Here is a 57,671-nt window from a genome sequence, read left to right on the forward strand (position 1 = left end):
CTCGCCCTCGGACTCGCTGCGCAGACCGGCCGCGGCGACCGCGTCGTGCACGACCTTGCGCTCGAACGGCGTCATCGGGTCCAGCTTCACCGGCTCGCCGGTCTCCTTGACCTCGGCCGCGGCGCTCGCCCCGAGCTTGGCCAGTTCGGCGCGCTTCTGGGCACGGAACCCGGCGATGTCGAGCATCAGCCGACTGCGCTCGCCGGTCTCCCGGTGCACCGCGAGCCGGGTCAGCTCCTGGAGAGCCTCCAGGACCTCGCCATCCCGCCCGACCAGCTTGTTCAGATCACGGCTGCCGCTGTCACCGATGATCGACACCGACGCCCGCTCGCCCTCGACGTCCATGTCGATGTCGCCGTCGAGATCGGCGATGTCGAGCAGACCCTCGAGGTAGTCCGCGGCGATCTCGCCTTCCTGCTCCAGCCGGGACAGGCCGGTGGACGGGCCGCTGTCGGGTGCGGTGGTCGTGTTGACGTCGCTCACGCCTGGACTCTCCTCTTACTTCTTCTTCGACAGGTTGCCCGGCTTGGACTTCGGGCCACCGGACTGCTTGCCCGAGGCACCGCCGCCTTGCTTGGAGCCGCCCGCGCGGGGCGCACCGGCCCGGGGGGCGCCCGCGCGGGGCGCGCCCTTGCCGCTCCCGGACTGCTTGCCGCCGGACGACTTCGTGGCACCGGAACCGCCGGCCTGCTTCGCACCGCCGGTGCCGCCCTCACCGCCCGATCCGCCGGCCGGCTTGCCGGACGTCGCCGTGCCGGCACCGGAGCCTCCGGGACGCGTGCTGGTCGCGGTCGCTCCGGAGGTCCGCTGCGACTTGCTCTGCCGCTTCGGCTGGGTGCGGTTGGCGCGCGCCTGCTCGACCGCTTCCTTCGCCGCGACCTCCTCGGGCGGCTCCACGAGCTTGCCCTTGGCCCGCAGCCGCTCCTGCCGCTGCTTGAACGCGAGACTGCCCGGAGTGGGGTTGCGCCGGATGACGACGAGCTGCTGGGCCATGGTCCAGACGTTGGTGGTCAGCCAGTACAGCAGCACACCGACCGGGGCGATGATGCCGAAGCCCGCGAAGATCAGCGGGAACACGTACATCAGCATCTTCTGCTGCTGCATGAACGGCGTGTTCACCGACATGTCCACGTTCTTCGTCATCAGCTGGCGCTGCGTGTAGAACTGCGAGAACGACATCAGCACGATCATGATGATCGTGACGGTGCGCACCTCGGCGTGGCTGGTGTGCAGGCGCGCCAGGGTGGCGGTGCTGTCCAGGAACTTCGCCGGCAGCGGGGCGCCGAAGATGTGGGCCTTGCTCGCGCTCTCCACGAGGTTGGTGTGGATCACGCCCACCTCGTGGCCCTTCGCCACGTTGCTCAGCACGTGGTAGAGGGCGAAGAAGAACGGCGACTGCACGAGGATCGGCAGGCACGAGGAGAGCGGGTTGGTACCCGTCTCCTTGTACAGCTTCATCATCTCCTCGGACTGCTTCTGCCGGTCGTTCTTGTAGCGCTCCTGGATCGCCTTCATCTTCGGCTGGAGCACCTGCATGTTCCGGGTGGACTTGATCTGCTTCACGAAGAGCGGGATCAGGGCCGTCCGGATCAGGACCACCAGGGAGACGATGGACAGCCCCCACGCCCAGCCGCTGTCCTTGTCGAAAACCAGGCTGTACAGCGAGTGGAACTGGACGATGATCCACGAGACGGCGTCATAGAGGGGGTTCAAGATCCCCACGGTCAGGCTCCTTGGGCGTGAGAGGGTCCGGTGGGCTCGGGCGTGACGGGCCCGTCGGAGCCGCCCCGCAGGTAGCGGCGCAGCAGTTCGTGCCATCGCGGCCGCTTGCGCGGCGGGACGTGGTCCACGCCACCGGGCGACCACGGGTTGCACCGCAGGATGCGCCACGCGGTCAGCGCGGTTCCCTTGATCGCACCGTGCCGGTCGATGGCCGTGTATCCGTAGTGCGAGCAGGAGGGGTAGTAGCGGCACACCGGCCCGAGCAGAGGACTGATCGTCCACTGGTAGAGCTTGATCAGTGCCAGCAGCGGGTACTTCATCGAGCCACCCTCCCCTCGGCGTCGCCACGGGCGTCACGGCCCAGCAACCGCTGGAGCGCGGCGTCCAGGTCGAGGGCTAGCTGTGCGTGGTCCGCGCTTCCCGCGTCGGGGAGCGCGCGTACTACCACAAGGCTACCGGGGGGCAGCAGCGACAGGCGTTCCCGGACCAGATGACGCAGTCGGCGCCTGACCAGGTTGCGCTGCACGGCGTTTCCGACCGCTTTGCTCACGACGAAACCCGCACGCGCCGGGGGACTGCCTCCCCCTGGCGCATGCGGGTCCGTGGCGTCGCGGCGCAGATGGACGACCAGCAGCGGGCGACCCGCCCGGCGTCCACGGCGAACCGCTTCGCCGAAGTCCTGGCGCCGCCTCAGCCGATTCTCGGTGGGCAGCACGGCATGAGACCTGTGGCAATCAGGCGGACAGGCGGGCGCGGCCCTTGGCGCGGCGGGTCGAGAGGATCGCGCGGCCGGCGCGGGTGCGCATGCGCAGGCGGAAGCCGTGGGTCTTGGCGCGGCGACGGTTGTTCGGCTGGAAGGTGCGCTTGCTCACTCGGGGGCTCCAGAGGATCGGGATGGCAGCGGTGCGTCGCCTGGCTGTCACCGTGCGCCCACGAGGAAGCTCGCGGACTGATCGGGTGTACCGCTTTGACGACCACCCGGAGGCCGGAGGCACCCGGATGATCTTCGCCCATCGGCAGGCAGGCGGCAGCAGCCATCGACAACTCGACCTCGATACGGTACGTGCGGCTAGGCCATCCGGTCAAACCCGGGCCGCGACACCCCGGGGTTTGTACACACCCTGTGGACAACGACTTGAACCGCGCGCACCGGCCTGACTACCGTGACGGGACTCCGGACTCCTCCAGGCACCGAACTCCCTACACTCCCCGCCCCTCCGGAGGTTCACACTTTCGCGGGAGTTCTCCGCACCACCAAGCGACCCGAGAGAGCGTGCACTGTGGCCGACGTGACTGCCGATCTTGCCGCAGTGTGGCCGCGGGTCCTGCAGAAGCTGCTGATGGACAGCGAGCTGAAGCCCAAGGACACCGAGTGGCTGCGGCGCACCCAGCCGCTGGCGCTGGTGGCCGGCACCGCGGTGCTGTCGGCGCCCAACGAGTTCGCCAAGAACGTGCTGGAGGGCCGGCTGCTGCCGCTGATCACCAAGGTGCTCAGCAGTGAGTTCGGTCACTCGGTCGGCATCGCGATCGCGGTCGCCTCGGGGGGCGACCAGGAGCAGCCGCCCCCGCCCCCCGCGGATCCCGCCGACAACCGCGACGTCCGGGACGTCCACGAGGTCCGAAGCGACCGCGGTGACCGCGGTGACCGCGGCCCGCACGACACCCGGGACCTCCGCGACTCCCGCGACTCCCGCGACTCCCGCGACTCCCGCGACCAGCGTGATCCGCGTGATCCGCGCGACCCCCTCGGTGCCCACGACGCGCTCGGCCCCCGCGATCCGCGCGACGCGCACGACCCCCGGGACGCCCACGAGCTGCGGATGCGCCCGGCCTACCCCGACGAGCACCAGGACTGGCAGCAGCCCAAGCTCGGTAGCTGGGGCGTGCCCGCGCCGGTGGACTTCCAGGACCGCGAGCCGTACGAGGTTCGCCGCGACGCCTACGACGAGCGCCGCTCCCCCCGGGACGCCTACGACGGCGGCAGGTCCGAGTCGTACGACGGCCGCCCGGAGCCGTACGACGAGCGGCGCTACCGGCCCGAGCCGCGCGACAGCTACCCGAGCGTGCCGCACCAGGGCCACCAGGGACACCAGGGGCAGGGACGTTCCGGCCCGCACCAGGGCGGCCCGCAGGGGTACGTGCCGCCGCCGGCCGCGTACCAGCAGTCACCCGGGGTGCCGGCCGCCCGCAGCGAGCAGCCGGGCGGCGGGAGCGGCGGGAGCGGCGCGGTGGAGCCGACCGCGCGGCTGAACCCCAAGTACCTCTTCGACACCTTCGTGATCGGCGCGTCCAACCGCTTCGCGCACGCGGCCGCGGTCGCCGTCGCCGAGGCACCCGCCAAGGCGTACAACCCGCTGTTCATCTACGGCGAGTCCGGGCTCGGCAAGACGCACCTGCTGCACGCCATCGGGCACTACGCCCGCAGCCTGTACCCCGGGACCCGGGTGCGGTACGTCAGCTCGGAGGAGTTCACCAACGAGTTCATCAACTCCATCCGGGACGGCAAGGCGGACGCCTTCCGCAAGCGGTACCGGGACATGGACATCCTGCTCGTCGACGACATCCAGTTCCTGGCCCAGAAGGAGTCGACGCAGGAGGAGTTCTTCCACACCTTCAACACCCTGCACAACGCGAACAAGCAGATCGTGCTCTCCTCGGACCGGCCGCCCAAGCAACTGGTCACCCTGGAGGACCGGCTGCGCAACCGGTTCGAGTGGGGGCTGATCACCGACGTCCAGCCGCCGGAGCTGGAGACGCGGATCGCGATCCTGCGGAAGAAGGCGGTGCAGGAGCAGCTCAACGCCCCGCCGGAGGTGCTGGAGTTCATCGCCTCGCGGATCTCGCGCAACATCCGCGAGTTGGAGGGGGCGCTGATCCGGGTCACCGCGTTCGCCAGCCTCAACCGGCAGCCGGTCGACCTCCAGCTCACCGAGATCGTGCTCAAGGACCTGATCCCGGGCGGCGACGACTCGGTGCCGGAGATCAGCGGCACCGCGATCATGGCGGAGACGGCGGCGTACTTCGGGCTCGCGGTGGACGACCTGTCCGGCTCCTCGCGCAGCCGGGTGCTGGTCACCGCGCGGCAGATCGCGATGTACCTGTGCCGTGAGCTGACCGACCTGTCGCTGCCGAAGATCGGTGCGCTCTTCGGCGGCCGCGACCACACGACGGTCATGCACGCCGACCGCAAGATCCGCTCGCTGATGGCCGAGCGGCGCTCCATCTACAACCAGGTCACCGAGCTGACGAACCGCATCAAGAGCTGACCGCAGCCGCCGACCGCCGGCGGCCCGCCCACAGGCCCGCCCGCCGATTCACCCGCCGAGTGCCCCGGGAGCCCCGCTCCCGGGGCACTCGGCGTTCACGGCTGTTCGATTACCCCCCGGCGGAGATCCGTTTCTCCACAGAAACGTCGCCGGAGCACTGTCCACACCCTGGGGACGGCGGAGTTGTCCAGATTCGTCTCCACAGGCCAGTGGGCACAAGGCACATCCACGCAGCTCAGCCGCATGTGGAAATGTGGGTAACCACCGTCCACAGACTGTGGAGGAAACGGACAACCCTGCACCCGGGCCGAGAAGTTGTCCACCGCCCGCCCACAGGATGCCCTGGGTTGTGCACAGCTTCGGCCCGCTTCTCCACATCGCTGTCCACTGTTCGGCAACGCGACACGGTTGGCCGCACGAACGAGTGAAAGCCGTCACACCAAGGAGGTGGGTTGGGCTGGGGAGAACCCGGGTATTCCTGGGGACGGAGCTGGGGACAAGTGGGGTCGGCCTGTGTATCGGGTGTGCACAACTTTCCGCCGTCCACAGCGGCCCCTGGTTATCCACGGGCGCCACCCACAGGCGCGGTGGACAAAAAACCGGCCCTGACCTGCACTGGAACCGGTTATCCACGGTATCCACAACCCCTACTACTACGACTACACATAGAGAGCTGCGAAGTCGTTTCGAAGCGGGGGGTGTGCACAACTCGGCCCGGCACCGCCCCGCGGCCCGGATCACGGCTTGACGTCAAGCCGCACCTGCTGTCAGTCCTGTGCGTCAGACTGGTCCCCGACAGCCAGCAACAAGCAGGAGGCGGTTCCGGTGAAGATCCGGGTGGAGCGCGACGTACTCGCCGAGGCAGTGGCTTGGGCAGCCCGCAGCCTCCCGGCCCGTCCCCCGGTGCCCGTGCTCGCCGGGCTGCTGCTGAAGGCGGAGGAGGGCAAGCTCAGCCTCTCGGGCTTCGACTACGAGGTCTCGGCGCGGGTGTCGGTCGAGGCCGAGGTCGACGAGGAGGGCACCGTGCTGGTCTCCGGCCGGCTGCTCGCCGACATCTCCAGGGCCCTGCCCAACCGCCCGGTGGAGATCTCCACCGACGGCGTCCGGGTCACCGTGGTCTGTGGAAGCTCCCGCTTCACCCTGCACACGCTGCCCGTCGAGGAGTACCCGGCGCTGCCCGCGATGCCCACCGCCTCGGGCACCGTCCCCGGCGACGTCTTCGCCGCGGCGGCCGCCCAGGTCGCCATCGCCGCCGGACGCGACGACACGCTGCCGGTGCTCACCGGGGTGCGGATCGAGATCGAGGGCGACACCGTCACGCTCGCCGCCACCGACCGGTACCGCTTCGCGGTCCGCGAGTTCCTGTGGAAGCCCGAGCAGGCCGACATCTCCGCGGTCGCCCTGGTGCCCGCCAAGACGCTCCAGGACACCGCCAAGTCGCTCACCAGCGGCGACACCGTCTCCATCGCGCTGGCCGGCGCGGGAGAGGGCGAGGGCCTGATCGGCTTCGAGGGCGCCGGCCGGCGCACCACCACCCGGCTGCTCGAGGGCGACCTGCCGAAGTACCGCACGCTCTTCCCGACCGAGTTCGCCTCGGTCGCGGTGATCGAGACCGCGCCCCTGGTCGAGGCCGTCAAGCGCGTCGCCCTGGTCGCCGAGCGGAACACCCCGGTGCGGCTGAGCTTCGAGCAGGGCGTGCTCACCCTGGAGGCCGGCTCCAGCGACGACGCACAGGCTGTGGAGAGGGTCGAGGCCAAGCTCGACGGCGACGACATCTCGATCGCCTTCAACCCGACGTTCCTGCTCGACGGCCTGAGCGCGATCGACTCCCCGGCCGCCCAGCTCTCCTTCACGACCTCCACCAAGCCCGCACTGCTCAGCGGCCGTCCGGCCGTCGACGCCGAGGCCGACGAAGCGTACAAGTACCTGATCATGCCGGTGCGCCTGTCCGGCTGAAGCCCGGGCCACGGGTCGACGTAGGCTCGTGGTCGGACCGGGTCGGGCAAGGCAGTCCCGCCGGGTACCGCGGTCACGCGCCATGCGTTACGCGTCGAATGCTTCGAACGAAGGGTCAGTGATGGAGCTCGGTCTCATCGGTCTCGGCAAGATGGGCGGCAACATGCGCGAGCGCATCCGCCGCGCCGGCCACACCGTCATCGGGTACGACCGGAACCCGGACCTCGCCGACGTCCACAGCCTCAAGGAACTCGTGGACGCGCTGCACGGCCCGCGGGTGGTGTGGGTGATGGTCCCGGCCGGCCAGGCCACCCAGTCCACCATCGACGAGCTCGGCGAGCTGCTCTCCCCCGGCGACCTGGTGGTCGACGGCGGCAACTCCCGCTGGACCGACGACGAGAAGCACGCCGGCGAGCTGGCCGCCAAGGGCATCGGCTTCGTCGACTGCGGCGTCTCCGGCGGCGTGTGGGGCCTCGCCAACGGCTACGCGCTGATGTACGGCGGCAAGGCGGAGGACGTCGCCAAGGCGCAGCCGATCTTCGACGCGCTCAAGCCCGAGGGCGACTCCGGCTCCGTGCACGCCGGCAAGGTCGGCGCCGGCCACTTCGCCAAGATGGTCCACAACGGCATCGAGTACGCCATGATGCAGGCGTACGCCGAGGGCTGGGAGCTGCTGGAGGCGGTCGACTCGGTCACCGACGTCCGCGAGGTCTTCCGCTCCTGGAAGTCCGGCACCGTGATCCGCTCCTGGCTGCTCGACCTGGCCGTGGACGCGCTCGACAAGAGCGAGCACCTGGACAAGCTCCGCGGCTACGCCGACGACTCCGGCGAGGGCCGCTGGACCGTGGAGGCGGCGATCGACAACGCGGTGCCGCTGCCCGCGATCACCGCGTCGCTCTTCGCGCGCTTCTCGTCCCGCCAGGACGACTCGCCGCAGATGAAGATGATCGCCGCGCTCCGCAACGAGTTCGGCGGCCACGCGGTCACCGCGGCCGAGTAGGCCGAGTAGGCCGAGCGGCGGTGTCGCACCGCACGTCACAGCAGGGAGGCCGGCGCACCCCGCGCCACAGCACGAGATGCACGTAGCGCACCTTTCGCTTGCCGACTTCCGCTCCTACGCCCGGGCCGAGGTCCCCCTCGACCCGGGCGTCACGGTTTTCGTCGGGCCCAACGGGCAGGGCAAGACCAATCTGGTCGAGGCGGTCGGCTACCTGGCCACCCTGGGCAGCCACCGGGTCGCCGCGGACGCCCCGCTGGTACGGCTGGGCGCGGAGCGCTCGGTGGTGCGCGCCCAGGTGGTGCAGGGCGACCGGCAGCAACTGGTCGAGCTGGAGATCAACCCGGGCCGCGCCAACCGGGCGCGGATCAACCGGTCCTCGCAGGTCCGGCCCCGGGACGTGCTGGGCATCCTGCGCAGCGTGCTGTTCGCGCCGGAGGACCTGGCGCTGGTCAAGGGCGACCCCGGCGAGCGCCGGCGTTTCCTCGACGAGCTGGTCACCGCCCGCGCCCCCCGCCTCGCCGGGGTGCGCGCGGACTACGAGCGGGTCCTCAAGCAGCGCAACACCCTGCTGAAGTCGGCCGCGTTGGCCCGCCGGCACGGCAGCCGGGCGGCCGCGGGCACCGGCGGCAGGACGGGCGGCGCGGACCTGTCCACGCTCGACGTGTGGGACCAGCACCTGGCCCGCGCCGGCTCCGAGGTGCTCGCCCAGCGGCTCGACCTGGTCGCCGCGCTCCAGCCGCTGGCCGACAAGGCGTACGAGCAGCTCGCGCCCGGCGGGGGGCCGGTCGGCCTGGAGTACCGCAGTTCGGTCGGCGACGGGCTGACGGCCGGCGCGACCGGCCGCGAGGACCTGTACGTACGGCTGCTGGAGGCGCTCGGCGAGGCCAGGAAGCAGGAGATCGAGCGCGGCGTGACACTCGTCGGCCCGCACCGCGACGACCTGGTGCTCAAGCTCGGCCCGCTGCCGGCGAAGGGATACGCCAGCCACGGCGAGTCGTGGTCGTACGCCCTCGCACTGCGGCTGGCGTCGTACGACCTGCTCTGCTCCGACGGGCGGGAGCCGGTGCTGGTGCTGGACGACGTGTTCGCCGAGCTGGACACCCGGCGCCGGGAGCGGCTGGCCGAACTGGTCGCGCCCGGCGAGCAGGTGCTGGTCACGGCCGCGGTCGACGACGACGTGCCGGGCGTGCTGGTGGGCACCCGGTTCGCGGTGCAGGACGGGACGGTGCGGCGGTCATGAGCGACGCAGAGCGGGCACGGGCCCGGCGCGGGGAGAGCGGCGGGGCCGTACCCCGGCAGGACGGCGCGGCTCCGGCCGCCGGCCCGGGTGAGGTCCCCGGTGAGGCTTCCGGCAGGTCCCCGGGTGAGGCTTCGGGCGGGGCCGGGCAGGCGGCGCCGGGCGGCGCGTCGGGTGTGGACCTCGCCCGGGTGGCGCTGCGCGCGGCCAAGGAGCAGGCGCGCGCCCGGGGTGCGGCGGCGGTGCAGAAGAAGCAGGCCCGCCGCGGCGGGCTGCGCAGCGGCGCCCGGGCGGACGGCCGCGACCCGCTGCCGCTGGGCGCGGCGATCAACCGGCTCATCACCGAGCGCGGTTGGGAGGCGCCGGCCGCAGTCGGAGGGGTGATGGGCCGCTGGCCGCAGCTTGTCGGTCCGGAGGTCGCGCTGCACTGCGCGCCGGACCGGTACGACGAGGACGAGCGGGTGCTGACCGTCCAGTGCGACTCGACCGCGTGGGCGACGCAGCTCCGGCTGCTCGCTCCGACGCTGGTGGCGCGGCTCAACGCCGACCTCGGGCACGGCACGGTGCGGATGATCAAGGTGCTGGCGCCGGCCGGGCCGAGCCGGTCGTACGGCAGGCTGCGGGCTCCCGGCAGCCGCGGTCCGGGTGACACGTACGGGTGAGCGCGCGGGCGCACGGATGCCCCTGCTGAGCGTAGCGGGGGGTTGACAGCCGGAAGCCCTGGACGCCGTCGTGAGCGGTTTCGGCACCGGGTCCGCGTGTAGGGAGTCGGGCGAGGCGGGGTTCGGTCGGCACATGGGAACTCAGGTACCGGCAAAGCCCCACTCATGTCGGCGCTACCGGTAGACTGATACGAGACCGCCCTCCCCTGGCAGTCCGGCGCGTCCGGCAGGGGTACCCCAGCGGAACCGTCGAACCACAGTCAGAACATCGCAGTCGATCCCGCCGCCGGTGGGACCAGGCTCGTGCTGTGCCAGAAAGGGCGCTTCGTGGCCGATTCCGGCAACCCCAACGAGAACAGCAACAAGTCCTACGACGCCAGTGCGATCACCGTGCTGGAAGGACTCGAGGCGGTGCGCAAGCGCCCCGGCATGTACATCGGCTCGACCGGTGAGCGGGGCCTGCACCACCTCGTGCAGGAGGTCGTGGACAACTCGGTCGACGAGGCGATGGCCGGCCATGCCGACACCATCGACGTCACGATCCTCGCCGACGGCGGCGTGCGCGTGGTGGACAACGGGCGCGGCATCCCGGTCGGCATCATTCCCTCGGAGGGCAAGCCGGCGGTCGAGGTCGTGCTGACCGTGCTGCACGCCGGCGGCAAGTTCGGCGGCGGCGGCTACGCGGTCTCCGGCGGTCTGCACGGCGTCGGCGTCTCGGTGGTCAACGCGCTGTCGACGCGCGTCGCCGTCGAGGTCCGCACCGACGGGTACCGCTGGACGCAGGACTACAAGCTCGGCGTGCCGACGGCTCCGCTGGCCAAGCACGAGGCCAGCGCGGACACCGGCACCTCGGTCACCTTCTGGGCCGACCCCGACATCTTCGAGACCACCGACTACTCCTTCGAGACGCTCTCCCGGCGGCTTCAGGAGATGGCCTTCCTCAACAAGGGCCTGCGGATCGCGCTGACCGACGAGCGCCCCGACCACGTGGACGAGGAGGGCAAGCCGCTGGCCGCGTCGTACTACTACGAGGGCGGCATCGTCGACTACGTGCGGTACCTCAACTCGCGCAAGGGCGAGATGGTCCACCCCACGGTGATCGACATCGAGGCGGAGGACAAGGAGCGGCTGCTGTCGGTCGAGGTCGCGATGCAGTGGAACACCCAGTACAGCGAGGGTGTCTACAGCTTCGCGAACACGATCCACACCCATGAGGGCGGCACCCACGAGGAGGGCTTCCGCGCGGCGCTGACCGGCCTGGTCAACCGCTACGCGCGGGAGAAGAAGCTGCTGCGCGAGAAGGACGACAACCTCACCGGCGAGGACATCCGCGAGGGCCTGACCGCGATCATCTCGGTCAAGCTCGGCGAGCCGCAGTTCGAGGGCCAGACGAAGACGAAGCTCGGCAACACCGAGGCGAAGACGTACGTCCAGAAGGTCGTGCACGAGCACCTCACCGACTGGCTGGACCGCAATCCCAACGAGGCCACGGACATCATCCGCAAGTCGATCCAGGCGGCCACCGCCCGGGTCGCGGCCCGCAAGGCGCGGGACCTCACCCGCCGCAAGGGGCTGCTGGAGTCCGCGTCGCTCCCCGGCAAGCTGAGCGACTGCCAGTCGAACGACCCGACGAAGTGCGAGATCTTCATCGTCGAGGGTGACTCCGCCGGCGGCTCGGCGAAGTCCGGCCGCAACCCGCAGTACCAGGCGATCCTCCCGATCCGCGGCAAGATCCTCAACGTGGAGAAGGCCAGGATCGACAAGATCCTGCAGAACCAGGAGATCCAGGCGCTGATCTCGGCCTTCGGCACCGGAGTGCACGAGGACTTCGACATCGACAAGCTCCGCTACCACAAGATCATCCTGATGGCGGACGCCGACGTGGACGGCCAGCACATCAACACCCTGCTGCTGACCTTCCTCTTCCGGTTCATGCGCCCGCTGGTCGAGGCCGGGCACGTGTACCTCTCCCGCCCCCCGCTGTTCAAGGTGAAGTGGGGCCGCGACGACTGGGAGTACGCCTACTCCGACCGCGAGCGCGACGCGCTGGTCGAGCTGGGCAAGCAGAGCGGGAAGCGCATCCGCGAGGACTCGATCCAGCGCTTCAAGGGCCTCGGCGAGATGAACGCCGAGGAGCTGCGGGTCACCACCATGGACATCGACCACCGCGTGCTCGGCAAGGTCACCCTGGACGACGCGGCGCAGGCCGACGACCTGTTCTCGGTCCTGATGGGCGAGGACGTGGAGGCGCGCCGCACCTTCATCCAGCGCAACGCCAAGGACGTCCGGTTCCTGGACATCTGAGTCGGCCCCGACCTCCGGCCGTGTGAAAGGACTATCAGACAGCGATGGCCGACGAGACCCCCAACACCCCTCCCGTGCCCGACCTCCCCGCGTCCGAGATGGACGAGCGCAACGAGTCCGGCGGACTGCGCATCGAGCCCGTCGGGCTCGAGACGGAGATGCAGCGCAGCTACCTCGACTACGCGATGTCCGTCATCGTCTCGCGCGCCCTGCCGGACGTGCGCGACGGCCTCAAGCCGGTGCACCGCCGGGTGCTCTACGCGATGTACGACGGCGGCTACCGGCCGGAGAAGGGCTTCTACAAGTGCGCCCGCGTCGTCGGCGACGTGATGGGCACCTACCACCCGCACGGCGACTCCTCGATCTACGACGCGCTGGTCCGCCTGGCGCAGCCGTGGTCGATGCGGATGCCGCTGGTCGACTCCAACGGCAACTTCGGCTCGCCGGGCAACGACCCGGCCGCCGCCATGCGGTACACCGAGTGCAAGATGGCGCCGCTGGCCATGGAGATGGTCCGGGACATCGACGAGGAGACCGTCGACTTCACGGACAACTACGACGGCCGCAACCAGGAGCCGACGGTCCTGCCGTCCCGGTTCCCGAACCTGCTGATCAACGGCTCGGCCGGGATCGCGGTCGGCATGGCCACCAACATCCCCCCGCACAACCTGCGGGAGGTCGCCGACGGCGCCCAGTGGTTCCTGGCCAACCCGGAGGCGGGTGCCGAGGAACTCCTCGACGCGCTGGTCGAGCGGATCAAGGGCCCGGACTTCCCGACCGGCGCCCTGGTGGTCGGCCGCCGCGGCATCGAGGACGCGTACCGCACCGGCCGCGGCTCGATCACCATGCGCGCGGTCGTCGAGGTCGAGGAGATCCAGAACCGGCAGTGCCTGGTCGTCACCGAGCTGCCGTACCAGACCAACCCGGACAACCTCGCGCAGAAGATCGCCGACCTGGTGAAGGACGGCCGGATCGGCGGGATCGCGGACGTCCGCGACGAGACCTCCTCGCGGACCGGCCAGCGCCTGGTGATCGTGCTCAAGCGCGACGCCGTCGCCAAGGTCGTGCTCAACAACCTCTACAAGCACACCGACCTGCAGTCGAACTTCGGCGCCAACATGCTGGCGCTGGTCGACGGGGTGCCGCGCACGCTGTCGCTGGACGCGTTCATCCGCAACTGGGTGAACCACCAGGTCGAGGTCATCGTCCGGCGCACCCGCTTCCGGCTGCGCAAGGCCGAGGAGCGCGCCCACATCCTGCGCGGCCTGCTCAAGGCGCTCGACGCGATCGACGAGGTCATCGCGCTGATCCGGCGCAGCGACACGGTCGAGACCGCGCGCGAGGGCCTGATGGGCCTGCTGACGATCGACGAGATCCAGGCCAACGCGATCCTGGAGATGCAGCTGCGCCGGCTGGCCGCCCTGGAGCGGCAGAAGATCATCGCCGAGCACGACGAGCTGCAGGCGAAGATCAACGAGTACAACGCGATCCTCGCCTCGCCCGAGCGGCAGCGGCAGATCATCAGCGAGGAACTGCAGGCGATCGTCGACAAGTACGGCGACGACCGGCGCAGCAAGCTGGTGCCCTTCGACGGTGACATGTCCATCGAGGACCTGATCGCCGAGGAGGACATCGTCGTCACGATCACCCGTGGCGGCTACGTCAAGCGCACCAAGACCGAGGACTACCGCTCGCAGAAGCGCGGCGGGAAGGGCGTGCGCGGCACCAAGCTGAAGCAGGACGACATCGTCGACCACTTCTTTGTCACAACCACGCACCAATGGCTGCTGTTCTTCACGAACAAGGGACGCGTCTACCGCGCCAAGGCGTACGAGCTCCCGGACGCCGGACGGGACGCCCGCGGGCAGCACGTGGCGAACCTGCTGGCCTTCCAGCCGGACGAGCGGATCGCCCAGATCCTGGCCATCAAGGACTACGAGGCGGCGCCGTACCTGGTGCTCGCCACCAAGTCCGGCCTGGTGAAGAAGACCGCGCTGAAGGACTACGACTCCCCGCGTTCCGGCGGCGTGATCGCGATCAACCTGCGGGACGCCGGGGTGGCCGAGGAGGGCGCCGCGGCCGAGTCCGACGAGCTGATCGGCGCCGAGCTGGTGTCCGCCGAGGACGACTTGTTGCTGGTCAGCCGCAAGGCGCAGTGCATCCGCTTCACCGCGACGGACGAGGCGCTGCGGCCGATGGGCCGGGCCACCTCGGGGGTCAAGGGCATGAGTTTCCGCGAGGGTGACGAACTCCTCTCCATGAACGTGGTCAGGCCCGGTACGTTCGTCTTCACCGCCACCGACGGCGGGTACGCCAAGCGCACGCGGGTCGACGAGTACCGCGTGCAGGGGCGCGGCGGACTCGGGATCAAGGCGGCCAAGATCGTGGAGGACCGGGGCTCTCTGGTCGGTGCGCTGGTGGTCGAGGAGACCGACGAGATCCTCGCCATCACGCTCAGCGGCGGCGTGATCCGGACGCGGGTCAACGAGGTCAGGGAGACCGGTCGTGACACCATGGGCGTTCAGCTCATCAACCTCGGCAAGCGGGACGCGGTGGTAGGTATCGCGCGGAACGCCGAAGCGGAGGATGATCCGGACGGCGTGGAGTTGGACGGCGCGGAGTCTGACGAGCAGGACGGCGTGGCGGCGCAGGCGGCTGCGCAGGACGACACGAGCACGACAGGGCATGACGCTGCGGCCCCGGGCGAGGCGCCCGCGGCCGGTGAACCAGAGGAGTAAGCCGTGAGTGGAGCCATGGGCGCCGCGGGCGGGTCCGGCAGGACGGGTGGCGCCCATGGCGCCGGCCGGCCGGGCGGTGCCCATGGCTCGACCGGTGGCACCGGCCAGGCCGGCTCTGCGGACCGCAGTGGTCCGCAGGAGGGGGGATACACCGTGACCGACACCCGCCAGTCGCCGCACGAGCCGCCGGCCGCCTACGCGCCGCCCCGCCCCCCGGGCACGCCCGGCGGGGAGTCCGGCGCCACAGGCTCGTCGTCGGCCGCAGGCGTGCGCAGACCGCGGCCGGCGGCCCGTACGGCGCCGCGCACCCGCAAGGCGCGGCTGCGCGTGGCCAAGGCCGATCCGTGGTCGGTGATGAAGGTCAGCTTCCTGCTGTCCATCGCGCTGGGCATCTGCACGATCATCGCCGTCGCGGTGCTGTGGATGGTGCTCGACACCATCGGCGTGTTCAGCACCGTGGGCTCCACGATCAGCGACGCGACCTCCACCGAGGGCGGCAAGGGCGGCTTCGATCTGGTCAGCTTCCTGTCGCTGTCCCGCGTGATGATGTTCACCACGGTGATCGCCGTCATCGACGTGGTGCTCGCCACCGCGCTGGCGACGCTGGGCGCCTTCATCTACAACCTCTCCTCGGGCTTCGTGGGCGGCGTCGAGCTCACTCTGGCCGAGGACGAGTAACCGATTTTGGGGCTCGGCCCCTGGTGCGCTAATCTTTCCGTGCAGCGCGGGGCTATAGCTCAGACGGTTAGAGCGCTTCCCTGATAAGGAAGAGGCCCCAGGTTCAAGTCCTGGTAGCCCCACTCGCAGACAGGCGGTTCGGTCCCTGAGGGACCGGGCCGCCTTCGTCTTTCCCCAACCCGACGTCCTACCCGTTTCCGGTGCCAGGTAACCGTTCGGTATCGGCCGCTGTGTATAGTCGGGCGGGTCAGAAGCTCGTCTCACGCTAGAAGGAGGAGGGTCAGGCGATGAAGAAGATTCTCCTGATCGCCCTGGCCGCCGTCGCCGGGCTGTTCGTGTACCGGCAGATCCAGGCGGATCGCGCCGAGCAGGACCTGTGGACGGAAGCCACTGACACGGTCCCGGGTGGTTCCGACACAGACGTGTGAGACGCCGTAGGTAGCACGCCGCGAGGCGTGGGGGCGGTCTCCGGGCCCCGGTCGCACAGCGCGGCCGGGGCCTTCGCCGTTCCCGCGCCTTTCGATACGGTGCCGGTGCATCGCGCTCTGATCGGCGGGGACAGGAGCAGGGGATGAAGCGCACGACGTTCGGCGTGGTCGCGGCGTTACTGCTGACGGTGGCCGCCGCGGGTCCGGCGGCGGCGGACGGCGGGGCACCTTCCCCGGGCGCCCCCTCGGGCACGTCGGCGGGCCCCTCCTCCGGTACCTCCGCGGGCGCCTCCGCCACCGCGACGCCCACCGCGCCGGCTGTCTGGCAGCCGCGGGGCGGGGTGCTGGACGGCGCGGCCACCACGGGCGACGCGCCCGCGATGAAGGCCGGCGCCACGTACCAGGACACCATCAGGCCCGGCCAGACGCGGATGTACGGCATCGCCCTGGACGCGACGTCCTCCGCCTACGCCTCGGCGTTCGCCCTCCCGCCGACCGGCGCGAAGGTGGCCTACGACGACGGCATCGAGCTGAAGCTGGTCAGTGCCGACGGGTCGCAGTGCGACAGCCGCGAGGCCCACTTCGAGGACGACGGCGACGCCCGCCCGGTCGGCACCGCGGTGGAGCGCACCGCGGACGGCGGGGAGGGCACGTGCGGGGGCGCGGGCCAGTACACCCTCCAGGTGCACCGCACCTCCGAACCGGGCTCTGACCAGGCACCCTGGCCCCTGGAGCTGCGCTACGTGAGCGAACCCCCGCTCCGACCGGGCGCCACAGCGCGGCCCGCGCCCGGCGGGGCCACCGCCGGCTCCTCGCCGACCCCCCTCACCACGGGCACCCCGCGTCCGGCGTCCGGCGGCGACTCGTTCGAGACCGCGGCCGCGATCCGGACCGGCATCTGGAAGGACCGGGTGCTGCCCGGCGAGACCCGCTTCTACAAGGTCCCGGTGGACTGGGGTCAGGGGGCCACCGTCTTCGCGGACTTCTCCAGCGCCCCGCTGGTCGGCAGCGCGCTCGACTTCGTGAACACCGGAGTGCGGCTGACGTCCTACAGCCCGGTCCGGCAGTACGTCGACGGTGACGACGGCTCGTACTCCGGGGCTCCCACCTCGCTCGACACGCAACTGCCGGCGGTGTCCTACGCGAACCGCTCGTCCGAGGACGAGACGGTGGAGCGGGTGCGCTACGCGGGCTGGTACTACTTCGCGGTCTCCGTCCACCCGGACGTCGCCGAGCAGGTCAGCGGCGCCGTGCCGGTCACGCTGCGGGTCCAGGTCACCGGGACGGCGCAGGCGGGGCCGCCGTACACCGGGGACCCGGGCGCCGCCGGGATCGGTGTGGACGCGCATGAGGTCGCGGCGGCCGACGGCACCGCGCCGGCCGCCGCGAGCGCGACCGGCATCTCGTCCTCCTCGCGGCTGCGCCTGGTGGCGTACGGGGCCTTCGGGCTCGGCACGCTGCTGCTGCTCGTGCTGGCGGTCTGGTACGGCGCGGCGCGGCGGCGGGCGGCCCGGGGCTGACCGCGGACCGGTGGGCGTCGGCGGTGGGCCGGTGGGTGTGGGCCGGTGGGCGTCGGCCGGCGAGCCGGCGCGTGGGGCCGGCTCACCGGGGTTGCTTCGGCGGGGCGGCCCCACGGGGTTCGGCGGCCGCGGGGGCTCGGCGGCCCCGCTCAGGAGGCCATGAGCGCCGCGACGCCGACCGCGAAGCAGAGCAGCGCCAGCACCAGGACGGGGACCGCGACCTTGGCCGGCGGGCCCGGCTTCGCCCGGCGGGCCGGGACGCCCGTGGAGGCGGTGTCCGCGGAGGCATCGGGGTCCGGGGTGGAAGGGGTGGCAGCGGGTCCGGACGGCGTGGCAGCGGACGGCGCGGGCCCGGCGTACGGCGCGGGCTCCGGGAGGGGCAGCGCCCGGTGGTCCGCGCGGGTGGGCGGGTGTGTCGGCGGTTCCGGCGGGAGACCGGGAGCGGCGGCGGGGGCCGGAGCGGCCTCAGGGGCCGCGTGCGCGGTCGGGGCGGCGTGCCGGGCCTGCCGGCGCCCGCCGGGCGGCTGCGGGCCCGACACGGGCTCCCCGGGCGGTGCGTACGGCGCCGGCGAGGGAGGCGCAGAGGGCATCCGGAGCGGCGGAGGCGAGGGGTCGGGAGCGGCGGCGGGCGGAGCGGGGGGCGTGGGGGTGGGAGTGGGCGCCGATGTCGGGCGGGCGGGGACGCCCTGCGCCGCGAGGCCGTTCATGGCCGCGGGGTGCGGCAGCGGACCGTACCCGGCCGGGTGGCCCGCGGGCGGTGTGGGGTGCGGGCCCGCCTGGCTCCCGTCCGGGGGCAGGGCCGGCCGCGGGGGGACGGGGACGGGGTCGGCCGGCGGGCCGTAGGGTGCCGCGGGCTCCGGACCGGCGGCCGCCCTGGCCGCGGCGGTCGGCCCCTGCGGCCCGAACCCCGGGGGCAGCGGCCCGATCTGGTCGAAGATCTCCACCGGCTCCTCGTCCGGTGCGGCCCCCGGCAGCAGTTCCATGGCGGCCGCGAGCGCCTTGCGCGCGCCCGTCGCCGTACGGAACCGCGCGTACGGGTCCGGCTGGAGCAGGGTGCCGACCACCTGCCACAGCGGCCCCGGCACGCCCACCGGCGCCGGCGGCATGCCCATCTCCAGGAACCGGTCCTGCACCGCCTGGGCGTCCGGCTTGCGGCCGCCCAGCAGGTAGAGCGCGACGAGGCCGGTCGCGTACAGGTCCGCGGCGAAGTCCGGCTCGGCGCCGAGCAGTTGCTCCGGGGCGAAGTAGCCGGGCGTGCCGACGACGTAGTTGGTCTCGGTGAGCCGGGCGTCGCCCTTGCGCATCGCGATCCCGAAGTCCGACAGGCGGATGTGCGGCGAGCGGGTGCCGGTCGCCTCCAGCAGGACGTTGGCGGGCTTGATGTCCCGGTGCACGACCCCCTCGGCGTGCACGGCGCTCAGCCCGGCCAGCAACTGGTCGAGCAGCACGCAGACCAGGTGCGGCGGCAGCGGGCCGTACTCCGCGACCAGGTGTGAGAGCGAGCCGCCGCACACCAGGTCCATGGTGAACAGCACCTTGTCGTCGTCGGCGGCCCAACTGGCAGGTGCCAGCACGTGCGGGTGGTCGATCCGCAGCGCCTGCTCCCGGACGAAGCGCAGCAGGGCGTGGGCATCGCTCTGCTGGAGCAGCTTGGCGGCCACGTAGCGCCGCCTGCGGCGGTCCCATGCCCGCCATACCGCCCCGACCCCGCCGTGCCCGATCGGGTCCACCAGCTCGTACCGACCCGCGAAGACCTCGCCCATGGCCTGCCGACCGCCCTCTTCACCGACCTCGATCCGTCGGACCCGACTCTGCCAGTGCGGCCCACCCGGGCGCGAGGGTGTCACCCCTTCCGCCCCCGCAACCCGTTTCGGCCGAACCCCCTCCAACCGGTACGCTGTCCGTGACACGGGGCCTTAGCTCAGTTGGTAGAGCGCTGCCTTTGCAAGGCAGATGTCGGGGGTTCGAATCCCCCAGGCTCCACAGGTGTTTACGCAGGTCAGCGGCCCTCTCGCCCGGTTCGGGCGAGGAGGCCGCTGACGTTCAGTACACATTTTGTACACATCAGGCGCGGAGTGGTCGAGAGGACCTGCTCGGATGGCCACGGTGTCCGCGTCGGGGTCGCTCATGACCGTTCTGGATCATTGCGGACCCTCGTTCCGCCTGCCCTACCGGGGGCGTGGCGACGCTGAACCCCTGCTCAGCTCTGTTTCGAACGGGCACGGCGTTGCGTGCCGTCGTTCGTTGCCTCCCTTGCTCTTGTGATCTGCGTGGGATGGTCGTCAGCAGCACCATCCGGGAACTCCCGCCCGCATGTCGGTGTGAGACGAGAGAATACGGCGTGGAGACTCTCATGGCGGTAGTGGCGGTACTGCTCCGGCTGTTGATCTTGGGTGGGCTCTTCCTCCTATGGGCCCTCGCCAAGAAGCGTGTTTTCGCTCCTCTGCTAAGCAGGTGTCGTGCCTATGCCGACGAGCGCGCAAGGGTGTTCGTCGCTGAGGTTGGCGCTGAAGTTGCGCCGGTAGTCGCAGGGCGGTTGCCTCAGGATCTGCCGAGTCTGGCTCCGATGTGTGTGGCTGGATGGTGGCGACGTTTCGTCTCAGGGATGCTGCTGCTCGCGCCTACATGCCTAATGCTGGCCGCGATCGCATGGAATGTGACGGAGATCGGGACTGGTGTTCACGACGCGGTAACCTTCGTCGCGCAGAAGGCGGCCATGCTGCCTGACCGGGCGCAAGGTCTGAGGTGGCGTCAACCGCCGCTTGGCGCATTCGTACGTGTGCTGGCCTTTCTGATCTTGTTGGGTTGCGGCGCCCGGGCCACCTTCATGTTCGGAGTTGGTTCCTCGGGTAAGAGCGCTGACCGCCGGCGGCAGGAACGAGTTGAGGTCGAGCGAGGGGGATTTTTCCCTGTCGTCCTCATGCTGGGTGCCGCAGCACACTGCGCTCGAGCCCATCGCCAGTGGCATGAGGCTGCAGGAGCGTGCGAAGTCCCCCGAGTTCAACTACGGCTGATTGAACGCGTCATCTGGCAAGCCAATCGAATCCGGTACGAAATCCCGCGTCTAGCATGGATTTTCTCCCCAGGTAAACGTGTGGTCTCTCATCGTCGGCAGGCACTGCACGCTCACGCGGCCCAGGTAGTAGGAGCTCTACGTGTATGTGAGGCACGGCAGGACACTCACCCTGGTTCCGCCTTCCAGGACATGGCCGTCATGCTCGTCACGATTGCCGAGCGCTACGCGCAGGGTCGCCTCACGTGCCTACTCGACGAGGACCAGTTGGGCCAACCGGCAGCCGCTGCTCCCCGGGAGGGGCTTCGCTTCCTGATCCTTGGCACGACGGCAGTAGCATCTGTCACCGCGGCGGGTCTGGCGGGTCTCCCGTCCCAAGCGCTGGACGCCATTTTTGTTCTCGTCGTGACACTGGGCTCCGGCTGGTTTCTGCGGCGACAGCTACCGAGTGCGTCAGAGCTTCTCAACCTTTTGCGGAACGGCCATCGTTCTTGAGTCAGCCACACTAGTGACTTGAGCTAGATCAAGGGCGGACCGAAATTGGGGTGGTTTGCACTTTATGGGCAAGCCACCCCCTGACTGTATTAGGCCTCTCTACACTGCTGTGTGCTCCAGCGTCGCGAGCTTCGCCGCCGCTCGCTGGGCCTTGCGGGCCGCCTTCTCCGCTTTGGCCTTCGCTTTGGCTAGAACGCGGGCGCGGCGCTTGTGCATCTTCTTGGAGACCTCGTCCAAGCGGTCGGGGAAGAGGTGGCCGTAGACGTCGAGGGTCATGGTGGCGGACTTGTGGCCGAGCATGGTCTGGACGACGTTGATGTCGGCACCGCTGGCTATGGCGAGTGAGGCGGCGGTGTGGCGGAGTTTGTGAGGTGTGACGTGGAGGTGGCCGAGGCCAGCCGCCGCAACGGCTGGATCGAAGACCCGGCGGACGAAGTTGCTTGCGCGCAGGGCACCGCCCTGTGGGCCGGTGAAGAGCAGTTCGCCGGGATCGCGGCTTTCGAGGTGCGGCCTCAGCTCGTCGATGAGGAAGGCGCTGAGGGGCACGGACCGCCGTTCGTGGTTCTTGGGTGTGTCCAGGTAGAGCTTGCCGCTGTCGAGGCCGAACGCCTCCACGATGTGGGCCCGGCGGGCGGTGAGGTCGAGTCGGCCGACCTTCAAAGCGGAGGCTTCACCCCAGCGGAGCCCGGTGTAGGCGAGTAGCAGGATGAAGGCCCGGTATTCGGCGGCGGCTTCGGCGAGGGCTTCGACCTGGACCTCGTCCAGGTACACGTGGTCGGTCGGGTTGATAGCGGGCAGCGGTATGCCGGTAGCCGGGTTGAAGGCGAGGCGGCGGGACTTCACGGCGAAGCCGAGTACACGGCTGAGGACGACGTAGGTCTTGCGGATCGAACGGGCCCCCTGGGGACGTCCGTTGGTCGTCGTGCCTGCGGCCAGTTCGGTCAGCCACGCGGCGATGTCGTCGTACTGAATTTTGTCCACAGGCGTGGATCCCCACCTGGGGATAACGTGCGTGTCCAGCGCGATCCGGTAGCGGGCCCGGCTGGAGCGCTTGAGATGGAGTTGGCTCTCGAACCATGACTCGGCGACCACGGCGAACGAGACACGGCCAGCGGCAGGGTCGCGGTACGTACCGTCGCCGAGCCGGGCCTGGAGCTGGGAGCGGAAGTCGTCCGCCTTCACCTTGAGGACGAAGGTCTTCGCTTTTGGCTTGCCGTCAGGGCCGTACCAGCGCACGCGCCAGCGGCCGGGCGGCGTGCGTCCGGCTTGCTTGGCCTTGGCGACCGCGCGCTGGTACGCGGTGTGGCCGGCGCGGTCCTCGATCCAGACGCGGGCCATCAGGCACCGGTCCGGTGGCTTTGCGGGGCGGGGTTCTTGTCCACGGGATCTCCCTTTTCCTTTTGCCCCTGCGGGTGGGGCTGGCGAACGTCGTGGGAGGTTCCCTTGGAGTTGGCGGTTTGGGCAAGCCGTAATTCTGTGATAGATGCCTCTGGCTTGGGTGTGGCGGTTGATGGTTCCGTTTCCGCTGCGGCGATGATATGGTCCGGATCTTTTTCCTGCTGATTCGTGTTACTGAGTGTTGCCCTGTCCAGGGCTGCTAACTGTGCTGGTGGGGCGGCGTTGTCGTGCGGTGGCATCTGCGGGGTGAGGGTGCGGTGCCAGGCTGGGGGCGCCGCACCGAATCGGTTTGTGGGGGTTTTCCCGAGGCGTGGATGCCTATTTGGTCCGTCCGTCTTTTTCGGTCACAATTTCGCTGGATGGTTCACCCGGCTCGTGGCTATGTTGGCTGCGATTTGCCGTCCATACACCCGAAAGGCGAGCACCATGCCCAACACACAGAAGACCCCCGATGACCGGCGCCCGTTGGCCACTCCGGCTGAGTTGTCGGCCTACCTCGGGGTCCCGGTCGCCACGCTCTACCAGTGGCGGCACCGGGGGATCGGGCCGAAGGTCCACAAGCTCGGCCGCCACCTGCGCTACAGGTGGACGGAGATCGAGGCGTGGGTGGACCAGCAGTCGGTGGACCTGGCGGCCTGACAGCAGACTCCCCAACGCAATGCAGCCCCCGGTGGTTGAGACGCCGAGGGCCGAGCGAACTCCCCTGTACGCCTTCAACGATCAACCCAGGCGGTGTCGGGCCTGCCAGCCCGGCGCCGCCGGTCGAGGAGATTCACCATGCAGCCTACGACCCGCGCCGTCAGCGGCGCATCCCCGAAAACGGCCTGGCCTCCGGTCGCGATACCCGGTCAGGCGCAGCACGCCGCCGCGCAGCCGATCCGGGAGGCCGGTTCGCCGTCTCCCGGTGAACGGTTGACCGCGCGTGCCTTGTCGGCCGCTGGCCGGGCGGCGGACGCGTCTGACCGGCTGACCGCGACGCCCGGTCAACCGGCCGGGGTGGGTGACCGGGTGACCGCGGTCACTGACCGGGAGCCGGTCACCGGGCCCGGTCAGCCGGTCGGTCCGGTTGGTCCGGAGGGCAGCGTCCCGGCGACGGAGGGCGCTGACCTGCTGACCGAGGTGCGGTCAGCGGTCGCCCGGTACGTGATCATGCCGTCCAGCGAGGCCCTGGACGCGGTCACCTTGTGGATAGCAGCCACCCACCTCCAGCCCGCGTGGCAGCACGCGCCGCGTCTGGCGGTGGTGGGTCCGGCGAAGCGGTGCGGGAAGTCGCGGCTGCTGGACGTCCTCCACGACACCGTCCACGACCCGTTCATCACGGTGAACTCGACCCCGGCGGCGATCTTCCGGTCGATCACCGAACGGCCGCCGACGCTGCTGGTGGACGAGGCGGACACCATCTTCGGCAGCGTGAAGGTGGCGGAGAAGAACGAGGAGATGCGCGGCCTGCTCAACTCCGGGCACCAGCGCAACCGCCCCACCACCCGGGTCGTCGGGCCGGAGCACAAGCCGACCAAGTTCGCGACGTTCGCGATGGCGGCGCTGGCCGGGATCGGGGACCTGCCGGACACGATCATGGACCGTGCGGTTGTGGTGCGGATGCGCCGCCGGGGCCCGGGGGAGAGCGTGCGGCCTTTCCGTGCCCGCCGGGACACCCCGATCCTGCACGCGCTGCGCGACCGGCTGGCCGGGTGGCTGGTGCCGTTGACCGATACGGCGGCAGCTTTGGAGCCGGTGATGCCGGTGGAGGACCGGGCGGCGGACACCTGGGAGCCGCTGGTGGCCGTCGCCGACCTGGCCGGCGGCGTATGGCCGGATCGGGCGAGGGCGGCGTGCCGGGTGATGACCGCCCACGAGGAGGGCCAGGACCAGGACAACGGGCTGAAGACCCGCATCCTCACCGACATCCGGGCCGCCTTCGCCGGATACGGGGACCCAGACGCCCTGTCCACGCAGTCCCTGCTCAGCGCCCTGAACGCGGACCCGGAGGGCCCGTGGCGGGAGTACGGCACCGGCGGCCTGACCCCGCGCGGCCTCCAACTGCTGCTGAAGGACTACGGGATCAGCGCGGCCAACCGCCGCTTCCCCGGGGACACCCAGCGCCGGGGCTTCACCCGCAACCAGTTCACCGACGCCTGGGCGCGTTACTGCCCCCGCCCCGAACCGGAGTCCACAGCCGTGCGGTGACCCGCACCGACCCGTACCACCCGTCCCCGCGCAGGTCGGCGCGGGGACGGGTCGCTTCCCCGTGACGAGTCGACCCGCATCACCGCATCCACCCGTACCTGCGCTGACCAGCCATGCAACGGGTGGGACGAGTCACACACCCCCACGCCGCTTCGCCGCAACCACGTTCAGGAGCCGTACGACCATGGACCAGCCCCAGAAGAAGCCCGGGATCTTCACGCGGATCGGTCAGACGGTCACCGGCCGTTCAGACGGAGCAAGCTGGAGCGGTCGAAACTCCTATCGGGTTTCGTCCGCGCTTGTCTCCGCCCCGGCGGGGGCGGAGGAGAGCCGTCGCCAGGGGGCGCCGGACCGTGTGGGTGAGGCCGAGCGCGGCCTCACCCAGGACAACCCACCGCAGCCGGTCGCCACCATGTGTCCGTCCTGCGGCCACCCTGCCCCCACAGCCGCGCAGAGCGAGCCTCTGTCCGGGCGGGAGCCGAATGACCCGCCGCTGCCCGCACCGCTCTACCGCAAGCGCACCAAGGAGACCCGCGACCGTGTACGCAGCATCCGCTTCACCCCGACCGCCGAACGCGTCATCGACGCCGCCGCGCATGAGCGCGGACAGTACTTCGCCGGGTACGTCGGTGACGCCGCGTACGCCCACGCCCTCGGCAGGACCGCAGATGCGGGAAGTCCGGAGGACTATCCGGCCCGCCCGATCGTCGAGAACGTCGAGCGGCTGATCGCGCAGCTACGCCGGACTGGCAACAACCTCAACCAGATCACCCACGCAATCAACTCCGGCACCATCCCCGATCACGCCGAACGCGTCCTGGACCGTGTCGAGGAAGCCGTCGAGGACGCCTTCATCCTGCTCGACGGGTTCGTCGGCAAAGGGGATGCGGCCTGATGGTCCCCGACGTCTCCACCGGCTCCCACACCACCGGACTGCTCTCCTACCTGTTCGGCCCCGGCCGGCGAGACGAGCACACCGACCCGCACATCGTCGCCGCGTGGGACCCCGCCGGCGCTCCCGATCCTGGCCGCGACCCCGACGCCACCATCGCGCGCCTGGCAGATCGCCTTGATCTGCACGCCCAACTGCGCGCGAAGGAGACCGGGAAGACGCCGGCCAAGCACGTGTGGCACTGCCCCGTCCGCACCGCGCCTGGCGACCGCTACCTCACCGACAGCGAATGGGCTGAGGTCGCCCGTCGTATCGTCGCCGCCACCGGCATCGCCCCCGAAGGCGACGACCTGGCCTGCCGGTGGATCGCCGTACGCCACGCGGACGACCACATCCACATCGCCGCGGTCTCCGTACGCGCCGACGGCCGCCGAGCCCGCACCAACCGGGACGGCTGGCGCGCCCAGAAGGAGTGCCGTTTGATTGAGGCGGAGTTCGGGCTGCGGCAGCTCAAGTCCGGCGACATGACCGCGCCCAAGACCCCCACCAGCGCCGAGCAGGCCAAGGCCGAACGCATGGGCAACACCACCACCAGTCGGGAGTGGCTGCGTGACCAGGCCTACGCCGTACTGGCCGCTGTGCGCACCGAGCAGGAATACTTCGACGTCCTCGGCAACCTAGGCATCAAGGTCAACCTGCGCATCGGAACCCAAACCGGCGAAGTCACCGGCTACAGCCTCGCCGCCCCCGACGACACCAACACCCACGGCGAACCGGTCTACTTCGGCGGCTCCAAGCTCGCCCCCGACCTGTCCATCGTCCGCATCCGCGAAACCCTCACTCACCCCGTCCCCCGACCGGCGACCAACCACCGGCCTCGCACCGAGGACATCTGGCGGCACGCAGACACCGCCCTGCGCGATACGGCCGTCATCCTCAACGGTCAGGACGACGCAACGGCGCAAGCTCACCTCGTCGCGTTCAGCGAGCTCCTCCACAACACCGCCCTGCCCGCGCCGCCGGGCAGCCGCACCGAACTGAAGGCCGCCGCGACCGCCTTCAACCGCGCTCGCCGCTCCGCGATCCGTGCCGACCACCAAAAGGCCACCGCCCTTCGCAACGCCGCCAAAGACCTCATCTACGCCTCATCCGACGCCGGCGGGCTCGCCGTCGCCGTCCTCTTCGCCCTCATCCGAACCGCCACGGCCGCCGCTCACTGGTACCAGCGACGCGGCTACGAACAACAAGCCGCCGCAGCCCAACAGACCGTCCTCCACCTCCGCACCAGCTACCAACAGGCCGCAGCCCCCGTCCTGAACGAGCTGACCCGAAGCACCCCACGCCCCCAGACGACACAGCGGTTCGAAGCCACTGTCCGCCAGGCCATCCCCGACCACGCTGACCGCATCCTGGCCGACCCCGCCTGGCCCGCCCTGGCCACCACCCTCGTCCACACCGAAACCGCCGGCCACCACCTCCCCACCCTCCTCCAGCAGATAGCCGCCGAACGCGAACTCGACACCGCCCACTCACCCGCCGAAGTCCTCACCTGGCGCCTCACCACCGCCCCCAATCGCCGCACAAACGCGGCCAAGGCCCGCACCACCACGGCCAACAGCCGGACCGTCTCGGCGCCGGAACCCGCCATCCGGGGAGGAGTCCAGGCACCTACGAACGACCGAACTCGCCGTCGCTGACGCCGAGAGACGGCACAGGCGCATGCAGCGGGCCGGTTACACGGTGTCTCCGGCTCGGCCGGGCAGGAGCAGTTCGGCGTAGGGGACGTTCCAGACGGTGGGGTGGGTGATGCCGTGGCCGTGGTGGCCGTCCTCGCCGAAGGCGTCGCCGTGGTCGGCGCACAGGACGACGAGCCAGGATCCGGCGTCGGGGAGCGCGTGGAAGAGGCGGCCGAGGTGGGTGTCGGCGTAGGCGAGGGCGGCGCACTGGCTCTCCCAGGAGTCGGCGGTGGCGCCGGGGAGGTAGCCGTGGGTGGGGGTGTGGGTGGCGGAGATGTTGAGGAAGAGGAAGAGTGGCTGGGCCGGGTCGCGGCTGTGCAGGGCTTTGAGGGCGAGGTCGGTCTGGTGGCGGGTGGAGTCGGGGCTGTCGGGGCCGGTGTCCGGGTTCCAGTGGCTTTCCTGGAAGAGGGCGGGCAGGACGCTGCCGAGTGGGGTCTGCTGGGAGAAGAAGCCGACGCCGCCGATGCAGACGGTGCGGTAGCCCGCGGCGGCCAGGCCGGTGACGATGTCGGGGGCGTCGAAGACGTGGGTGCGTGCGCCGATGGTGGTGCCGCGTGGGGTCTGGCAGGCGAAGAGCCGGTGGGGCCGGTCGGGGCCGGAGGGCACGGGCAGGAAGCCGGCGAAGAAGGCCATGTGCGCGGGCAGCGTGAATGACCCCTGGGTGCGGCGCTCTTCCCATTTTCCTCCGGGTAACAGGGCTGCGAGGTGCGGGGTTTGGCCGGCATGGAGGGCGGCGCGGGCGACGTCGTGGCGCAGGGAGTCGAAGGTGATGAACAGGATGTGGTGGGTGCCGATGACGTCGTTGGCGTTGATCACCATGCCGGTGTTCCTCGGTTCTGGCGTTAGTTCTCGGGCGAGGTGGTGTGGAGTTCGGGCGGGAGGAGGCCGCCGGTGGTGCGGATTTCGCGGCTGGCTTCGATGACGTCCTTGACGGTGTCGATGCCGCGCCAGTAGCCGGACAGGCGGTAGCCGACGAGGCGTCCGTCGCGAGCGAGTTCGGGGAAGGTGCTGTCCTCGTGGTCACCCTGGTCGGGGAGCATCGGCACGACGTCGGGGGTGAAGACGTAGATGCCTGCGTTGATCCAGTACGGCAGTTCCGGTGACTGCCGAAATCCCCGGATGCGGTTGCCGTCGACGAGGTCGGCGACGCCCCAGTTGGAGCGGTAGGGCGACAGCGCGACGGTGACCGCGCCGTGGTTCTCCTCGTGGTAGTCGGCGAAGTCGGTGAGGGAGAAGGAGCTGATGACGTCGCCGTTGAGGACGTAGAACGGTGCGTCGGGCTCGGGCAGGTGGCGGGCGGCGAACTTCAACCCGCCGCCGCGTCCCAGTGGTTCGGGTTCGATGGCGTAGCGCACGTCCTTGAGACCGAAGCGGGCGCCGTCGCCGACGTAGTCGCTGATCATCTCGTGCTTGTAGCCGCCGCTGATCGTCACGGAGGTGATGCCGTGCTGGGCGAGCCAGACGAGCTGGTAGCCGACGATGGGTGCGCCGGCCACGGGCACCATCGCCTTGGGGGCGTCGTCGGTGTAGGGGCGCATGCGGGTGGCCTGGCCGCCGGCCAGGATCAGCGCCTGCGGAACGGGTGTTGCGGGCATGTGCGGGTGCTCCTTGTACGGGGCGCCGAGGTGGCGCCATTGGCAGGAATCCTGGCAGCGGCAGACACTCGGTCGACGGACCGACGCCCGACAGCGCCCGTGATCGATGCGCGGAAAGCCGGGAGCCGACCCACCGGCCGGGCGAAGCGGCCCGGTGGACGACTGCTGTACGCACTAGGCAACCGTGTGGCTACGCTGAGCGGTACCGTGAAAGCGGCGGACGAGCATGAAACCCTTGAAAACCCGCGGACCTCGCAGGAGTTGACCGGGATGGCTCAGCGGACTCCACGCAACACCGGTCTGGCAGCGCTACTCGACGAGGCCGACTGGTCGCTGACCCAGTGCGCCCGGGCGGTCAACCGGGCCGGCCAGGAGGCCGGCCTGTCGCTGCACTACGACCAGAGCGCCGTAAGCCACTGGGTGAGCGGGACCATGCCGCGCGCCAAGGTGCGGCCGATCATCGTCGAGGCGTTCGCCCGGAGGTTGAAGCGGCCCGTCACGCCTGCCGAGGCCGGTTTGGCGGATATCGGCCCTTCCTCGAACCCCGGAAACGGCGAGACTGTTGACGATCTCCTCGACCTCGGAAAGGCGGACATGGACCCTTCCCGCCGGGGCGTGCTGACCAAGGCGCTGTACTCCGCCGCCCTCGTCGTGCCCGGATACCCCGAACTCGCAGGTTCCGACCGGGCTGTGACCGCCCGGCGCACGGCCCGGGTCGGCGCGGGCGAGGTGGAGATCGTCCGGTCGATGACCGAGCGGATCGCCGACATGCTCGACCTGTTCGGCGGCGGCCACGCCCGCCCCATGGCCGCGGCATTCCTCGTGAACACCGTCGCGCCGTACCTGCGGGCGGACGCGGCCTCGGCCGTCCGCGCGGACCTGCTCTCGGCCGCCTCCGACCTGGTCTACCTGACCGGCTGGATGGCGATGTACGAACGCGAGCACGGCCTCGGCCAGCGCTACTACGTCAAAGCGCTCGGCCTGGCCGGCGCCGCCGAGGACCACGTCACCTACTGCCGCACCCTGCGCGGGATGAGCCTCCAGGCGGGCAACCTCGGCTACGGCACCAAAGCGCTCCAACTCGCCGACGCCGCAGCCGAAGCCTCCCCCAAGGCAGGCCCCCGGCTGCACGCCTTCCTCGCCGGCCAGCAGGCCGCCTCGGCGGCCATGACCGGGGACCGCGGCACGGCCTTCTCCCGCCTCGCGGAGACCGAGACCGCGCTGTCCAAGGCCGACTCCCGCAAGGACGCCGTCGGCGGATACGACCTGTCCGCGTACCTCTTCCACACCAGCACCGTCCTGTACCACCTCGGCGACCTGCCCGGCTCCATCAAGGCCATGCAGGACTGCCTGCGCGTACAGCCCGAGCAGGAACGGCAAGGACGCGTCCACGCCAACGGACTGCTCGCCGGGCGGCAGTGCGAACTCGGCCACCTCGACGCCGCCTGCGCGACCTGGACCGCCTTCCTCGGCGACTACGAACAGGTCTCCTCCGCACGCGGCGACGAACACTTCGCCACGATGCGCACGATGATCCGCACCCACCGCACCGCCCGCCCCGTACGGGCCCTGCACGGGTACGCACGCCAGGTCGCCGCCCGCAAAGGCACCGTCGTATAGAGCCGTCGCGGAACGTGCACGAGAGCCACTCCTACGAGGTCATAGCCCGGAGCGTCGGCGACGCTCCGGGCTTTCATGGCTTTCATGCCCCGCACCTGCCCGTGCAGTACCGCTTTGCGTGCACACGCGGTTGCGTAGAGCAGGCAAGAGGCCGACGCCGAACTCCGGCGCCGCGCTTTCACGCGTCAGGAGGTGTGACCTTGAACCCCAGCAGCGCTTACTGGAGCCAGCTGGATCTCACCTGCGAGCCGTCCGCCGTCCGGTACGCCAGGGCTCACGCGCGGGAAATCCTTGAGAGATGGGGCGCAGTCCCCGAGGTCGTGGCGGACGTGCTGACGATCGTGTCTGAGCTGACCGGCAACGCTGTGCGGCACGCGGGCGGCTTCTGCCGCCCGCCGGAGCCGCGGACTGATGGGCGACGCGTCCGCGAGTGTTCGCTCGCGCTGCGCGCCAGCCGGGACAACCTCCACATCACCGTGCACGATGAGAGCAACCAACCGCCCACCCTTCGGATGTTGTCCGGCGACGCTGAAAACGGCCGGGGACTGCATCTCGTCGCTGCGCTCAGCCACGGTGCTTGGGGTTACTACCTGGTGCCGCACGGGAAGGGCAAGGTCGTCTGGGCCCAGCTCCGGCTGCTGTTACCGACAGGCCCGCCGGTGCGCCCTGACGAGTTGTGGGAGCCCCACACTCGACGTCGCATCGCTCGCGCTCGGGGTGCTCGCGCGGGCAGCGAAAGCACGACTGTTTCTGTCGCTCGGACCATTCCGTCAACGGCACGTCCTCATCATCACGAAGGCAACGGAGATCCAGCTACGAAGAGGAACCTCGCACCTTCTGGTCCGACCTCCTCTTCTGAACTGTCGAGCAGTGCCCGCGCCTGCCGCGCGATGACCGTGGTGACCGACAACGGAAGCGCGGCAACGGCAGACCCACACGGGTAGCCGTAACGCCCCTCTACTCCGCTCCAGCGGCATGTCCGCAGACGTCACCCACGTCGCCGTACGCACTCCCATCCCCGTGCGGGCGGCAGCGGACTACCCGCTGGAGCGGGCCCTTCCCCGCTCCGGCCACGCCGAGTCAAGCAGGCATCCACGCCCCCAACTCCCCGCGGGCGTGACGGGCTCACGGCACCAGCCCGTGGCTGGAGCGGGCTCCACCCAACCCCCGTGTGCAGTGATCCGACGAAGGAGTCGATCCGGATGCCCAGCCGTCACCCGCGCGGCTTCACCTGCGGCAGACACTCCTTCGTGCCGCCCCGCCTCCTCACCGCAGCCCTGCGCGTGGCCAACGCCGCTTCACCCGCGTGGGACGGGCTGGCGTACGTGGCAGAGGACGCGGCGACGCTGCTGGTCTGCACGCTCCAGGCCCACCGCGGACCCGTGCACCGAAGTGTGGTGCTGAATCTGCGCGGTCCGGACGCCGGCACCGTCTGGGCCGCCTGGCGCGACGGCATCGAGCCCTACCTCGCCGTCCTACTCCCCGACTGCCCCGTCACCACCCGTGACGGTGACGAGGCGTGCAGCGAGTTCGCCAGGCACCCCGACGCCCACAGCTGGGAGTTGGCCGACCCGGCCCTGCCGCCCGCTCTCCTCGCGCTCTTCGGTCCACTCCTCGCCGAGCAAGACCGGCCGCCCGACGGACGCGTGCTCGACGCCACCACCCGATTCCACCGCCCCACCACGAACAGGAAGAACCCCGCACAATGAAGCCCACGGTCCCCTCGCCCGCCGCTTTACCTGCCACCGAGTCGTACGGCACGCCCTGCTCGGTGCGACAGTGGGCGATCACCACGGCCACCGGAGAGCAGATCACCGGCTACCTGCCACCCTGGGCCGCCGAGGACCCCAGCGAACAGGACGTACCGCCGCAGAAGTTGGCCGCGCGGCTTGCCGACGTCTGCCACTACAAGGAGTTCCCGGGGCAGGTCCTGCGCGCGTACTCGCCGGGCAACGTGACGGACGAGCCGGAGGAGTTGGAGGTCATGTCCTCCAGCATCACCTGCACGCCCTACGCCCCGGCTCCCGAACTGGCCCTCCCGGTCGCCACGGTGCGTGTCGCCGGCGAGTACTGGATGACCGACCTCGACCCGACGGGAGTGGCGAACCTGGTCGCGGGCCTGCGCGCGGTGGCCGACCGCCTCGACCACGTCGTCATCCCCCAGCTCAACACGATCCGCGCCGAATGGACCGCCCACCACGCTTCCGGCGCGGGAGCGGGCGCGTGAGCACCGACACCACGCCCGCCGTGGACTCCGTGACCACCAGCGCTGATCGGCTCGCTGCCTTCCGGGCCGCGATCGCCTCCGGCCAGGTGAGCGCCCGTGCCTTGTATGCCCACCATCTCGCGTTCCTGCGGGCGAAGGCCGGTCTGTCGTTGGTCGAGCTGGCCGACCGGTGCCACTACGAGCAGTCCTACCTCCACCGCCTGGAGACCGGCGGACGGCTCGGCAACATGCTCGTCGCCGAGACCCTGGACCGCTTCTACGGCACCGGGGACCTGCTCGCTGGCCTGTGGCTGCTGGCCAAACGCGAATCCAAACGCGCGGCTGGCGGACTCGCCGCCCTGGAAGCGGCCGCGACCAGCATCCGCGCATACGCGCTAACCGCCGTCCCCGCCCTCCTCCAGACCCCCGCCTACGCCGAAGAGCACCTCGCCACCGTCCACCCGCAGTCACCGGAAGTCCTCTCCGCGCAGCTCAACGTGCTCCGCGAACGGCAGGCCCGCCTCACCGAGACCACACCCCATCCGGTCCGCTACCGCGCCGTCCTCGACGAACTCGTCCTCCACCGCGCCGCCCGCAACAACGCGACCTGGGACGGCCAACTCGACCACCTCATCGCCACGGCACACGAGCCCGCGATCACCCTCCAACTCCTCCCGCTCCACGCCGGCCCCCACGACCTACGCGGCGCCGTGCAACTGCTGTCCTTCCGCGTCGGCGCCACCCTCGCGTACGTGCACGGCACCCTCACCGACCAGATCACCGACGACCCCGACGACATCGAGCACCTCAGCCGGCAGTACGACGAACTGCGTGACCTCGCCCTCACCCCCGCCCAGACCATCGAACACCTCCACACCCTCCGCACCACCACCCGCTGACCCCACCAACTCCCGCCACCCCAAGGAGCTATCGCCCATGAGCCCCACCACCCTGCTCACCAAACCCACCGCCACACGGCCTCCCGAGCCGGACCCCACCGCGCGTCTGCCAGAATCGACTCCGCCAACCAACTGGACAGTCACCACGGTTGAAGGCATCACCCTGACCGGCCACCAGCCCGACTGGTCCGAGGACAACCCCAGCAACACCGGCATGACGCTGGACCAGGCCGTGGACTACCTGCGCGGCTACGCCCACTACACGATGCTCCCCGTCGACCCGGTCCTCCCGCCCGCCACCCTCGACATCGACATCAACGGCACCCGCGTCCGCGAGTCGACCAGCGCGATGTTCGCCGCCCAGATCGCCTGCCACCCCTACGCCCCCCAGCCCCACGAACGGGTCCCCACCGCGAGCCTCACGATCGTCGACGCGTGGGACTTCGAGGGCCTCACCCCCACCGACCTCGCCCGCTTCGCCACCCAGATCCGCACCCAGGCCGACTACTTCGAGAACACAGTCCTTCCCGACCTCGTCGCCGCCCGGGAGGACTGGGCTGCCCGTCATCCCGCGGCCCCCGCGAGCAGCCCGAGCAAGACCGAGCTGCCGTGATCCGCCATTGGAGGATCGCCCTCATCGCCGGTTGGACCGGTATCGCGCTGATTGTGCTCCTGGCCCTCGCCTGCGGACTCGCGATCGGCCTGGCCGTCGCCAGTCAGCCCACCCCCTGAAGCCTCCGCTCCAGGCACCGTTGAATGCGATCCGGCCGTTCTCCCAATCCAAAGCTCCATCGCCGGTGGACGCTTGCCCAGATGGCCCGGCCGGTCTGTCGCTCTCAGCACGCATTCAGCACACACGCCCACCGAAAGCTCCCATCATCAGTGGCAAGCAGTGGCGAATCTTTCCCCAGGTCAGCGGCTTCCCGCCTTCATCCGCCCAGCTCACGGCCCCGTCCCGGAAGAATTTGCAAGGCAGATGTCGGGGGTTCGAATCCCCCAGGCTCCACCGTGTGTGACGCGGTTCAGCGGCCCCCTTCCCGGTTCGGGTGAGGGGGCCGGTGGCGTTTTCGGGGGCGGTTCCGGGAGGACGGGGCGGTGAGGGGCTGGGGGTCGGGGCGGGGGTGCGGGAGAATCGGGGGGTGGTGATGTTCGGGGTTCTGGGGGCGACGCGGGTCGTCGGTGCCGAGGGCGCCGACGTCGCGTTGGGCGGACCGCGGCGGCGGGCGGTGCTCGTCCTGCTCGCGCTGGACGCCGGGCGGGTGGTCCCGGCGGAGCGGCTGATCGGCGGTCTGTACGGCGCCGACGTGCCGGCCGGTGCGGCCAACGCCGTGCAGTCGCAGATCTCGCGGCTGCGGCAGGTGCTGCCGGTGGCGGTGGAGGGGCACCCGTCGGGATATCGGCTGGCGGCGGAGCCGGACCAGGTGGACGCGCACCGGTTCGAGCGGCTGGCGCTGCGCGGGCGGGAGGCGCTGGCGGGCGGACGGCCGGACGCGGCCGCCGAGTTGCTGCGGGAGGCACTGGGGCTGTGGCGGGGGCCGGCACTGGCGGACGTGGGGGACGCGCCGTTCGCGGGGGCCCAGGCGGCGCGGTGGGAGGAACTGCGGCTGGGGGCGGTGGAGGACCGGGTCGAGGCAGCGCTGGCGCTCGGCCGGCACCGCGATGTCGTCGCGGAGCTGGGGGAGTTGGTCGCCGCGAATCCCCTGCGGGAACGCCTGCGCGGGCAGTTGATGCGGGCGCTGTACGGCAGCGGGCGGCAGGCGGAGGCGCTGGCCGCGTACGACGTGGCGCGGCGGGAGTTGGCCGACTCGCTGGGGACCGATCCTGGGCCGGAGCTGGCCGCGGTCCACCTCGCCGTGCTGCGGGCGGACCCGTCGCTGATCCCGGACGGTCCGCGGAAGGCGCTGCCGAACGCAGGGGTCGGCACCGTGCTCGGAGGCTCGACGGGTGAAGCGGCGTCCCGCCCGTTTCCGGCAAGCGTGGATGTTCCACGTGAAACAGCCACGGACGCCTCTGTTCCACGTGGAACATCGCCGTATCCGCCTGACGGGCACCACGATCCCGCTGGCCCTCGCGGCCACCGCGAACTTCCCGCCCCGCTCACCAGCTTCATCGGCCGCGAGACGGACATCGCCCGGATCGGGGAGCAGTTGGCGCGGGGGCGGCTGGTCACGCTGATCGGCCCCGGTGGAGCGGGCAAGACCCGGCTCGCGGTGGAGGCGGCCCGCCAGCACCCGGGCGACGTGAATCTGGTGGAGTTGGCGGGTCTCGACGACGGCGCCGCCCTGGCGCGGGCCGTGCTCGGCGGGCTCGGACTGCGCGAGGGCGGGCTGCTGCCGACCGCCGGGCCGGGTGCCGCCCCCACCACTCCCGGAGCCACTCCCGGTGCCACTCCCACCTCCGCCCCCGGCGTCGCCGGCGGCGTGCCGCCCGATCCGCTGGCCCGGATCACCGCCGCGCTCGCCGACCGCCCGCTGCTGCTCGTCCTCGACAACTGCGAGCACGTGGTCGCCGAGGCCGCCCACCTCACCGAGCGCCTGCTCGCCGGACTGCCGCTGTTGCGCATCCTCGCCACCAGCCGCGAAGCGCTCGGCATCAACGGCGAGACGCTCTGCCCGGTGCCGACCCTTCCGCTGCCTCGGCCCGGCGCGGACCGGGAGCAGGCGCTCGCCTCCCCCGCCGTGCGGCTCTTCGTCGAACGTGCCGCGGCCGTCCGGCCCGACTTCGACCCGACCGCCGACCCGGCGACCGCCGACGCCGTACTGCGGCTGTGCGCCGCTCTCGACGGCCTGCCCCTGGCCATCGAACTCGCCGCGGCCCGGCTGCGCTCGCTGTCGGCCGTGGACATCGCCGACCGGCTCGGCGCGCTGCCCGCCCATGACGACGAGGCGCCGTACAGCATCGGCGTACGGCCGGACGCGCTCTTCCGGCTGCTCTCCCGCGGCAGCCGCACCGCCCAGCCGCGCCAGCGCACCCTGCGCGGCGTCGTGGAGTGGAGCTGGGAACTGCTCCCCGCGGACGAGCGGGCGGTGCTGCGCCGCGCCTCGGTCTTCGCCGGAGGGTGGACGCTGGCCGCCGCGGAGGCGGTCTGCGCGGACCACGCCGACCCGGAACGGATCGCCGCGGACCGGGTCGGCGGCGCCGGCTCCGCCGCACGGGAGGCGGCCGGCGCACCCTCCGGCGCCGGCGACCGGGTCGATCCGGACGACCGTATCGACCCCGCCGACCGGATCGACCCGGACGACGTCCTGGACCTGGTCACCGCTCTCGTGGAGAAGTCCCTCGTGGTCGCCCAGCCGCCGGACCCCGCCGGCAGGGTCCGCTACCGCATGCTGGAGTCGATCCGGGCCTACGGCGCCGAGCGGCTGGCCGAGGCGGGCGAGACCTCGCGCGCCCAACGCGCCCACACCGCCCACTTCCTGCGCTTCGCGCTCGACGCCGACCCGCACCTGCGCCGCGCCGAGCAGGTGGAGTGGCTGCGGCGGTACGCCGAGGACAACGACAACTTCCGGGCCGCCCTGCACCGCACCCTCGCCGCCGGCGACATCACCACCGCGATGCGGCTGGTCGCGGCCCTGTCGTCGTACTGGCTGCTGCGCGGCGTGCGGTACGAGGGGGTCGCGGCCGCCCGGCAGGTGCTCGCGGCGCTCGGACCGCACCCGCCGGAGGGCCTGGAGGAGGAGTTCGCCCTGTGCGTGATGGCCGTGCTCGGCGCGCTCTCCGACGCGGACGCGTACGCCGAGCACGTGGCGGCGGCCACGGTCGTCGTGGACCGGATGAAGCGCGTGTCCAGGCGCTTCCCCGTCCTCACCCTGCTGTGGGCGCCGTTCGCGGGTGTGCCGGACGCGAGTCTGGACGCCCTCGCGGTGCTGGAGGAGTTCCTCTCCGAGCGGGACGACCCCTGGTACCGCGCGCTCGGCCACCTCGGCGCCGGCTTCCAGGCGTGGATGGCGCACGCCGACGCGGATCGCGCGCGGCGCGAGTGCACCCGGGCCCTGGAGTACTTCCGGCTCCAGGGCGACCGCTGGGGCATGATCACCTGCCTCAACGTGCTCGCGGACCTCGCCGACTACGCGGACCGGCTGCCCGAGGCCGTCGCACTGCTCGGCCGCGCGCTGGAACTGGCCGAGGAGCTCGACTCCGCCCTCGACATGGCCGAACTGCTCTGCAACCGCGCCACCTACAGCCTGCGGGCGGAGGAGTACGAGGCGGCGACCGCGTACTGCGAGCGGGCCGTCCTGCTGTCCCGCCGGGCCGGCTCGCCGGAGACGCTGGCGATGGCCCACCTCGGGCTCGGCGAGGCCGCCAGGCTGGCCGGCGACCTCGACACCGCGCGGGCACGGTGCGAGCAGGCGCTGCGGGAGTGCCCGCGCGGCTGGTTCTCCAGTGACGGCGTGCGCTCGTCGGCGCAGCTCGCGCTCGGTTGGATCGAGATGGCCGAGGGCGACGCGGACGCCGCGCGGGAACGCCTCCGGGCGGCGGCCGCGAACGGCGGCACCGGCAGGGAGTTCCCGATGACCGGCGCGCTCCTCGCCGTGGCCGCCGCCGGGCTCGCCGTACTGGTCGGCGATCCGCACCGGGCCGCGCTGCTGCTGGGCGCCGCGCACACCCTGCGCGGAGGGCCGCCCACCGGGCCCGACGCCCGCGCCACGACGGCCGCGGCGCGGACGGCACTGGGTGACGGGCCGTACGAGCGGGCGTACGCGAGCGCGTCCGGTCTCGACCGGGCCGCCGCGCTCGCCCGGGCGACGGGATACCTCACCGGCGGGTGAGCGCCCGCCCGCTCGACGGCCCGGCCCCGCCCGAACCGCGTCGGCGCAGCGCGCTGCCCGCCGACGGAAGGGCCCGACCCGCGGGGCGCCGCCACCAGGCGGGGTGCGCGCCGCCGTCCTTCCGGGACAGGGCCGCCGAACCGCCGCCGACACCACCCCCGGCCCGAACCGACACCCCGTACCCACACCTCCGGTCGGCCCGAACCGACACCCCGTACCCACACCTCCGGTCCGACCCGTATCGACACCTCCGGTCGGCCCGCGGTGCGCCTCCGGTCAGCCAGCGGTCAGCGCCCGGTCAGCGCCCCCGCCCACGCTCGTTCCCATGACGACGACACCACCCGCCCCTCCGCCCGGCCGAAACGGCGGCATCCCTGCCTCCGGCGCCGTGGCCGACGCCCGCCGCTGGGCGGTCCTGGCCATCTGCTGCGTGGCCGCCGCCCTCCTCGGCACCGACAACAGCGTCCTGAACTACGCGCTGCCGAGCCTGTCCGACCAACTCCACCCCTCCTCCACACAACTGCTGTGGATCGTCGACGTGTACGGCTTCGTCCTCGGCGGCCTGCTGATCTTCGCGGGCAGCCTCGGCGACCGGATCGGCCGCAAGCGGCTGCTGCTCATGGGCGTGGCCGGCTTCGGCGCCGCCTCCGCCCTCACCGCGTACGCCAGTGGCCCCGGCACGCTGATCGCGGCCCGCGCGCTGCTCGGCGTCGCGGGGGCCACGATCATGCCCTCCACGCTCTCCCTGGTCCGCAACGCCTTCACCGACCCCAAGGAGCGCACCACCGCGGTCGGTGTGAGCAGCGGCGTCGGCGCGGCCAGCTTCGCGCTCGGCCCGGTCGTCGGGGGTCTGCTGCTGGACCACTTCTGGTGGGGTTCGGTCTTCCTCATCAACGTGCCGCTGATGGCGCTGGTGCTGGTGGCGGGCGCGGTCGTGCTGCCGGAGTCGAGGAACCCGCGCCCGGGGCGGCTGGACTGGGTCAGCGTGCCGCTGTCGGTCGTCGGGATGCTCGGCGTCATCTACGCGATCAAGACCGCGGCCCGCGACGGCCTGGACGAACGGTCGGCGTGGATCGGCGCGGTGGTCGGAGCGGTGTCGATGACCGCCTTCCTGCGCCGCCAGCGGCGGCTCCCCGAACCGCTGCTCGACCTCGGGTTCTTCCGCAACGCCGCGTTCTCCGGCGCCCTGGCGTCGAACACGGTCGCGCTGTTCACCTCGTCCACGCTGTCGCTCGCCTGCTCGCTCTACTTCCAGGTGGTGCACGGCTGGTCGCCGCTCATGGCGGGGCTCGCGCTGCTGCCCGGCCCGCTGTCGGCGGCCTTCGGGGCGCCGGTCTCCGCGGTCCTGGTGCAGCGCGCCGGCCGGGCCCGTACGGTCGCGCTCGGCTTGGCGCTGATGTCCGTGAGCACCGCGGCGTTCGTCGGGGTGACCCCGCACACCGGCTACTGGCACCTGCTGCCGCTCCTGGTCGTGAACGGTCTCGGCGTGATCTTCACCTTCGCCGTCACCTCGGACACGATCCTGGCGAGCGTGCCCAGGAAGCGGGTCGGGGCGGCCGCGGCGATCTCCGAGACCGGCATGGAGCTGGGCGGGGCGCTCGGCATCGCGGTCCTGGGCTCGGTGCTCACCACGCTCTACCGGGCCGACCTGCACCTGCCCGCGGCGCTCGACGCCGGCCGGCGGTCGGCGGCCCGCGAGTCCGTGGCGGACGGCGTCCAGACCGGCGGGCGGCTCGGCGGCGCGACCGGACAGCAGGTGGTGGACGCGGCCCGGGTGGCGTTCACCGACAGCATGCACACCACGATGCTGGTCGCGGCGGCGGTCATGCTCGTGGGCGCGGTGTTCGCGCTGCGCACCCTCAGGGGCGTGCCCGCGGTGCTGGACCCGCACGCGGAGGACGCGAACCTGGCGGCGAACCCGGCGAACCCGGCGAACCCGGCGAAATCGGTGGACCCGGCGGACCCGGCGGACCCGGCGGACCCGGCAGACCCCGCGAACCCGGCGGACCCGGCGGACCCCGCGAACCCGGTCGACCCGACCGGCCCTGCGGGCGTCGCGCCCGCTCCCGCGTCCTGACCCCGCACGACGCCGCACCGGCCGGCGTCGGGAGGACGGCCGGCCGGTGCGGCGATACGGCGGTGCGGGTGACAGCGGGGCGGTGGGCGCACGGCTCCACCGCCAGGGGGCGAGCGGCGGACCGGGCTCAGTGGCCGCCCTCGCCCTCCTCGCGCTTGCGGTCCGCCTCCGCCTGCTTGGCCCGCACCTCGTCGTCGAGGTCGCCGGCCCCGGGGGAGCCGTCCACCTGGTCGATGGTGCCGGTCGCGCCGGCCGCCGAGCCGTTCACGGAGCCGCCGTCGAGCGGGTCCACCACCGTGAGGGTGGCGCTGCCGTTCATCGACGCCCGGTCGCCCACGTCGGTGGGCTCGGACGGCTCGACCAGCCACTCCGGGTTGTTCTGCCGGTTCCACCACTTCCACGCGGCCAGGGCGGCGCCGGCGCAGACGGCCACCAGCACGACGTCGCGCGCGGTGCGCCCGGCCTTCGCGCGGCGCATCCGGCGCTGGACCAGCCGGTCGATGTCGGTGGCGGACACGTGGCCGCGCAGGGCCTGAAGGGCGGCACCGCCGCGCAGCACCACCTCGTCCTTGGCCGGCCCGGCCGCGGAGCGGGTCGCGGCGACCGCGGTGCCGACCTTCGGAGCGGTGTAGTCGGTGGCGGCCTTCGCGCTCTCCGCGGTGCGGCGGGCCGCGTTCTCCACGGCATTCGCGGCCTTCGGCGGCACCGCGGCCCACACCTGCTCGCGGGCCTGGTCGACCCGGGGGGCGAGCCTGGCCTCGTACTGCTGCCGGGCGACGGTGCCCGCCTGGCGCCCGTAGACGCCGGCCTGCCTCCCGTACTGCCGGCCGTAGACCACGGCGTTCTCCTTCGCCGTGGACGCGTACGGTGCCGCCACCTCCGCGGCGTGCCGCACGCTGTCCTTGGTGACGTCGGCCGCGTGGCGCACGCTGTCGATGCGGGTCACGGGAACCTCCTCCTCGGTGGTTCGGTGGCGTACAGGTTCTCGCCTGTCCCTCCGCCTCGAAATCATGCCGGGCCGAACGGCGTACGGCATGTGCGGCAAGCCATCTGGGTCAGTCGGCCCGATTCCGCTGGTACCCCCCGCGGTGGCTCCGGGCGGTGGCGCGGTCCGGGCGCACGGCACCCGCCGGGCCGTGCGAGGATTTGTCCCCGTCAGCGAAGAATCATGGAAGGTAGAACGTGGCCGAGCAGCTCTACGCCACCTTGCGGACCAACCTCGGAGACGTCGTGATCCGGCTGCTGCCGAACCACGCCCCGAAGACGGTCGCGAACTTCGTCGGGCTCGCCGAGGGCACCCGGGAGTGGACCGACCCGCGGACCGGTGACCCGTCGCACGCGAAGCTCTACGACGGCACCGTCTTCCACCGGGTCCTGTCGGGCTTCATGATCCAGGGCGGCGACCCGCTGGGCGACGGCACCGGCGGCCCGGGCTACGAGTTCCCCGACGAGTTCCACCCCGACCTGGCCTTCGACCGCCCCTACCTGCTGGCGATGGCGAACGCGGGACCGGGCACCAACGGCTCGCAGTTCTTCGTCACCGTGGCGCCGACCACCTGGCTGACCCGCAAGCACACCATCTTCGGCGAGGTCGCCGACGACGCCAGCCGCAAGGTGGTGGACGGCATCGTCGGGACCCCGACCAACCCGCACACCAACCGCCCGCTCAGCGACGTGGTGCTGGAGACCGTGCTGATCGAGCGCCGCACCTCCTGACGCGGCCCCGCGGCCTCCGGTCCCGCACGGCCACCGGTCCCACGTGGCCTTCGTTCCCCCGCGGTCTCCGGTCCCCCGCGGCCTCCGGTCCCGCACGGCCGATCCCGTAGTCTTCGGGGAACGCCGCGCCCCGCCCGCACGTACTAGTGGGCGGGGCGTACGAGTGCACAGCCCGCGCAGGGCGCGGGCACAGGTGCGCGCAGGTAGTCGTCGGGTGTCATCAGGGAGTGGGCGTCATGGACCAGCCGGTCTGCTGCTATCGGCATCCGGACCGGGAGACCGGCATCCGCTGCACCCGGTGCGAGCGGCCGATCTGCCCGGCGTGCATGGTCAGCGCCTCGGTCGGCTTCCAGTGCCCGGACTGCGTGGCCCGGGCCGACCGGACCTCACACCAGGTCTCCCAGCCCCGTACGGTGACCGGCCGCCGGGTCGGGGCGGGCGACCCGTTCCTGGTCACGAAGCTGCTCATCGCGGTCAACGTCGCGGTGTGGCTGGTGGAGCTGGCGGTCGGCGGGGGCGGCAGCGGCAAGGTCGCCGCGGACTACGGGCTGTACGCGGTCTGCCTGCACGACCAGTTCGGCCACCACCTGTGCGGCGGCGCGGCCGACGGGCAGTGGTACCGGGTGATCACCTCGGCGTTCCTGCACGAGCGCACCAATCCGCTGCACATCGGCTTCAACATGATGACCCTGTGGTGGATCGGCGCCCCGCTGGAGCAGCGGCTCGGCCGGCTGCACTACGTCGCGCTCTACTTCGTCTCCGCGCTGGGGGCGAGTGCCGCGGTGCTGCTGCTCGCGCCCGACGCGCTCACCATCGGCGCCTCGGGAGCGATCTTCGGACTGTTCGGCGCGACCGCGGTCTACATGCGGCGGGCCCAGTACGACATGCGGCCGATCCTGATCCTGCTCGGCCTGAACATCCTGTTCAGCTTCACCTGGAGCGGGGTGAGCTGGCAGGCGCACGTGGGCGGTCTGGTGGCCGGCACGCTGGTGGCCATAGGGATGCTGTACGCCCCGCGCGAGCGGCGGTCGCTCGTGCAGTGGGGGTCCACCGCCGCGGTGCTGGTGGCCTCGCTCGCCCTCATCGGGGCGGCTGTGGCGCAGGTCACGCCCTGACCGCGGGGCGGGGCCGTGTCCCTGGCGTTGATCGGACGTTATCCACAGCGGGCCCGCACCTGTGCGGGCCGCCCGTCCCGTTGTGCACAACTGGTGGGAAGCGCTGCGCGGAGGGTCACCGGGGCGGATTCGACCGGGTTTTCCCTGCAAGATCAATGAAAGACCGGTGGCCGCCGAGGCGACCACCGGTCGTACCGGCGTCAACTCCGTAGAGGTTATCCACAGATCTTCTGACCTTTTCCCCACTGTGGATAACCGTGTGGACAAGTGCGTGGGACAACGCTCGACGTGCTACTTCCACTGCGTGGAGACGACGAATCCGCCGGCGATGAACCCGAAACCGACCACGATGTTCCAGTTGCCGAGCGCGTCCACCGGGAGGTCGCCGCGGGTCACGTAGAACAGGACGATCCAGGCCAGCCCGACGACGAAGAACGCCAGCATCAGCGGCGCGACCCAGCCGCGGTTGCTGAGCTTTATCGCGCCGGCGTTCTTGGAGGGGGGCGGGGTGAAGTCCGCCTTCTTGCGGATCCGTGACTTCGGCACGAGAGAGCTCCTGTCGATGCGCTGCGTGACCGCGCGGGTCTGTGGGGTCAGCCTGGCGGGTGAGGGGCGGTGGGAGGCGGTGCCGCTCCCGGGCGTCCGTTAGCGTAGTGCTTCCCTTGGGTTGTAAGGAGAAGGGTATTTGGTGACCGGAGCCAGTGGCACCTCCCCCGCCCCTCCATCTCGCGCGACATCCCGCGCGGTGGCGCTGCGCGCGCTGAGCGCGGGCGTCTTCGCGCTGGCCGGGCTGATCTTCTGGACCAGCTTCGACACCGCCAAGGGCGTGGACATCCGCAGCGACGACCCGCTGCCGAAACTGTCGGACAACATCCGCGCCAAGAACGCGCAGAACGAGAAGCTGGACCGCCAGCTCGCCTCGGTCCGCTCCGACGTGGACGGGCTGACCCGGCAGCGCGGCGGCCTCAGCCCGGCCGAGCGGGCCCGGATCGACGCCCTCGGCAAGGCGGCCGGCACCTCGCCGCTGACCGGACCGGCCCTCCAGGTCACCCTCGACGACGCCCCGCCGAACGCCATCCCGCTGGTGCCGGGCGTGCCCGACCCGCAGCCGAACGACCTGGTCATCCACCAGCAGGACCTCCAGGCGGTGGTGAACGCGCTGTGGCAGGGCGGCGCCCAGGGCATCCGCATCATGGACCAGCGGCTGATCGGGACCAGCGCGGTCCGCTGCGTCGGCAACACCCTCATCCTCCAGGGCCGGGTGTACTCCCCGCCCTACCGCATCACCGCGGTGGGCGACCAGAGCCGGCTGCGCAAGGCGCTCGACGCCAGCCCGGCGATCCGCAACTACCTCCAGTACGTGCGGGCGTACGGCCTCGGCTGGAAGGTGGCGGCGTCCGGCAGGACCACGCTGCCGGGCTACACCGGATCGGTGGACCTGCGCTATGCGGCACCTGTGGACCAGCCGTGAACGGCCCCCCGATCTGCGCGAACGCGCCGCGCGCGCCGATCGATCCCATGCCGAAGCTTTGTCCCGTGGACGCCCCTTGGTCGCCGATCTCCCTTTACTCTGTTGCGGGGACCCGGAAGGAAGGCAACCGCATGTACGGCTGGATCTGGCGACATCTGCCGGGAAACGCGTGGGTGAGGGCGTTGATCTCACTCCTGCTGGTCCTCGCGGTCGTCTACATCCTCTTCCAGTACGTGTTCCCCTGGGCGGAGCCGCTGCTGCCGTTCAACGACGTCACCGTCGACGACGGGATGACCTCAGTCCAGCACGGAGTGGCCGCCGTCCGATGAGCGCACGCATCCTCGTGGTCGACAACTACGACTCCTTCGTCTTCAACCTGGTCCAGTACCTCTACCAGCTCGGCGCCGAGTGCGAGGTGCTGCGCAACGACGAGGTGGAACCCGCGCACGCCGACGAGGGGTTCGACGGGGTGCTGCTCTCCCCCGGCCCCGGCACCCCCGAGGAGGCCGGGGTGTGCGTGGACATGGTCCGGCACTGCGCGGAGACCGGCGTGCCGGTGTTCGGCGTCTGCCTGGGCGTGCAGTCCATGGCGGTGGCCTACGGCGGGTTCGTCGGGCGGGCGCCGGAACTGCTGCACGGCAAGACCTCCGCGGTGGTGCACGAGGGCTCCGGCGTCTTCGCCGGGCTGCCCTCGCCCTTCACCGCCACCCGATACCACTCGCTCGCGGTCGAACGGGACACGCTCCCGGACGAGCTGCGGGTGACCGCATGGACGGAGGACGGGATCATCATGGGGCTCCGGCACCGCGACGCCGCCGTCGAAGGGGTGCAGTTCCACCCGGAGTCGGTGCTCACCGAGTGGGGACACCGCATGCTCGCCAACTGGCTCGCCGAGTGCGGTGAACCGGGGGCCGTCGAGCGGTCGCACGGACTGGCCCCGGTGGTCGGTGCGGGCGTACCCGTCGGGGGGGTCGGGAGGTGACCACGCTCCGGCCGGAGCGTCCCTCCGACGGCCCGATGTCGTACGAGGACACCGGGCAGTTCGAGGTCGCCGTCGGGCAGCTCGCGGACCCGCTGAACGATCCGCTGCCGGGCCGGCCCCCGGTGGTCGAGGACCCGCCGAGGGGCCGGCACGGTGCGCGGCCGGAGTCCGCGCGGCCGGAGCGGCCGGAGCGGCAGGAGTCGCCGTGGTTCGGGGCGCCCGGGATGGCGCAACCGCAGGAGCCGCAGGAGCCGCGTCAGTCGCCTCACCCGCGGCACTCGGCGTCGCGGCGGCAGGAGCAGCCCCAGCACCCCCAGCAGCCGGACGCCCGGCAGCGCGCCCAGCAGCCGGCGCGGCCGCAGCAGGCGCCGCAGCCGCCGAGCGCCCCGCACGCCGCTCCCCAGCAGACCGTCCCCCCGCTGCGGTCCGAGCCGGTGGCGCCCCCGCCGGCCGCCCCGAGCCCGGTCGCCCCGAGCCCGACCGCCGCCTCCGCGCCGCCCCCGCTGCGCACGCCGCCGGCGGCACCCTCGCCGGTGTCCCCCGCCGCCGCTCCCGCTTCCGCTCCCTCGACCGAGCCCCTGTCGGCGCCGGAGCCGGACGAGACCGCGCAGCTCCCCCAGATCTCCGACACCGCGCCCATCGAGGTGGCGCGGGTGGCCGCTCCGGCGGCCGCCGAGCCGGCCGCGGCCGGGGCGTCCGGTCCGGTCGGCGCGGAGGGCGGCCGGGCCGCCCGGCGCAAGGCGGCCCGCGGCGGCCACCGCGCCCGGGGCCGGGGCGGCAACGGCCCGGCCGCGCCCGCCGCCGACGACCCGTCGGCCGAGCCGGCCGCGCCGCTGAGCCGGGTCGAGGCCCGCCGGGCCGCGAAGGCCGCGAAGGACAGTCCCGCGGTGGTGATCAGCCGGATCGTCGGCGAGCTGTTCATCACCGTCGGCGTCGTGATGCTGCTGTTCGTCACCTACCAGCTTTGGTGGACCAACGTCCGGGCGCACGCGGAGGCCAACAGCGCGTCCAACAACCTGGAGCAGCAGTGGGACAGCGGCTCCGGTGACGCCAACCGGTCCGCGGGCACCTTCTCCCCGGGCCAGGGCTTCGCGATCATGTACATCCCGAAGCTGGACGTCAAGGCCCCGATCGCCCAGGGCGTCAGCACCACGAAGGTGCTCAACAAGGGCATGATCGGCCACTACGACGGCGAGCCCACCAACACCGCGATGCCGTGGGACAAGACCGGCAACTTCGCGGTCGCCGCCCACCGCAACACGCACGGCGAGCCCTTCCGCTACATCAACCGCCTCGTCCCCGGGGACAAGGTGGTGGTGGAGACGTCCACCACGTACTACACCTACACCGTGACCAGTTCACTGGCGACCACCCCGCCCAGCAACGTCAGCGTCCTCGAACCGGTGCCGCCCGGGTCGGGCTTCACCAAGCCGGGCCGCTACATCACGCTCACCACGTGCACGCCCGAGTTCACCAGCACCAACCGGCTGATCGTCTGGGGCAAGCTGACCGAGGAGCGGCCGCGCAGCAAGGGCAAGCCCGACGCGCTCGTCAACGGCTGAGGCGCGACAACAGAACGGAACCGCGTGACCACCGAGAACCGCACCGGGCGGGGCCGCGTCGCGGCCGTCATCAGCGTCGTCGGCGAGGTCCTCATCACCGCGGGGCTGGTCCTCGCGCTGTTCGTCGTCTACTCGCTGTGGTGGACGAACGTGATCGCCGACCGCCACGCCCGCAAGGAGGGCGAGAAGGTCCGACAGGAGTGGGCCCAGGCCCCGTCGGGCGGCGGCAACAGCGCTCCTCGCGGCCTGGACACCGAGGACGGCATCGGCTTCCTGCACGTGCCGGCGATGGGCAGGAACTACGAGGTGCTGGTGAAGAAGGGCACCTCCACCAGCGTGCTCAACGAGGGGGTGGCCGGCTACTACACCAACCCCACGCCGGCCGCGATGCCCTGGGACAGCAGCGGCAACTTCACCGTCGCCGCGCACCGCGACGGCCACGGCGCGAAGTTCCACAACATCGACAAGATCCACAATGGTGACCCGATCGTCTTCGAGTCCAAGGACACCTGGTACGTCTACAAGGTCTACAAGGTCCTCGACGAGACCTCGAAGTACGACGTCGCCGTGACCGACCAGATCCCCAAGGAGTCCGGCAAGACCAAGCCGGGCCGCTACATCACGCTCACCACCTGCACGCCGGTCTACACCTCGCGCTACCGCTACGTGGTCTGGGGACAACTGGTCCGCACCCAGAAGGTGGACGCGCAGCGCACCCCGCCAGCGGAGCTGAAGTAGGGGGAGCAGGGCGGGGAGCAGGGGGACGAGCGCGCCGGCACACGGCAGAGGGCCCACAGGCGGGGAACGCCTGTGGGCCCTCGTCGCTGTACGCCGGGCGGTGGCCGCCGGGGTCAGTGGCCCCCGAAGCCGTTGCCGCCCATCGCGGTGAGCGTGATCGGCTGCCCCTCCTGGAGCTGGGTGCCGGCCGCCGGGTCCGTCTGGAGGACCTTGGCGTTGTCGTCGGCCTGCTTGCCGGTGAGGTCGACCGCGTTGATCTGGAGGTTGAGGTTCAGCGCCTGGAGCTCCTGCTTGGCGTCACCGACGCTCTTGCCGGCCAGGTCGCCCGGCATCGTCGTGGTCGGCTGCTGCGTCGGCTGCGGGCCGGAGGAGACGGTCAGCACGATCTGGGTGTCGAGCGACTGGTCGCCCGCACTCGGGTCGGGCGTCTGGCTGATCACGCTGCCCTGGGGCGTCTCGTCGGACGGCTGGTCCGTGCCCCGGCTGACGTTCGTGAAGCCCTGCGCCTTGAGCGCGGCGACCGCCTGGTCGTAGGTCTCGCCCTTGACGTTGGTCGGGGTGGCCTTCTTCGGCGCCACCGCGACGGTCAGGGTGATCGTCGAGCCCTTGGCGACCTTGGTGCCGGCGTCCGGGTCCTGGCTGAGGACCGTGCCCGCGTCCTTCGTCGTGGAGGTCTGCGACTTCTGCTCGACCTGGAAGCCCTGCTTGGTCAGCTCGGTGTTCGCGTCGTCGAACTTGTCGTTGGTCACGTCCGGTACGGCGACCGGCGCGGTGCCCTTCGACAGGTTGACGGTGACGGTCTTGTCCGACGGGATCGCCGAGTCCGCCGCCGGGTCCTGCTTGCAGACCAGGTTCTTGTCGACGTTCGCGCAGAACACCGCCGGACCCTTGACCAGCTTTATCCCGACGTTGTCCGCCTTCGCCTGGGCGTCGGTCAGCGAGACGTTGGTGAAGTCCGGCACGGTGCCGCCGTTGTCGGCGTGCCCGCCGAACAGCGACTTGCCGAGGAAGATCGCGCCGATCAGCACCAGGACGGCGGCGACGACCAGCAGCACCGTGGAGGTGTTGCTCGACTTCTTCTGCCGGCGCCGGTCCGGGCGGTCCTCGTAGCCGTAGCCGCCGTCGTCGTCGCGGGCCGGCGGCAGCATCGAGGTCTGCGGGTCGGACTGCGACGGCATCGCGGTGGTGGCCGCGGCGTCGCCGTACTGGTGCGGGTAGCCGTAGCCGGCCGCGCCCATCGCGACGGTGGCGCCGACCGGCTGGCCGTCCAGCGCCGCCTCGACGTCGGCCCGCATCTCGTCGGCCGACTGGTAGCGGTAGTCCGGGTCCTTGGTCAGCGCCTTCAGCACGATCGCGTCCATCGCCGGCGTGACCTCGGGGTCGTACACCGACGGCGGCTGCGGCTCCTCGCGGACGTGCTGGTACGCCACCGCGACCGGTGAGTCGCCGACGAACGGCGGCCGGACGGTCAGCAGCTCGTACAGCAGGCAGCCCGTGGAGTACAGGTCGGAGCGGGCGTCGACCTGCTCGCCCTTGGCCTGCTCGGGGGAGAGGTACTGCGCGGTGCCGATCACCGCGGCGGTCTGGGTCATGGTCATGCCGGACTCGCCCATCGCACGGGCGATGCCGAAGTCCATGACCTTGACCTGGCCGGTACGGGTCAGCATCACGTTCGCGGGCTTGATGTCGCGGTGCACGATGCCGGCCCGGTGGCTGTACTCCAGCGCCTGGAGGATGCCGACGGTCATCTCCAGCGAGCGCTCCGGCAGCAGCTTGCGCCCGGAGTGCAGCAGCTCGCGCAGGGTGGAGCCGTCGACGTACTCCATCACGATGTACGGGATCGAGACCCCGTCGACGTAGTCCTCACCGGTGTCGTACACGGCGACGATCGAGGGGTGGTTCAGAGAGGCGGCCGACTGGGCCTCACGGCGGAACCGGGCCTGGAAGGACGGATCACGGGCGAGGTCCACCCGGAGCGTCTTCACGGCAACGGTACGGCCGAGGCGCGTGTCGTGGGCGAGGTACACCTCGGCCATGCCACCGCGGCCGAGCACCGAGCCCAGCTCGTACCGGCCGCCGAGGCGACGCGGCTCTTCCATAGCTCTGCCCTCTCCTCAATCCCGTTGTCCCAAGCTCAACCCGACCACGTGAACCTGTGCCCTGTGCCCGCTCGGGGACACGCTACCGGGCGCTCGACGCGCGCATCCGGCTCGGCGGCCCGCCGATACCCGACCGGTATCTGCCTGCGACCCGATCCGGACGTGACGTGCGTCTCACTTGTCGAGCACCGCCTCCATGACGCTCTTGGCGATGGGGGCGGCGAACCCGCCGCCGGAGATGTCGCCGCGGTTGGCCGAGGCGTCCTCGACCACCACGGCCACGGCGACCGGCGAGCCCTGGTCGGTCTTGGCGTAGGAGACGAACCACGCGTAGGGCAGGCCCTTGTTGTTCAGGCCGTGCTGCGCGGTACCCGTCTTGCCGCCGACGGTCACCCCGGAGATCTTCGCGTTCCCGCCGGTGCCGCCGGGGGAGTTGACCACGGCCTCCATCATCGACTGGAGCTTCTTCGCGTTCTCCTCCGACAGCGGCTGGCTCATCTCCTTCGGGCTGGTCTGCGCGATGGTGCTCAGGTTCGGCGCGACCAGCTTGTCCACCTCGTACGGCTGCATCAGCTTGCCGTCGTTCGCGATCGCGGAGGCGACCATCGCCATCTGCAGCGGGGTGGCCGTGGTGTCGAACTGGCCGATCGAGGACTGCGCGACCTGGTCGGGGGACATCTTGGTGTCGAAGTTGCTGGCGGCCGAGCGGACCGGGACGAACTGCTCCTTGTTGAAGCCGAACAGCGCCGCTTCCTTGTTCATCGCGTCCAGCCCGACGTCCGCGCCGAGCTTGCCGAAGACGGTGTTGCAGGAGTACTTCAGCGCGGTGGTGAGGGTCGCGTTCTTGCAGGGGATGTCGCCCTCGTTGTTCAACGGGGTGGTGGTGCCCGGCAGGATGTACGGGTCCGGCGAGTTCGTCGCCGCGTTGACGTCGCTGACCTTGCCGTCCTGGAGCGCGGCCGCGGCCGTGACCAGCTTGAACGTCGAACCGGGCGGGTAGGTCTGGCGCAGCGCCCGGTTGAGCGTCGGGTCGTCCGGGTCGTTCTTCGCCTGGAGCGCGTTCCAGTTCTTCTCGTCGGTCAGCGAGTTGCCCGCGAAGGAGCCGGGGTCGTACGACGGCGTGCTGGCCATGGCGAGGATCGCGCCGGTGCGCGGGTCGAGCGCCACCACGGCGCCCTTCTTCTTGCCGAGCCCGTTGTAGGCGGCGGCCTGCGCCTTGGCGTTGAGCGTGGTCACCACGTTGCCGCCCTGCTTCTGCTTGCCGGTGAGCAGGTCGACGGTGCGGTTGAAGAAGAGCCGGTCGTCGTCGCCGGTGAGGAACTTGTCCTCGACGCCCTCCAGCATGGAGGTGCTGTACGCCTGTGAGGCGTACCCGGTCACCGGCGCCCACATCGGGCCGTCGGTGAAGGTCTGCTTGTACTTGAAGTCGCTGCCGGTGGTCGTGGTGTGGCCGGTGACGGCCTTGCCGTCCACGATGATGTCGCCGCGCGGCTGGGCGAACTGGTTGATCGCCACCCGCCGGTTGTGCGGGTCGCTGGAGAGCTGGCCCGCCTCGACGTACTGCACGTAGTTCACGCGCACGAGCAGGGCGAGGACGAGGAGGCCGCAGAAGACCGCGACCCGTCGCAGGGGCTTGTTCACTGGCTGCGCACCACCTGGGTCGCTTCGGCATCGGGTGAGGGGGCGGGGCTCGGCGCCGGCCGCCGGGCGGTGTCGCTGATCCTGAGCAGGAGCGCGACCAGCGCCCAGTTGGCGATCACCGAGGAGCCGCCCTGGGCGAGGAACGGCATGGTCATACCGGTCAGCGGGATGAGCCCGGTGACGCCGCCGGCGACCACGAAGACCTGGAGCGCGAAGCCGCCGGACAGGCCGACCGCGAGCAGCTTGCCGAACGGGTCGCGGGCGGCCAGCGCGGTGCGCATGCCGCGCTCGATCAGCAGCCCGTACAGCAGCAGGATGGCCATCACGCCGGCCAGGCCCAGCTCCTCGCCGACGGTGGCGAGGATGTAGTCGCTCTTCGGGGCGATGCCGCCGATCAGCCGGCTGTACCCCTCGCCGAGCCCGGAGCCGAACAGGCCGCCGGAGCCGAACGCGTAGCGGGACTGCGCGGTCTCGGTGACGCCGCCGTCCTGGAGGGCCAGCGGGTGCAGCCACTCCTGGACGCGGACCTTGACGTGCGCCTCGGTGGTGCCGACCATCACCGCGCCGCCCGCGCTGAGCAGCAGGCCGAAGACGATCCAGCTCGTCCGCTCGGTGGCCACGTAGAGCATGATCACGAAGAGGCCGAAGAAGAGCAGCGAGGTGCCGAGGTCGGTCTCGAAGACCAGGATCAGCAGGCTGAGCGCCCAGATCACCAGGATCGGGCCGAGGTCGCGGCCGCGCGGCAGGTACAGGCCCATGAAACGGCGGGAGGCGAGCGCGAGCGCGTCGCGCTTGACCATCAGGTAGCCGGCGAAGAAGACCGCGATGACGATCTTGGCGAACTCACCGGGTTGCAGCGAGCCGACCCCGGGGATGGTGACCCAGATCCGGGCGCCGTAGACCGCGGGGAAGAAGATCGGCGAGATGAGCAGGGCGAGCGCCACGATCATCGAGATGTACGTGTAGCGCTGCAGGATGCGGTGGTCCTTGAGGAAGACCAGCACCAGGGCGAACAGCGCCACCCCGAGCGCGGACCACATGAGCTGCTTGGGGGCCATCGGGCCGCCGAGCTGCGGGGTGGTGATCGAGGGCTCCTGGTCGAGCCGCCAGATCAGCACCAGGCCGAGGCCGTTGAGCAGGGTGGCGATCGGCAGCATCAGCGGGTCGGCGTAGGGCGCGAACTTCCGCACGAGCAGGTGCGCTATGCCCGCGATGCAGCCCAGGCCGAGGCCGTACTCCGCCAGTCCCGCCGGCACGGAGCCGTGCTTGGCGAGCCCGGCGTCGGCGTACGCGAAGACGGGGATCGCCACCGCGAAGAGCAGCATGACCAGTTCGGTGTTGCGGCGGTTGGGCGCGCCGATCGACGTGATCGTCGTGGTGTTGCTGGCGCTCATGACGAGCCGAACCTTCCTGCTGCTGCGGGTGCCGGCACTACTGCTGGTCCGTGTCCGTGTCCGTGCTGCACTGCCCGGCCAGCTTCTTCTCGTCCGGCGTCAGGGACGGGCTCGGCGAGGGGGTCGGGGTGGTGGTGATCTTCTTCCCGTCCTGCTGCCCCTCGGCGGTGCCGGCGGCGCCGGAGCCCACCGAGTTCTCGGCGTTCTTCGCCGCGTCCTTGGCCTTGGCGGCGACGCTCGTGGCGGTGGCGACCTTCTTGCAGACGTCCGCCTGCTGGGCCAGCTCGTCCGCCTTGTCGTCCGCCTGTCCGAGGCTGCTGGTGGCGATGGTGTCCTGCACCTGCTTGCGCTGGTAGGACGGCAGGTACTTCAGCGGGATGTCCGTGCGGTCGCGGTGCACCTTGGACAGGCTGAGCCCGACGAGCTTCTGGTTGATGCCCTGGTAGACCGCGACGTGGTCGCCCTTGGCGCCCACGTAGTACTGGGTCTGGGTCCAGGAGTACGCCCCGTACAGGCCGCCGGCCACGACCGCGAGCACCACCACGGTGATCAGGGTGCGCTTGGGCCACTTGCGCCGGGCGGGCTTGTCGAGGTCGGACTCGTCGTACCCGCCGAAGGCGCCGAGGGGGGCGCCGGGCGCCGGGTCGCCGCTGCCGGGCGGGCCGAACGCGCCGGTCGGACCGGCCTGGTGCGGGGTGCGGCCCAGCTCGGAGGCGCGGCCGGCGGGGGTGTCCAGGTGCCGCGGGTCGTTGGGCTGCGACTGGTGTTCGGCGACCGCGCCGACCACCACCGGGGTGTCGTTGAGCTGCGCGGCCTGCGTGTCGCCGTCGTCGGTGTCGAGCACGTCGGCGACGATGCAGGTGATGTTGTCCGGCCCGCCGCCGCGCAGGGCGAGCTGGATCAGCTCCTGCACGGTCTCGTGCGGGGCCTGGTAGCCGCCGAGGGTCTCCTCCATGGTCTGGTGGCTGACCACCCCGGACAGCCCGTCCGAGCAGATCAGGTAGCGGTCGCCGACCCTGACCTCGCGGATGGACAGGTCGGGCTCGACCCGCTCGCCGCTGCCGAGCGCCCGCATCAGCAGCGAGCGCTGCGGGTGCGTGGTGGCCTCTTCCTCGGTGATCCGGCCCTCGTCGACCAGCCGCTGCACCCAGGTGTGGTCCTGCGTGATCTGGGTGAGCACGCCGTCGCGCAGCAGGTACGCGCGGGAGTCGCCGACGTGCACCAGGCCGAGCCGCTGCCCGGTCCACAGCAGGGCGGTGAGCGTGGTGCCCATGCCCTCCAGTTGCGGGTCCTCCTCGACCATGTGCAGCAACTGGTCGTTGGCCCGCTGCACGGCGGTGCCGAGGGAGGTGAGGATGTCCGAGCCGGGGATGTCGTCGTCGAGCGTGACGATGGTGGAGATCACCTCGGAGGAGGCGACCTCGCCGGCGGCCTGGCCGCCCATGCCGTCGGCGATCGCGAGCAGACGGGGGCCGGCGTAGCCGGAGTCCTCGTTCCCCTCGCGGATCATGCCCTTGTGCGAACCGGCGGCGAAACGCAGGCTCAACGACATGCGTACCTCCCCCGTCGGTTCCGGGTACATCCGCACGCTGCCCACCCTCTCGCTCGCGCGTCGTGGCTTCGCTGCCCCATTGTGCGACTACTTCCGCAGCTCGATGACGGTCTTGCCGATGCGGATCGGCGCGCCCAGTGGGACCGGGGTGGGCGTGGTCAACCGGTTGCGGTCCATGTAGGTGCCGTTGGTGGACCCCAGGTCCTCGACGATCCACTGGCCGTCGGTGTCGGGGTAGATCCTGGCATGCCTGCTGGACGCGTAGTCGTCATCGAGCACAATCGTCGAGTCATGCGCCCGGCCCAGGGTGATCGTCTGGCCCTGGAGGGCCACGGTGGTGCCCGCCAACGAGCCCTCGGCGACCACCAGTTTGGTGGGGGCGCCGCGCCGCTGGCGGTTGTTCTGCGGCTGCTGGCGCGGCTGCTGCACCTGCTGCTGGCGCTGCTGCGGCGGCCGGGACCGGTCGTCGGCCCGGCGCGAGGCGCGCTGGGTCACCCGGGTTCCGAACAGGTCACTGCGGATGACCTGGACCGCGACGATGACGAACAGCCACAGCACGGCGAGGAAACCCAACCGCATGACCGTCAGGGTCAGCTCTGACATTGCCCCCGCTTCACCCTTCGGCTTGCCTGTACACGATGGTGGTGCTCCCCACGACGATGCGGGAGCCGTCGCGGAGCGTAGCGCGCTGGGTGTGCTGTCCGTCCACCACGATGCCGTTCGTCGACCCGAGGTCCTGGACGACGGAGGGGGTGCCGACGCGGATTTCGCAGTGCTTGCGCGATACGCCCGGATCGTCCACGCGGACGTCCGCCTCGGTGGAGCGGCCCAGCACGAGGGTGGCGCGGGAGATCTGGTGACGGGTGCCGTTGATCTCCACCCAGCGCCGGGTGTGGGCCGCGGCGGAGCCCGGCGGCACACCGGTGCCGGGCAGCCGGGTCACCGGGGCTCCGCCGCCCGGCGGCGGCGCGGCCGGCATCGGGGGCGGGCCGGCCGGGCGCTGCGGCGCGGCGTGCCGCTCGGGCGCCGGGCGGGCCGGCCGCTGCTGGTACTGCTGCTGCGGGGCCGGCGGCTGCTGGTAGGACGGCTGCGGACGGCCCTGGGGCGGCTGGTGGCCCTGCGGCGCCTGCGGGTGCTGGGACTCGCTGGAGGCCAGGGTGCGGCTGCGCACCCGGTACAGCCCGGTGTCCAGGTCGTCGGCCCGCTCCAGGTGCACCTTGATGGTGCCCATGAAGGTGTAGCGCTGCTGCTTGGCGTAGTCCTTGACCATGCCGGCCAGTTCGTCGCCGAGTTGTACGGCGTACGGGCTCAGCCGTTCGTAGTCGGGCGCGCTCAGCTCGACGACGAAGTCGTTCGGTACCACGGTGCGGTCGCGGTTCCAGATCGTCGCGTTGTTGTCGCACTCACGCTGCAGCGCACCCGCGATCTCCACGGGCTGCACCTCGCTCTTGAAGACCTTGGCGAAGGTGCCGTTCACCATGCCCTCAAGTCGCTGCTCGAAACGCTTCAGCACACCCACCGGGCACCTCCCTCCTCCGGATCGTCCGTCGGCTCGATTCCGATACTGCTTACTGATCGTATCCACGCGTGGGAAAAACCGGCGGTTCCCCGATCTTGACCGGGCGGCCAGTGTCAACCCTCACACCGCGCCGTGCCTGCGCTCCTCCTACCCACAGCGATGGTAGATGGGGCCGCTGTGCGCGGTCCCGGGTTCGGGCCGTCCCCACCAGTGTCCCCAGTGTCCCGCACCGGCACGCCCGCTCGTGCCGCCGCCCCGCGTTCCCCCTCCGCCCTCCCCCGGTCGGGCCCGCGGAACGGAGGTGAGGGCACCGCACACGGCGTGCTAATCTTCTGCATGTCGGACGGGGTTCCCACACCAGCAGGATTCGAGGATCAAGCCGGTGCGAGAAGCCAGACGGCAGCACCCATGCGCGGGTGGCGGAATAGGCAGACGCGCTGGATTCAGGTTCCAGTGCCCGAAAGGGCGTGGGGGTTCAACTCCCCCCTCGCGCACCAGAAGCACTCCGGTGTTTCGAAGGCAGTGACGGACAGGGCGGCATCGTGACCACGATGCCGCCCTTGTCGTTGCGCGGGTCGGGGTGGCAGCCGGGCGGGAACCCGGGCAGGGTGGTGTGCGTTGGACGGATTGGGCAAAGCAATCGTCAAGCGGCGCGGCCCGCGCCGAACCGAGCAGGGAGATCCAGCATGGGTGTCAGCCTCTCCAAGGGCGGCAATGTCTCGCTGACGAAGGAGGCCCCCGGACTCACGGCGGTCACCGTCGGCCTCGGGTGGGACGTGAGGACCACCACAGGCAGCGACTTCGACCTCGACGCGAGTGCGCTGCTGCTCGACGCCTCCGGCAAGGTCGTGTCGGACAAGCACTTCGTCTTCTTCAACAACCTCAAGAGCCCGGACGGCTCCGTCGAGCACACCGGCGACAACCTCACCGGCGAGGGCGAGGGCGACGACGAGTCGATCAAGGTCAACCTGGCCGGCGTGCCGGCCGACGTCGACAAGATCGTCTTCCCGGTCTCGATCTACGAGGGCGAGACCCGGCAGCAGAGCTTCGGCCAGGTCCGCAACGCCTTCATCCGCGTGGTCAACCAGGCGGGCGGCGCCGAGATCGCCCGTTACGACCTCACCGAGGACGCCTCCACCGAGACCGCGATGGTCTTCGGCGAGCTGTACCGCAACGGCGCGGAGTGGAAGTTCCGCGCGGTCGGCCAGGGGTACGCCTCGGGTCTGCGCGGCATCGCGCAGGACTTCGGCGTCAACCTCTGACCGGGTCCTGACCACGTCCCGGCGGGCCTTCGAGGAGGCCCCCCGGGACGGCACGAGCAGACCGCGGGGCCGCGGCCGCCCGTCGTTCCGACGACCGGTGGCCACGGCCCCGTTCCTGTTTCCGCTCCTGCTCCCGTGCCGCCGGCGGGCGGTCCCGGGTGCCGTCAGGCCGCGAAGCGCGCCGCGAGGGCCTTCGCCTTCTCCGCCGCGTCCTCGTGCGCC

At 71.2% G+C, this 57,671-nt stretch carries 50 protein-coding genes and 3 tRNA genes (2 of these 53 only partly in view); 35 read left to right on the top strand and 18 right to left on the bottom strand.

The annotated features are described in order from the left end of the window. The 5 genes in view from RVR_RS17910 to rpmH are tightly spaced (at most 19 nt apart) and all read right to left on the bottom strand, a layout consistent with a single transcriptional unit that may run on beyond the window. Positions 1-483 carry the 5' portion of a Jag family protein gene (locus RVR_RS17910; RefSeq protein ID WP_202234817.1) on the bottom strand. 36 nt of this gene lie to the left of the window's left edge, so the window shows 483 of its 519 coding nt (coding positions 1-483); it begins with the start codon at positions 481-483; its stop codon lies off the left edge, out of view. Positions 484-498: 15 nt separating this feature from the next. Continuing rightward, the gene (gene yidC, locus RVR_RS17915; RefSeq protein ID WP_237404813.1) at positions 499-1,722 is read right to left on the bottom strand and encodes a membrane protein insertase YidC; all 1,224 of its coding nucleotides are present in this window, start codon (positions 1,720-1,722) and stop codon (positions 499-501) included. A 2-nt stretch (positions 1,723-1,724) separates the two neighbouring features. Continuing rightward, complete coding sequence (gene yidD, locus RVR_RS17920) at positions 1,725-2,042, bottom strand: membrane protein insertion efficiency factor YidD (protein WP_202234819.1); 318 nt, start codon at positions 2,040-2,042, stop codon at positions 1,725-1,727. Continuing rightward, complete coding sequence (gene rnpA / locus RVR_RS17925; RefSeq protein ID WP_202234820.1) at positions 2,039-2,437, bottom strand: ribonuclease P protein component; 399 nt, start codon at positions 2,435-2,437, stop codon at positions 2,039-2,041. The genes yidD and rnpA overlap by 4 nt, the downstream gene beginning before the upstream one ends. A 19-nt stretch (positions 2,438-2,456) precedes the next feature. Continuing rightward, complete coding sequence (gene rpmH, locus RVR_RS17930; protein WP_123606641.1) at positions 2,457-2,594, bottom strand: 50S ribosomal protein L34; 138 nt, start codon at positions 2,592-2,594, stop codon at positions 2,457-2,459. A gap of 408 nt (positions 2,595-3,002) precedes the next feature. Between rpmH and dnaA the strand changes: the two genes are divergently transcribed. The 11 genes from dnaA to RVR_RS17985 all read left to right on the top strand — a co-directional run bounded on the left by dnaA (position 3,003) and on the right by RVR_RS17985 (position 17,511). Beyond that, positions 3,003-4,988, top strand: coding sequence for a chromosomal replication initiator protein DnaA (gene dnaA / locus RVR_RS17935; RefSeq protein ID WP_202234821.1), 1,986 nt, complete (start codon positions 3,003-3,005; stop codon positions 4,986-4,988). Between the two features lie 825 nt (positions 4,989-5,813). Next, a complete protein-coding gene (gene dnaN, locus RVR_RS17940; RefSeq protein WP_202234822.1) occupies positions 5,814-6,944 on the top strand; it encodes a DNA polymerase III subunit beta in 1,131 nt (376 codons plus the stop codon). Between the two features lie 82 nt (positions 6,945-7,026). Then, complete coding sequence (gene gnd / locus RVR_RS17945) at positions 7,027-7,944, top strand: phosphogluconate dehydrogenase (NAD(+)-dependent, decarboxylating) (RefSeq protein WP_202234823.1); 918 nt, start codon at positions 7,027-7,029, stop codon at positions 7,942-7,944. Positions 7,945-8,020: 76 nt separating this feature from the next. Further along, positions 8,021-9,184: a DNA replication/repair protein RecF gene (gene recF / locus RVR_RS17950; protein ID WP_202234824.1), complete on the top strand. Its 1,164-nt coding sequence runs from the start codon at positions 8,021-8,023 to the stop codon at positions 9,182-9,184. Continuing rightward, entirely contained in the window at positions 9,181-9,843 is a 663-nt protein-coding gene (locus tag RVR_RS17955) for a DciA family protein (protein WP_237404815.1), read from the top strand. Before recF ends, RVR_RS17955 begins: the two co-directional genes overlap by 4 nt. Before the next feature lie 303 nt (positions 9,844-10,146). Further along, on the top strand, positions 10,147-12,147 hold the full coding sequence (gyrB, locus tag RVR_RS17960) for a DNA topoisomerase (ATP-hydrolyzing) subunit B (protein ID WP_272933088.1): 2,001 nt from the start codon (positions 10,147-10,149) through the stop codon (positions 12,145-12,147). 44 nt (positions 12,148-12,191) lie between these two features. Next, complete coding sequence (gene gyrA, locus RVR_RS17965) at positions 12,192-14,885, top strand: DNA gyrase subunit A (RefSeq protein ID WP_202234825.1); 2,694 nt, start codon at positions 12,192-12,194, stop codon at positions 14,883-14,885. A 15-nt stretch (positions 14,886-14,900) separates the two neighbouring features. Further along, on the top strand, positions 14,901-15,563 hold the full coding sequence (locus tag RVR_RS17970; protein WP_202238743.1) for a DUF3566 domain-containing protein: 663 nt from the start codon (positions 14,901-14,903) through the stop codon (positions 15,561-15,563). Between the two features lie 48 nt (positions 15,564-15,611). Next, positions 15,612-15,685, top strand: a tRNA-Ile gene (locus RVR_RS17975). Between the two features lie 165 nt (positions 15,686-15,850). After that, positions 15,851-15,991, top strand: a complete 141-nt coding sequence (locus RVR_RS37685; protein WP_237404817.1) for a DLW-39 family protein — start codon at positions 15,851-15,853, stop codon at positions 15,989-15,991. 143 nt (positions 15,992-16,134) lie between these two features. Then, entirely contained in the window at positions 16,135-17,511 is a 1,377-nt protein-coding gene (locus RVR_RS17985; RefSeq protein WP_202234826.1) for a hypothetical protein, read from the top strand. Between the two features lie 149 nt (positions 17,512-17,660). Here the strand turns inward: RVR_RS17985 and RVR_RS17990 are convergent, their stop codons facing one another. Continuing rightward, positions 17,661-19,274 (bottom strand): serine/threonine-protein kinase, encoded by a 1,614-nt coding sequence (locus RVR_RS17990; protein WP_202234827.1) that lies wholly within the window; start codon positions 19,272-19,274, stop codon positions 17,661-17,663. Between the two features lie 147 nt (positions 19,275-19,421). On the opposite strand from RVR_RS17990, the gene RVR_RS17995 reads away from it, so the two are divergent. Together RVR_RS17995 and RVR_RS18000 are read left to right on the top strand one after the other, a co-directional pair. Further along, positions 19,422-19,494, top strand: a tRNA-Ala gene (locus RVR_RS17995). A gap of 622 nt (positions 19,495-20,116) precedes the next feature. Next, positions 20,117-21,019 (top strand): hypothetical protein, encoded by a 903-nt coding sequence (locus RVR_RS18000; protein WP_202234828.1) that lies wholly within the window; start codon positions 20,117-20,119, stop codon positions 21,017-21,019. A 99-nt stretch (positions 21,020-21,118) separates the two neighbouring features. Here RVR_RS18000 and RVR_RS18005 read toward each other — a convergent pair whose 3' ends face one another. Beyond that, positions 21,119-22,357, bottom strand: a complete 1,239-nt coding sequence (locus RVR_RS18005) for a tyrosine-type recombinase/integrase (protein WP_202234829.1) — start codon at positions 22,355-22,357, stop codon at positions 21,119-21,121. A 486-nt stretch (positions 22,358-22,843) separates the two neighbouring features. Between RVR_RS18005 and RVR_RS18010 the strand changes: the two genes are divergently transcribed. The 4 genes from RVR_RS18010 (at position 22,844) to RVR_RS18025 (ending at position 27,193) form a co-directional block, all read left to right on the top strand. Further along, the gene (locus RVR_RS18010) at positions 22,844-23,056 is read left to right on the top strand and encodes a helix-turn-helix transcriptional regulator (protein WP_202234830.1); all 213 of its coding nucleotides are present in this window, start codon (positions 22,844-22,846) and stop codon (positions 23,054-23,056) included. 138 nt (positions 23,057-23,194) lie between these two features. Beyond that, on the top strand, positions 23,195-24,604 hold the full coding sequence (locus RVR_RS18015) for a DUF3631 domain-containing protein (RefSeq protein ID WP_202234831.1): 1,410 nt from the start codon (positions 23,195-23,197) through the stop codon (positions 24,602-24,604). A gap of 184 nt (positions 24,605-24,788) precedes the next feature. Next, entirely contained in the window at positions 24,789-25,499 is a 711-nt protein-coding gene (locus tag RVR_RS18020; RefSeq protein WP_237404818.1) for a MobC family plasmid mobilization relaxosome protein, read from the top strand. Continuing rightward, positions 25,499-27,193 (top strand): relaxase/mobilization nuclease domain-containing protein, encoded by a 1,695-nt coding sequence (locus tag RVR_RS18025; RefSeq protein WP_202234832.1) that lies wholly within the window; start codon positions 25,499-25,501, stop codon positions 27,191-27,193. The genes RVR_RS18020 and RVR_RS18025 overlap by 1 nt, the downstream gene beginning before the upstream one ends. Before the next feature lie 36 nt (positions 27,194-27,229). Here the strand turns inward: RVR_RS18025 and RVR_RS18030 are convergent, their stop codons facing one another. Together RVR_RS18030 and RVR_RS18035 are read right to left on the bottom strand one after the other, a co-directional pair. Beyond that, positions 27,230-28,051 (bottom strand): STM4013/SEN3800 family hydrolase, encoded by an 822-nt coding sequence (locus tag RVR_RS18030; protein WP_202234833.1) that lies wholly within the window; start codon positions 28,049-28,051, stop codon positions 27,230-27,232. A 23-nt stretch (positions 28,052-28,074) separates the two neighbouring features. After that, a complete protein-coding gene (locus RVR_RS18035) occupies positions 28,075-28,827 on the bottom strand; it encodes a nucleotidyltransferase family protein (protein WP_202234834.1) in 753 nt (250 codons plus the stop codon). Between the two features lie 270 nt (positions 28,828-29,097). Here RVR_RS18035 and RVR_RS18040 point away from each other — a divergent pair, with 270 nt between their 5' ends. From RVR_RS18040 to RVR_RS18075, 9 genes are all read left to right on the top strand, one after another. Next, a complete protein-coding gene (locus tag RVR_RS18040; protein WP_202234835.1) occupies positions 29,098-30,447 on the top strand; it encodes an NsdA family TPR-like regulatory protein in 1,350 nt (449 codons plus the stop codon). 194 nt (positions 30,448-30,641) lie between these two features. Beyond that, on the top strand, positions 30,642-31,391 hold the full coding sequence (locus RVR_RS39160; RefSeq protein ID WP_430393146.1) for an ATP-binding protein: 750 nt from the start codon (positions 30,642-30,644) through the stop codon (positions 31,389-31,391). A gap of 258 nt (positions 31,392-31,649) precedes the next feature. Further along, positions 31,650-32,156: a hypothetical protein gene (locus RVR_RS18050; RefSeq protein ID WP_202234837.1), complete on the top strand. Its 507-nt coding sequence runs from the start codon at positions 31,650-31,652 to the stop codon at positions 32,154-32,156. Further along, positions 32,153-32,674, top strand: coding sequence for a DUF6907 domain-containing protein (locus RVR_RS18055; protein WP_202234838.1), 522 nt, complete (start codon positions 32,153-32,155; stop codon positions 32,672-32,674). The genes RVR_RS18050 and RVR_RS18055 overlap by 4 nt, the downstream gene beginning before the upstream one ends. After that, positions 32,671-33,552: a helix-turn-helix domain-containing protein gene (locus tag RVR_RS18060; protein ID WP_202234839.1), complete on the top strand. Its 882-nt coding sequence runs from the start codon at positions 32,671-32,673 to the stop codon at positions 33,550-33,552. The genes RVR_RS18055 and RVR_RS18060 overlap by 4 nt, the downstream gene beginning before the upstream one ends. Before the next feature lie 37 nt (positions 33,553-33,589). Next, positions 33,590-34,165 carry a DUF6907 domain-containing protein gene (locus RVR_RS18065; RefSeq protein WP_202234840.1) on the top strand — a complete coding sequence of 192 codons (576 nt, stop codon included), beginning with the start codon at positions 33,590-33,592 and terminating at the stop codon, positions 34,163-34,165. Then, entirely contained in the window at positions 34,162-34,284 is a 123-nt protein-coding gene (locus tag RVR_RS38625) for a hypothetical protein (RefSeq protein WP_272933089.1), read from the top strand. Before RVR_RS18065 ends, RVR_RS38625 begins: the two co-directional genes overlap by 4 nt. Before the next feature lie 413 nt (positions 34,285-34,697). Beyond that, entirely contained in the window at positions 34,698-38,321 is a 3,624-nt protein-coding gene (locus RVR_RS18070; RefSeq protein ID WP_202238745.1) for an AfsR/SARP family transcriptional regulator, read from the top strand. A gap of 325 nt (positions 38,322-38,646) precedes the next feature. After that, entirely contained in the window at positions 38,647-40,398 is a 1,752-nt protein-coding gene (locus tag RVR_RS18075) for an MFS transporter (RefSeq protein WP_237404819.1), read from the top strand. A 127-nt stretch (positions 40,399-40,525) separates the two neighbouring features. Here RVR_RS18075 and RVR_RS18085 read toward each other — a convergent pair whose 3' ends face one another. Beyond that, positions 40,526-41,344: a DUF5324 family protein gene (locus RVR_RS18085; RefSeq protein WP_202234841.1), complete on the bottom strand. Its 819-nt coding sequence runs from the start codon at positions 41,342-41,344 to the stop codon at positions 40,526-40,528. Between the two features lie 236 nt (positions 41,345-41,580). Here RVR_RS18085 and RVR_RS18090 point away from each other — a divergent pair, with 236 nt between their 5' ends. Next, a complete protein-coding gene (locus RVR_RS18090) occupies positions 41,581-42,114 on the top strand; it encodes a peptidylprolyl isomerase (RefSeq protein WP_202234842.1) in 534 nt (177 codons plus the stop codon). A gap of 236 nt (positions 42,115-42,350) precedes the next feature. Beyond that, complete coding sequence (locus RVR_RS18095) at positions 42,351-43,229, top strand: rhomboid family intramembrane serine protease (RefSeq protein WP_202234843.1); 879 nt, start codon at positions 42,351-42,353, stop codon at positions 43,227-43,229. Between the two features lie 291 nt (positions 43,230-43,520). Here the strand turns inward: RVR_RS18095 and crgA are convergent, their stop codons facing one another. Beyond that, positions 43,521-43,775 (bottom strand): cell division protein CrgA, encoded by a 255-nt coding sequence (gene crgA, locus RVR_RS18100; RefSeq protein WP_202234844.1) that lies wholly within the window; start codon positions 43,773-43,775, stop codon positions 43,521-43,523. Between the two features lie 142 nt (positions 43,776-43,917). Between crgA and RVR_RS18105 the strand changes: the two genes are divergently transcribed. The 5 genes from RVR_RS18105 (at position 43,918) to RVR_RS18125 (ending at position 47,982) form a co-directional block, all read left to right on the top strand. Further along, positions 43,918-44,700, top strand: coding sequence for a DUF881 domain-containing protein (locus RVR_RS18105; RefSeq protein ID WP_430393147.1), 783 nt, complete (start codon positions 43,918-43,920; stop codon positions 44,698-44,700). 131 nt (positions 44,701-44,831) lie between these two features. Next, positions 44,832-45,029, top strand: a complete 198-nt coding sequence (locus RVR_RS18110) for a hypothetical protein (RefSeq protein WP_202234845.1) — start codon at positions 44,832-44,834, stop codon at positions 45,027-45,029. Then, positions 45,026-45,682: an aminodeoxychorismate/anthranilate synthase component II gene (locus tag RVR_RS18115; RefSeq protein WP_202234846.1), complete on the top strand. Its 657-nt coding sequence runs from the start codon at positions 45,026-45,028 to the stop codon at positions 45,680-45,682. The genes RVR_RS18110 and RVR_RS18115 overlap by 4 nt, the downstream gene beginning before the upstream one ends. A 224-nt stretch (positions 45,683-45,906) precedes the next feature. Then, the gene (locus tag RVR_RS18120; protein WP_430393238.1) at positions 45,907-47,244 is read left to right on the top strand and encodes a class E sortase; all 1,338 of its coding nucleotides are present in this window, start codon (positions 45,907-45,909) and stop codon (positions 47,242-47,244) included. A gap of 24 nt (positions 47,245-47,268) precedes the next feature. After that, positions 47,269-47,982 carry a class E sortase gene (locus RVR_RS18125; RefSeq protein WP_202234847.1) on the top strand — a complete coding sequence of 238 codons (714 nt, stop codon included), beginning with the start codon at positions 47,269-47,271 and terminating at the stop codon, positions 47,980-47,982. 113 nt (positions 47,983-48,095) lie between these two features. On the opposite strand, the gene pknB is transcribed toward RVR_RS18125, so the two are convergent. The 6 genes from pknB to RVR_RS18155 all read right to left on the bottom strand — a co-directional run bounded on the left by pknB (position 48,096) and on the right by RVR_RS18155 (position 56,187). Next, on the bottom strand, positions 48,096-50,081 hold the full coding sequence (gene pknB / locus RVR_RS18130) for a Stk1 family PASTA domain-containing Ser/Thr kinase (RefSeq protein ID WP_202234848.1): 1,986 nt from the start codon (positions 50,079-50,081) through the stop codon (positions 48,096-48,098). Positions 50,082-50,255: 174 nt separating this feature from the next. Next, complete coding sequence (locus tag RVR_RS18135; protein ID WP_202234849.1) at positions 50,256-51,722, bottom strand: peptidoglycan D,D-transpeptidase FtsI family protein; 1,467 nt, start codon at positions 51,720-51,722, stop codon at positions 50,256-50,258. Beyond that, positions 51,719-53,116 (bottom strand): FtsW/RodA/SpoVE family cell cycle protein, encoded by a 1,398-nt coding sequence (locus RVR_RS18140; protein ID WP_202234850.1) that lies wholly within the window; start codon positions 53,114-53,116, stop codon positions 51,719-51,721. The genes RVR_RS18135 and RVR_RS18140 overlap by 4 nt, the downstream gene beginning before the upstream one ends. Positions 53,117-53,153: 37 nt before the next feature. Next, entirely contained in the window at positions 53,154-54,668 is a 1,515-nt protein-coding gene (locus tag RVR_RS18145; RefSeq protein WP_237404820.1) for a Stp1/IreP family PP2C-type Ser/Thr phosphatase, read from the bottom strand. Between the two features lie 87 nt (positions 54,669-54,755). Next, a complete protein-coding gene (locus tag RVR_RS18150) occupies positions 54,756-55,271 on the bottom strand; it encodes an FHA domain-containing protein FhaB/FipA (RefSeq protein ID WP_202234851.1) in 516 nt (171 codons plus the stop codon). Between the two features lie 10 nt (positions 55,272-55,281). Continuing rightward, entirely contained in the window at positions 55,282-56,187 is a 906-nt protein-coding gene (locus RVR_RS18155; protein WP_202234852.1) for an FHA domain-containing protein, read from the bottom strand. 410 nt (positions 56,188-56,597) lie between these two features. Between RVR_RS18155 and RVR_RS18160 the strand changes: the two genes are divergently transcribed. Continuing rightward, positions 56,598-56,684, top strand: a tRNA-Leu gene (locus RVR_RS18160). A 189-nt stretch (positions 56,685-56,873) separates the two neighbouring features. Continuing rightward, on the top strand, positions 56,874-57,449 hold the full coding sequence (locus RVR_RS18165; RefSeq protein WP_202234853.1) for a TerD family protein: 576 nt from the start codon (positions 56,874-56,876) through the stop codon (positions 57,447-57,449). A gap of 164 nt (positions 57,450-57,613) precedes the next feature. Here the strand turns inward: RVR_RS18165 and RVR_RS18170 are convergent, their stop codons facing one another. Beyond that, positions 57,614-57,671 carry the 3' end of an FMN-dependent NADH-azoreductase gene (locus RVR_RS18170; protein WP_202238750.1) on the bottom strand. The gene runs 590 nt beyond the window's last position, so only the last 58 of its 648 coding nucleotides appear in the window; its start codon lies beyond the right edge, outside the window; its stop codon occupies positions 57,614-57,616.

Source organism: Streptomyces sp. SN-593, assembly GCF_016756395.1.
GTDB lineage: Bacteria > Actinomycetota > Actinomycetes > Streptomycetales > Streptomycetaceae > Actinacidiphila > Actinacidiphila reveromycinica.

What these genes read in the sequence shown, in the direction of transcription:
- yidD (WP_202234819.1), bottom strand. Translation starts at nt 2,042, where the DNA reads ATGAAGTACCCGCTGCTGGCACTGATCAAGCTCTACCAGTGGACGATC.
- gnd (WP_202234823.1), top strand. Translation starts at nt 7,027, where the DNA reads ATGCGTTACGCGTCGAATGCTTCGAACGAAGGGTCAGTGATGGAGCTC.
- recF (WP_202234824.1), top strand. Translation starts at nt 8,021, where the DNA reads ATGCACGTAGCGCACCTTTCGCTTGCCGACTTCCGCTCCTACGCCCGG.
- RVR_RS17955 (WP_237404815.1), top strand. Translation starts at nt 9,181, where the DNA reads ATGAGCGACGCAGAGCGGGCACGGGCCCGGCGCGGGGAGAGCGGCGGG.
- gyrA (WP_202234825.1), top strand. Translation starts at nt 12,192, where the DNA reads ATGGCCGACGAGACCCCCAACACCCCTCCCGTGCCCGACCTCCCCGCG.
- RVR_RS17970 (WP_202238743.1), top strand. Translation starts at nt 14,901, where the DNA reads ATGGGCGCCGCGGGCGGGTCCGGCAGGACGGGTGGCGCCCATGGCGCC.
- RVR_RS37685 (WP_237404817.1), top strand. Translation starts at nt 15,851, where the DNA reads ATGAAGAAGATTCTCCTGATCGCCCTGGCCGCCGTCGCCGGGCTGTTC.
- RVR_RS17985 (WP_202234826.1), top strand. Translation starts at nt 16,135, where the DNA reads ATGAAGCGCACGACGTTCGGCGTGGTCGCGGCGTTACTGCTGACGGTG.
- RVR_RS17990 (WP_202234827.1), bottom strand. Translation starts at nt 19,274, where the DNA reads ATGGGCGAGGTCTTCGCGGGTCGGTACGAGCTGGTGGACCCGATCGGG.
- RVR_RS18000 (WP_202234828.1), top strand. Translation starts at nt 20,117, where the DNA reads ATGCTGCTGCTCGCGCCTACATGCCTAATGCTGGCCGCGATCGCATGG.
- RVR_RS18005 (WP_202234829.1), bottom strand. Translation starts at nt 22,357, where the DNA reads ATGGCCCGCGTCTGGATCGAGGACCGCGCCGGCCACACCGCGTACCAG.
- RVR_RS18010 (WP_202234830.1), top strand. Translation starts at nt 22,844, where the DNA reads ATGCCCAACACACAGAAGACCCCCGATGACCGGCGCCCGTTGGCCACT.
- RVR_RS18015 (WP_202234831.1), top strand. Translation starts at nt 23,195, where the DNA reads ATGCAGCCTACGACCCGCGCCGTCAGCGGCGCATCCCCGAAAACGGCC.
- RVR_RS18020 (WP_237404818.1), top strand. Translation starts at nt 24,789, where the DNA reads ATGGACCAGCCCCAGAAGAAGCCCGGGATCTTCACGCGGATCGGTCAG.
- RVR_RS18025 (WP_202234832.1), top strand. Translation starts at nt 25,499, where the DNA reads ATGGTCCCCGACGTCTCCACCGGCTCCCACACCACCGGACTGCTCTCC.
- RVR_RS18030 (WP_202234833.1), bottom strand. Translation starts at nt 28,051, where the DNA reads ATGGTGATCAACGCCAACGACGTCATCGGCACCCACCACATCCTGTTC.
- RVR_RS18035 (WP_202234834.1), bottom strand. Translation starts at nt 28,827, where the DNA reads ATGCCCGCAACACCCGTTCCGCAGGCGCTGATCCTGGCCGGCGGCCAG.
- RVR_RS18040 (WP_202234835.1), top strand. Translation starts at nt 29,098, where the DNA reads ATGGCTCAGCGGACTCCACGCAACACCGGTCTGGCAGCGCTACTCGAC.
- RVR_RS18050 (WP_202234837.1), top strand. Translation starts at nt 31,650, where the DNA reads ATGCCCAGCCGTCACCCGCGCGGCTTCACCTGCGGCAGACACTCCTTC.
- RVR_RS18055 (WP_202234838.1), top strand. Translation starts at nt 32,153, where the DNA reads ATGAAGCCCACGGTCCCCTCGCCCGCCGCTTTACCTGCCACCGAGTCG.
- RVR_RS18065 (WP_202234840.1), top strand. Translation starts at nt 33,590, where the DNA reads ATGAGCCCCACCACCCTGCTCACCAAACCCACCGCCACACGGCCTCCC.
- RVR_RS18070 (WP_202238745.1), top strand. Translation starts at nt 34,698, where the DNA reads ATGTTCGGGGTTCTGGGGGCGACGCGGGTCGTCGGTGCCGAGGGCGCC.
- RVR_RS18075 (WP_237404819.1), top strand. Translation starts at nt 38,647, where the DNA reads ATGACGACGACACCACCCGCCCCTCCGCCCGGCCGAAACGGCGGCATC.
- RVR_RS18095 (WP_202234843.1), top strand. Translation starts at nt 42,351, where the DNA reads ATGGACCAGCCGGTCTGCTGCTATCGGCATCCGGACCGGGAGACCGGC.
- RVR_RS18110 (WP_202234845.1), top strand. Translation starts at nt 44,832, where the DNA reads ATGTACGGCTGGATCTGGCGACATCTGCCGGGAAACGCGTGGGTGAGG.
- RVR_RS18115 (WP_202234846.1), top strand. Translation starts at nt 45,026, where the DNA reads ATGAGCGCACGCATCCTCGTGGTCGACAACTACGACTCCTTCGTCTTC.
- RVR_RS18120 (WP_430393238.1), top strand. Translation starts at nt 45,907, where the DNA reads ATGGCGCAACCGCAGGAGCCGCAGGAGCCGCGTCAGTCGCCTCACCCG.
- pknB (WP_202234848.1), bottom strand. Translation starts at nt 50,081, where the DNA reads ATGGAAGAGCCGCGTCGCCTCGGCGGCCGGTACGAGCTGGGCTCGGTG.
- RVR_RS18140 (WP_202234850.1), bottom strand. Translation starts at nt 53,116, where the DNA reads ATGAGCGCCAGCAACACCACGACGATCACGTCGATCGGCGCGCCCAAC.
- RVR_RS18145 (WP_237404820.1), bottom strand. Translation starts at nt 54,668, where the DNA reads ATGTCGTTGAGCCTGCGTTTCGCCGCCGGTTCGCACAAGGGCATGATC.
- RVR_RS18150 (WP_202234851.1), bottom strand. Translation starts at nt 55,271, where the DNA reads ATGTCAGAGCTGACCCTGACGGTCATGCGGTTGGGTTTCCTCGCCGTG.
- RVR_RS18165 (WP_202234853.1), top strand. Translation starts at nt 56,874, where the DNA reads ATGGGTGTCAGCCTCTCCAAGGGCGGCAATGTCTCGCTGACGAAGGAG.